This is a genomic window from Allosphingosinicella indica, from assembly GCF_900177405.1.
In the GTDB taxonomy this organism is placed as follows: domain Bacteria; phylum Pseudomonadota; class Alphaproteobacteria; order Sphingomonadales; family Sphingomonadaceae; genus Allosphingosinicella; species Allosphingosinicella indica.
Genome location: NZ_LT840185.1, coordinates 968,954 through 1,024,766, shown reverse-complemented (window position 1 = coordinate 1,024,766; position 55,813 = coordinate 968,954). Strand labels below are relative to the sequence as shown.

Below are 55,813 nucleotides of genomic sequence, written 5' to 3'. Positions count from 1 at the left end.
GCATCGCCGCCCTTGGCCGGCTCGACGGTGAGGGTGACACCCTTGCCGGTGCGCTCCGCCTTTGTAACCTTGGTGCCGGTCTTGATGTCGAAGCCCTGCTTCTTGAAGATCTTGGCGGCTTCCTTGCGGACCTCGCCGTCCATGCCGGGCAGGATTTGGTCGAGGAACTCGACCACGGTCACCTTGGCGCCCAGGCGCCGCCAGACCGAGCCAAGCTCGAGCCCGATGACGCCGCCGCCGATGACGACCATATGGCCGGGCACCTTGGAAAGCTCGAGCGCGCTGGTCGAATCGACGATCGCCTCATGGTCGATTTCGACGCCGGGAAGCGGTGCGACGCTGGAGCCGGTGGCGATGATGATGTTCTTGGCGCGCACGTCGCGGTCGCCGACCTTGACGCTGTCCTTGCCGGTGAAGGCGGCATGACCCTTCAGCCACTCGACCTTGTTCTTCTTGAACAGGAATTCGATGCCGCCGGTCAGCCCTTTGATCGCTTCCAGCCGGGTGCCGTGCATGGCGTCGAGATCGAGCTCCACGCCCGCGGTCTTGACACCCCACTTCGCGAGCGTGCCGTGCGCGGCTTCCTCGAACAGCTCGGACGCGTGGAGCAGCGCCTTGGAGGGAATGCAGCCGACGTTGAGGCAGGTGCCGCCCAGCGTCTCGCGGCTCTCCGCACAGGCCGTCTTCAACCCCAGCTGCGCCGCGCGGATCGCCGCGACATAGCCGCCGGGTCCGGCACCGATCACCAGAACGTCGAAATCATAGTCGTCCATTGGAAACTCCGCTTGCCCTGAGCCTGTCGAAGGGCTGTCCTTTCGTTTGCCCTTTGGAAGGGCAGGGCTTCGACAGGCTCAACCCATACGGATGTGGGGACGGTGCCCCGGCGATCAAAGATCGATCAGCAGACGGGTCGGATCCTCGATCGCTTCCTTGACGCGGACGAGGAAGGTGACCGCCTCGCGGCCATCGACCAGGCGGTGATCGTAGGAGAGGGCAAGGTACATCATCGGGCGGATGACGATCTGGCCGTCGACCACCACCGGCCGCTCCTCGATGCGATGCATGCCGAGCACCGCCGATTGCGGCGGGTTGATGATCGGCGTGGAAAGCAGGCTGCCGAACACGCCGCCGTTGGAGATGGTGAAGGTGCCGCCCTTCATCTCGTCGATCTTGAGCGTGCCGTCCTTGGCGCGCTTGCCGAAGTCGGCGATCGTCTTCTCGATTTCTGCGAAGCTCATCGCGTCCGCATTGCGGATCACCGGCACGACGAGGCCGTTGGGCGCCGAGACCGCGACCGAGACGTCGAGATAGTCGTGATAGACGATCTCGTCGCCCTCGATGAAGGCGTTGACCGAGGGCACGTCGCGCGCGGCGAGCGCCACCGCCTTCACGAAAAAGCCCATGAAGCCAAGGCGGATGCCGTGCTTCTTCTCGAACAGATCCTTGTAGCGGCCGCGCGCGTCCATCACCGCCGTCATGTCGACATCGTTGAAGGTAGTGAGCAGCGCGGCGGTGTTCTGCGCTTCCTTGAGGCGGCTGGCGATGGTCTGGCGGAGGCGTGTCATGCGCACCCGCTCCTCGTGCCGCTCGCCGGTGGCAGGCGCGGCCTTTTCGGCAGGCGGCGCGGGCTTCGCTGGCGCGGGCGTGCCGCCCTTGGCGGCGGCAAGCACGTCGTCCTTGGTCAGCCGGCCGTCCTTGCCGCTGCCCTTGAGCGACGCGGGATCAACCCCGGTCTCGATCACCGCGCGGCGGACCGCGGGGGACAAGGCCTGCGCGTCGTCCTTGGCCTTCGGCGCGGCGGCGTCTTCCTTCAGCGCGGGGGTCTCGCCTGGGCCGGCGGGATTGACCGCGGTCTCGGCCTTGCCGGCCTTGCCCGCATCCGGCTTCGGCGCGGCGGCGTCGCCCGCCTCGATCCGCGCGATGAGCGCGCCGACCTCGACATTGTCGCCTTCCGCCACGAGTTGCTCGCCGAGCGTGCCGGCGATGGGCGCGTTGACCTCGACTGCGACCTTGTCGGTCTCCAGGCTCGCGATCGGCTCGTCGGCCTTCACCGGGTCGCCCGGCTGCTTCAGCCACTGGCCGAGCGTCGCTTCGGTGATCGACTCCCCAAGGGTGGGGACCACAACGTCGGTCGCCATTCTATTCCTTTCAGCTTGCTTTGCGGCGCGGCGCCGGCTGGCTCTGATGGCCGAGTGCGTCTTCGATCAGCGCCGCCTGCTCCGCGGCATGGCGCTTGGCGAGGCCGGTGGCGGGCGATGCGGAGGATGGGCGGCCGGCATAGACGGGGCGGCGCGGCTTGATCTTCGCGTCCGCCATGCAGGTTTCGAGGAACGGCTCGACGAACGTCCAATAACCCTGGTTTTTCGGCTCTTCCTGCGCCCAGACCACTTCCTCGACATGGGTCAGCGCCTTGAGACGCTCGACCAGCGGCTCGGACGGGAAGGGGTAGAGCTGCTCGATGCGGACGATCGCGGTCGACGTGTCGCCCGCCTTGTCGCGCGCCTCGATGAGATCATAGGCGACCTTGCCCGAGCAGAGGACCAGCCGGCGGACGTCCTTGTCCTTCGGCGCGGCGGGATCGGAGAGGATGCGGCGGAAGTGGCTCTCGCCGGTAAAATCGCCGAGCGACGACACCGCGAGCCGGTGCCGGAGCAGCGACTTGGGCGTCATGATGACGAGCGGCTTCCTGAAATCGCGCAGCATCTGGCGGCGCAGGATATGGAAATAATTGGCCGGCGTCGTGCAGTTGGCGACCTGGAGATTGTCCTGCGCGCAGAGCTGCAGGAAGCGCTCCGGCCGTGCCGAGCTATGCTCCGGCCCTTGGCCCTCGTAGCCGTGCGGCAGGAGCATGACGAGGCCGCTGGCGCGCAGCCACTTCGCCTCGCCGCTGGCGATGAACTGATCGATCATCACCTGTGCGCCGTTGACGAAATCGCCGAACTGCGCCTCCCAGAGCACCAGCGTCTTCGGATCGGCCATGGCGAAACCATATTCGAAGCCGAGCACGCCGAACTCGCTGAGCGGCGAATCACGCACCTCGAACCGCGCCGGGCCGACAGTGGTGAGCGGGATATATTTGTGCCCGTTCTGCTGATCGACCCACACCGAATGACGCTGGCTGAAGGTGCCGCGGCCCGAATCCTGGCCGGAGAGGCGGACGGCATAATCTTGGCTGAGCAGGGTGCCGAAGGCGAGCGCTTCGGCGGTCGCCCAATCGAAGCCCTTGCCGCTCTCGAACATTGCGCGCTTTGCATCGAGGATGCGGAGCAGCGTCTTGTGCGCGTGAAAGCCTTCGGGGACCGTGGTCAGCGTGCGGCCGATCTCCTGCACCGCCGCATCGCCCGCCGCGGTCGCGACATTGCGGCGCTCACCCTCGGCGCCGGACGGGCGGTTGAGCCCGGTCCAGCGGCCCTCGAACCAGTCGGCCTTGTTGGGCAGATAGGTTGTCCCCGCCTCGAACTCCTGTTCGAGGAGCGCGGTGAACTGGGCGATATTGTGCTCCAGCCACTCGGGGCTGATCACCCCTTCCGCAACGAGCCGCTTGCCGTAGATTTCCGAGACGGGCGGATGCTTGCGGATCGCCGCATACATCAGCGGCTGGGTGAAGCTCGGCTCGTCGCCCTCGTTGTGGCCGAAGCGGCGGTAGCACCACATGTCGATCACGATGTCGCGGTTGAACCGCTGGCGATAGTCGATCGCGAGCTTGCAGCAGAAGGTGACGGCTTCGGGATTGTCGCCATTGACGTGGAGGATCGGCGCCTGGACGATCTTGGCGACGTCGGACGGATAGGGCGACGAGCGCGCGAACTGCGGCGAGGTGGTGAAGCCCACTTGGTTGTTGATGACAAAGTGGATCGTGCCGCCGGTGCCGTAGCCGGGGAGCCCCGAAAAGCCGAAGCATTCGGCGACGATGCCCTGGCCGGCGAAGGCGGCATCGCCGTGGAGCAACACGGGGAGCACCGTGTCGAGCGCGTCCTGATCGCCGTTCTGTACCTGGATCGCGCGGACCTTGCCGAGCACGACCGGGTTCACCGCCTCCAGATGGCTGGGGTTGGGGACCAGCGACATATGCACCTTGATCCCGTCGAACTCACGGTCCGACGAAGTGCCGAGGTGATATTTGACGTCGCCCGATCCGCCGACGTCCTCGGGGTTGGCGGAGCCGCCCGCGAATTCGTTGAAGATCGCGCGATAGGGCTTGCCCATGACGTTGGCGAGGACGTTGAGGCGACCGCGGTGGGCCATGCCGAAGACGATTTCGCGGACGCCGAACTGGCCGCCATATTTGATCACCGCTTCCAGCGCGGGGACCATCGATTCGCCGCCGTCGAGCCCGAAGCGCTTGGTGCCGACATATTTCTTGGCGAGGAAGCGCTCCCACTGCTCGGCCTGGACGACCTTGGCGAGGATCGCCTGCTTGCCCTCCGGCGTGAACTGTACGACCGCGTCCTGCCCTTCCATCCGATCCTGGAGGAAGCGGCGCTCCTCCAGATCGTTGATGTGCATATATTCGAGGCCGATGTTGCCGCAGTAGTTGGCGCGGAGACACGCGACGATCTCCCGCACCGTCGCGGTCTCGAAGCCGAGCGTTCCGCCGAGATAGATCGGCCGGTCGAGCGCTTCGCCGGTGAAGCCGTGGAACTCGGGCGTCAGGTCCGCGGGCGGATCGCGGTGGGCGAGACCGAGCGGATCGAGATCGGCGGCGAGATGGCCGCGCACCCGGTAGGTGCGGATCAGCATCATCGCGCGGATCGAATCCTCGGCGGCCTGCTCCACCGCGGCGCTGTCGAGCGGCTTGCCGGCGGGCTTGGCGCCGGATTTCGCGGGCGCGTCGAGCGTCATCTGCGTGGGATCGAGCGCGGCGGTCAGCGAATCGCCGTCAGCGAGCGGCCAGCCCTTGCGCTGCCAGCTCGGGCCGCGGGCGCTGTCCTCCAGCCCTTCGAACCAGCGCTGCCAGCTCGGATCGACCGATCCCGGCGCTTCGCTCCACCGGCGATAGAGCGATTCCACATAGGACGGGCTTGCGCCCTCCAGCAGATCGGCCTGGTTGTCCACGGTCATGGTCTCGCAACTCCGCGCGCCCGTCCGGCGCGCGCCTCTCATACAGACGGGGCGTTACCTAGGCATTTCCGGCCCCGGATAAAAGCCGATCGTGGCGATGTGCCGCGCGATGCTCAACCCTTGAGAAGCGCGGAGAGCGTCACGCCAAGCTCGGCCGGGCTCGGGCTGACCCGCACCCCGGCGGCTTCGAGCGCTGCGATCTTGTCCTCGGCGCCGCCCTGGCCGCCCGAGACGATCGCCCCGGCATGTCCCATGCGGCGGCCCGGCGGCGCGGTGCGGCCGGCGATGAAGCCGACGGTGGGCTTGCTGCGGCCCTTCTTCGCCTCGTCGGCGAGGAATTGCGCCGCCTCTTCCTCCGCACTGCCGCCGATCTCGCCGATCATGATGATCGACTGGGTGGCGTCGTCGGCGAGGAACAGTTCGAGCACGTCGATAAAATTGGTGCCGTTGACCGGATCGCCGCCGATGCCGACCGCGGTGGTCTGGCCCAGCCCCTCGTTGCTGGTCTGGAACACCGCCTCGTAGGTGAGCGTGCCCGAGCGGCTGACGATGCCGACGCTGCCCTGCTTGAAGATCGATCCCGGCATGATGCCGATCTTGCACTCATTCGGGGTCAGCACGCCGGGGCAGTTGGGGCCGATCAGCCGCGACTTCGAGCCCGACAGCGCGCGCTTGACGCGCACCATGTCGAGCACCGGGATGCCCTCGGTGATCGCGACGATCAGCGGCACCTCGGCATCGATCGCCTCGAGGATCGAATCGGCGGCGAAGGGCGGCGGCACGTAGATGACGCTGGCGTCCGCCCCGGTCTTCTCCACCGCCTCGGCAACGGTGTCGAACACGGGCAGGCCGATATGCGTGGTACCACCCTTACCGGGCGTGACGCCGCCGACCATCTTGGTGCCGTAATCCAGCGCCTGCTGGGTGTGGAAGGTGCCGGTGTCGCCGGTCATCCCCTGGGTGATGACCTTGGTATTCGAATTGACGAGGATGCTCATGGATGTGTTCGCTTCCTTGGCGATCTGATTGCTTATTGTTTCGACGAAGGCGCGCCGTAGACGTTCGTCCGCAGCACAGTGAAATTATATCCAGCCTTGTAGAGCTGCTTCGCATAGCCCTGCTTGGGAACGTCTATCTCCCACCATTCGATGCCGCCGTAGGTCGATGGCTCCGGGCGCGCATCCGGCGTTCCTTCGTAGAATTGCTGTGCCGCATCCTCGAACGTGATGACGCGCGAGGCGACGGAGCAATCGGTTCTGGCAAACCCGCTTTTGTCGGGATCGTAGTTCCGGATGAATACGTAGGTGGATGGCGGCTCTTTCATCCTGATGAGGGTGAATCGACTGGTAGTGCTGTTGGATATGGTCATCCAGCGGAGGCTGTCCGGTATGTCGTTGCGCGGGACGATCTTTCCGCGGTCAGCGTTGAGCGTCAGCTTGCCCTCCAGACAAGCCTCGCGGAAAAGCTCCCGTACTGCCACGCTCTGCGGACCGGCCGGAATGACAGCGAGAAGGGCTGCGAGCGTCAGCATATTCTTTCACGCGCCGCGCTTGGGCTAGCGACGCGCTTCGCTATGCTAGATTGGAACACGACATAGCCGTCCTGAAGCCGCTCGATGGTGATCGAATGTCCGGAAGCCGAGGGTGTCCGGAGAATCAGAGTGCGTCCACTCCCCAGAACTGGATGTTCCTTGCGGAGCGCCGAAAGAGCGGTCGTACTAAAATGCTCGACGGCGTCCTGGAACCGTATCGCTTTCGAAGCGACGCTGCAGATCTGATGGGGGACGCCCGCAGGCCTCGCGACCTCCTGAACGGCAACAAAGGCAGGACGCTGGCCGGCGATGGAATAATATTTGCCGCTCGATTGGCTGAAGGTGTTGCCGACCTTTTGCCGCATAACAACCGGCATGGGCGGGTCTTCCGGAAGTATCGGGAACCGGAGACTGGTTTGCAGCACCGGCGGAAGTTCCGCCTGGGCAATTTCCACAGCGCCTTCCGGGGCAAGGCCTTTGTCATCCGACAGACAGGCCGCGCGAAAAATTTCAGCCGCGGAGGACGGTTGCACGGTTGCCGCAATGCCGGCGGAAAGTGCGATAAGCGTCAACATGCGACCGTGCGGGCGTCAGCAGAGACCTTTGAACGCGTCTTAACGACAAGCACGTTACCGACAGCAGGCACTGTCGCGCGGCGAATGCCGGAAAGGTCGGTAGGAGAGCTCATGTTCATTATTTCTTGGCGGCCGCATCGACCTTGGGTTGCCCGTAGACGTTCGTCTGAAGCACCAGAAAGTCGTAGCTCGTCCGGAACAGGTATTTGATATAGCCTTGATCCGGCATGTCGATTTCCCAGAGCTGGCCGCCATAGCTCGACGGCATGGCATAGGCATCGGGGGTGCCTTCGTAGAGTTGCTGCGCCGCATCCTCGAAGGTCATCACGCGGGATGCGACGATGCACTGTGAAGGCGCGAACCCATCGGCCCGCTCGGGATAGCGGGTGATCAGAACGTAGGTTGAAGGCGGCGACGACATCTTGATATACGTCGTCAAATCCCGTCGCTGATTGCCGATCCTGAGCCAGCGTATCGTTTCGGGCAGCGTCTCCCATTTGACGACGGTGCCCTGCTCGGGCGTCAGTCGCAACTCGCCCGCCACGCACGCGTCGCGGAAGAGCTGCCGAACCGCAGTGCTTTGCGGCCCGGGATAGACGACGGCGAGAAGGGCGGCGAGCGTCAGCATCAGGCCAGCGAGCTGTCGATCCCCTTGCAGGCTTCCAGCAGTTCCTTGACCGCGTCGACGCTGACCTTGAGGTTGGCCTTGGCTTCGTCGTCCAGCTCGACCTCGACGATCTTCTCGGCGCCGCCAGCGCCGATCATCACCGGCACGCCGACGTAAAGATCGTCGACCCCATATTGGCCGGTGAGATAGGCGGCGCAGGGCAGGATGCGCTTCTGATCGCCGAGATAGGCTTCGGCCATCGCGATCGCGCTGGTCGCCGGGGCGTAATAGGCGCTGCCGGTCTTCAAGAGCGCGACGATCTCACCGCCGCCGCCGCGGGTGCGCGTGACGATCTCGTCGATCTTCTCCTTCGACGAGAAGCCCATCGCGACCAAGTCGTTGACCGGGATGCCGCTGACCGTGCTGTATTTCAGCACTGGCACCATCGTGTCCCCATGGCCGCCGAGGACGAAGGTATTGACGTCCTTGACCGAGACCTGGAACTCCTCGGCGAGGAAGTGGCTGAAGCGCGCCGAATCCAGCACGCCCGCCATGCCGACGACCTTCTCGTGCGGGAGGCCCGAAAATTCGCGCAGCGCCCACACCATCGCGTCGAGCGGGTTGGTGATGCAGATGACGAAGGCGTCGGGCGCATTGGCCTTGATGCCCTCGCCCACCGCCTTCATCACCTTGAGGTTGATGCCGATGAGATCGTCGCGGCTCATCCCCGGCTTGCGGGCGACGCCGGCAGTGACGATGATGACGTCCGCGCCCGCGATGTCCTTGTAATCGTTGGAGCCGGTGATCTTCGCGTCGAAGCCCTCGATCGGGCCGCACTGGCTGAGGTCGAGCGCCTTGCCCTGCGGCACGCCTTCGACGACGTCGAACAGGACGATGTCGCCCAGTTCCTTCTTCGCCGCGAGATGGGCGAGCGTGCCGCCGATGTTGCCGGCGCCGATGAGCGCGATCTTCTTGCGAGCCATTGCCATGCCCCCTTGCCTGTGAGTCGAGCGAAAGCGGGCCGCGGCGGCGGCCCATGCAGTTTGGCCTGTCGCTTAAACCCGTTGCCGCGCGGCGGCAACCGCTGAGGGCGGCGTTATTTGCCCGCCAGCGCAGAGATCATTGCGTGCCAGTGATCGACATTGTCGTAGAGCGCCTTGACCGCCAGCCGCTCGTCCTTGCCGTGGGCGCGGTCGTCGTCGGGGACGACGCCCCAGGCACCGTCGACGCCATAGACGGGAACGCCTACCGCGCGGAAGAACAGGCCGTCGGTCGCGCCGGTCGACATCTGCGGGATGATCGGCGAGCCCGGATGGCGGGCGTGCACCGCCGCAGTATAGGCGCGCACCACGTCGGGGCGGAGTGGCGAGGCGGGGGTCGGCGTGCCGGGATCGCTCGTCGCGACCTCGACCAGCGGGCCGGCGAGCGCCTTCAGTTCCGCCTCGATCACCGACGGATCGACGCCGGGCAGGATGCGGCAATTGACGGTGGCGCGCGCGGTCTGCGGCAGCGCATTGTCGGCATGGCCGCCGGCGAGCCGGGTGGCGACGCAGCGGGTGCGGGTGCGGCCGACTTCCTCCTCGCTCGCCTCGATCGCGTCGGCGGCGGCGCCGTCCTTCTCGTCGGCCAGCCAGCGGCGCATCGCATCGCCCAGCGGCCCCTTCTCCTGCTTGGCGCGCTCGGTGAAATAGGCGCGCGTCGTCTCGTTGAGCGCGGGCTGGAAGCGATGTGTCTCGAGCCGCTTCAGCGCATCGGCGAGCTGGTAGATCGCATTGTCGGGCCGCGGCTGCGAGCTGTGCCCGCCCGGATTGCGGGTGGTGAAGCTGTAGCTGACATAGGTCTTCTCGGCGGTCTGCAGCCCGAAGCCGAGCGGCGATCCGTCCTTGCGGAAGCCGCCGCCGCCGCCATCGGCATTGAGGCCATATTCGAGCCCCTTGAACTCGGGCCACTCGTTCGCCGCCAGCCGCGCGCCCTCGCCCGCCGTCTCCTCGTCGCCGGTGAAGAGGACGATGATGTCGCGGGTGGGGCGGAAGCCCTCCGCCTTGAGCTGGAGCAAGGCCGTGGTGACCGCGACCACGCCCTGCTTGTCGTCGCTGGTGCCGCGACCGTAGAAATAGCCGTCCTTCTCGACAAGCTTGAACGGATCGGTGACCGACCAGTCCGCGGGCAGCGCCTCCACGACGTCCATATGCGCCATCAGCATGATCGGCTTGGCGGATGCCTTGCCCGCCGCCGGCCAGCGCACGACGAGCGCGGCGGTGTCGGCATAGGGGCGCACCGTGGCGTCGGTGATCCCGGCCGCGACGAAGCGCGCCTTCAATGCCTCGGCGAGCGCCGCGTTGGTGCCCTTGCGCCCCTCTACGGTCGGTATCTCGATCGCCTGCTTGTAGATGTCACGCGCCGTCTGGTGCCACTGGCCGGGCGCGGCGGCCTGGGATGCGGCGGGGAGGAGGGCGAGCGCGGCGGCGAGGGCGAGGTGGCGCAAGGCGGGAGACTCCGGCTGGAAAACGCGCGGACGCTGGACCCGCGCTCCGGGAGCGTCAAGCGGCGCCGTGACCGGCGGCGAGATAGGCGTCGCTCTGCATTTCCATCAGGCGCGATGCGGTGCGCTCGAACTCGAACGCGCCGTCGCCCGCCACGTAGAGATCGGCAGGGGCGGCGTCGGCGGCGGCGAGCAGTTTCACCTTATGCTCGTAGAGCGCGTCGATCAGCGTGACGAAGCGCGCCGCCTCGTTGCGGTTCTCCGGCCCCAGCCGCGGAATGCCGACAAGAATGACGGTATGATATTTCCGCGCGATCGCGAGGTAATCCGCCGCGCCGCGCGCCTCGGCGCAGAGCCGCTTGAACGAGAAGACGGCGACGCCTTTCAGGCTCTTGGGCACGTGCAGCGTCCGCCCGCCGGGCACCGCGATATCTTCGGCGGGGACGTTGGCGCGGTCTTCGGGGGGGTAGTCGGTAAGGCGGAAGAAGGCTTCGGACAGCGCCGCGGTCGCCTCCGCGCCATTGGGGACGTGCCAGGTCGGCATGCCGCCCAGCCGCTCCAGCCGGTAATCGGTCGGGCCGTTCAGCGGCACCACGTCGAGCGCGCTTTCGACGAGCGCGATGAAGGGCAGGAAATGCTCGCGGTTGAGACCGTCCTTGTAGAGATCTCCGGGCGGCCGGTTGGAAGTGGTGACGATTGTGACGCCGCCCGCCAGCAGCGCGGTGAACAGGCGCGAGAGGATCATCGCGTCGGCGCTGTTGTTGACCACCATCTCGTCGAAGGCGAGCAGCCGCGCCTCGGCGGCGATCGCGGCGGCGACGGGGGCGATCGGATCGCCGCTCTCCTTCTCGCGCTCGGTGCGCAGCCGCCCGTGCACCTCCAGCATGAACTCGTGGAAGTGGACGCGGCGCTTGGGCACGCCGGCGACGCAGCCGTAGAATAGGTCCATCAGCATCGATTTGCCGCGCCCGACGCCGCCCCACATGTAGATGCCGCACGGCGGCTCGGGCTTGCGGCCGAACAGGCCGGCGAGGAAGCCGCCGCCCGACTTCTGCGCCTCGAAATCGGCGGCGAGCCGGTCGAGCGTCAGGATCGCGCGGCGCTGATCGTCGTCGGCCTGGAGCTCGCCGGCGGCGATGAGCTGCTCGTAGCGGCGCCCGACCGCAGTCACGCCTTGTGCGCGCCCTTGCGTAAGGTCGCGGACCAGGCGGCGACGAGCACGTCCTCCTGCTCGACCGTGCCGCGGAGGAAGGCGAGGCGGCCGGTCTCGCGGAGCAGTTCGACCCGCGTGTCGAGCGGCTTGCCGGTGACGCCGGGCGCCAGGAATTGCATCGAGAAATCGAGCGTGACGCCGGTCGCGACGGCGGCGCCCGCCATGTGCCCGCCGGCGAACAGGGCGAAATCGACGAAGGCCAGAATCGCGCCGCCGTGGACCAGCCCGGCGAGGTTGGCATGGGCGACGGTGGGGAACATCCGGCAGCGCGCGGCGCCCGGGCCCTCGGCGCGGACCAGCAGTTCGCCGATCGCGCCATTGAAGCGGCTGTCGTCGGGCGGCGCCCAGCTCATCCAGCCGGGATGATCGGGATGCGCCTCGTGCCGGATAAGGGGGTGGATGTCGCTCATCGGCTCAGCGGGCGCCCCTCGACTTCGCTCGGGACGAGCGGAACATGTTCAAAGCGTCAGACCGCGCGCTCGACGAGCATCTTCTTGGTTTCGGCGATCGCCTTGGCGGGGTTGAGGCCCTTGGGGCAGACGTTCGCGCAGTTCATGATCGTGTGGCAGCGATAGAGGCGGAAGGGGTCTTCCAGCTCGTCGAGCCGCTCGCCGGTATATTCGTCGCGGCTGTCGGCGAGCCAGCGATAGGCCTGGAGCAGGATGGCGGGGCCGAGGAAGCGGTCGGAATTCCACCAGTAGCTCGGGCAGCTCGTCGAGCAGCAGGCGCACAGGATGCACTCGTAAAGCCCGTCGAGCTTGGCGCGGTCGTCGGGCGATTGCAGCCGTTCCTTGCCCGAGGGATCTGGCGTCTTGGTCTTCAGCCACGGCTCGATCGAGGCATATTGCGCGTAGAAATGGGTGAAATCGGGGACCAGATCCTTGATCACGTCCATATGCGGCAGCGGCGTGATGCGGATGTCGCCCTTCAGATCGTCGATCGCGGTGGTGCAGGCGAGGCCGTTCTTGCCGCCCATGTTCATCGAGCAGGAACCGCAGATGCCCTCGCGGCACGAGCGGCGGAAGGTGAGCGAGGAATCCTGCTCGCTCTTGATCTTGATCAGCGCGTCGAGGACCATCGGCCCGCACTCGTCGAGATCGACCTCGAAATTGTCGTAATGCGGGTTCTTCCCGCTGTCGGGATCATAACGGTAGATCTTGAACCGCTTCACGCGCTTGGCGCCCGGCGCCGCCTTGTGCGTCTTGCCGGCCCCGATCGTGCTGTTCTTCGGCAGGAAAAATTCGGCCATGACCCTCGCGCGCCCCTCAAAGCTCGGCAACGCGATAACGCGTGCCGCCCCAAGGCTCAATGCCTCGTTGCGTCAGATCAGCCCGTGCCGGGCGAGGCTTTCGGCGAGGATGGTTTCGATGAGTTCGGCCTGGCTCCAGCCGAAGAGCGCGGCGGAGCGGCCGTAGACCTTCTGCGACCAGAGGTTGCAGTTGAGGTTGACCTCCAGCATCCGCACCTCGCCCGCTTCGGCGTCGAGGCGGAATTCGAAGCGGCCGTAATCGAACGGGCGGAAGATCTCGACGAGCTTCAGCGTGAGCGCGTCGATCTCGGGCTGCCAGCGCGCATCCGCGAAGGGAACGAGCTGATATTTCTGCGCACGATCGACGAGGTCGCGCTTCTCGTAATAGGTGCGCAGGTGCGAGGGGTCGGCCTGCTCGAACAGCATCATCGGCATGACGACGGGTTTGCCGCCAACGGTGATCACCGGCACCTCGACGTCGCTGCCGTTGAGGAACGGCTCTACGATCGCATCATGGCCCTGATCGTGGATGCCCGCCACCGCATCGGCGACGCCCTTCCAGTCGAACGCGTCGGAGACGCCCCAGCTTGCTGACGACGCGTTGGGCTTGATGACCATCCGCTCCGCCATCGGGCAACCGGCCTCGCGCACGGGCGCGCCGCGGCGGTAGATCGCCCAGGGGCTGGTCGGCACGCCGCGCGCCGCCGCCTCCAGCTTAGTCAGATGCTTGTCGTCGGAGAGGCCGCGCAGGATCGGCGAGGCGCCGAGGAAGGGGATGCCGTGGCGCGTGCAGAGCAGCGGCAGCATCATCTCCGAATTGAGGAAGCCGCCGCGGTTGAGCAGCGGGAAGACGAAATCGACGTCGGGCCGGTCGAACAGCGCCTCGTAGCGGTCCTCGAGGACGAGGTTGAGGCCTAGACCCTCCAGAATCTCGCGCACCTCGACATGGTAGAGCGCGTGATTCCCGTCCTCGGGGTGGAGGCCGCCGGCCCATTTGGCGTGCTTGGCGATGAAGAGGATGCGGAGGCGATGCTTCGCCTCGTCGGGAATTTTCAACGGCTGGACGAACGCGGACACTGGCGGGGGCCTTTCGGGGGGAGGCGGTGGCGCGGCGGTCATAATCCCGCCATGGAACGGGGCCAAGCGCTAGCGATGATCGATGTCAGCAATATGATGAGCCGCGGCGGCGACGCGCGGATCGTGATGGACCCGGCGAGCGGCCTCAACCGCTATTTCAGCGCGCCGCGGCCGTCGCGGCTCACCGCCTACGCTTCGTCCACCGCCAACGACATATCCGCCGACGCTTTCGCGCATGTGCGGGCGGCGGCCGAGCGGCTGGCGCCGGACGGGGAGCTGGCGGCGGAGGCCTATGCGGCGGCGCTGGCCGGGATGGCCGGCCGGATACGCCGGGCCTACGGCGTGGATGACGACACGGATGTCGTCTTCGCGCCGTCGGGCACCGATCTCGAATATGTCACGCTCGCCGCCGCGCTGGGCCGTGCGCCCGGCGGAATCCACAATATCCTGCTCGGCGCGGACGAGGTGGGGAGTGGGTGCATCCATTCCGCTTTCGGCCGCTATTTCGCTGACGAGACGGCGCTGGGTGCTGCGGTGTCGCCGGGCGATCCGGTGCCGGGGCTGGACGGCGTCACGCTGGAGGATGTCGCAGTGCGCGACGCCAGCGGCGCGGCGCGCAGCTCGGTGGACATCGCTGCGGCGCTGGATGCGGCGATCGGGCGGGCGAAGGCGGCGGGGCGGCACGCGCTCGTCCATGTCGTCCACGGATCGAAGACGGGACTGATCGTCCCCACGCTTGCCGACGTGGACGCGCTTGCCGCGCGGCATGGCGATGCGATGCGCTTGGTGGTCGACGCGTGTCAGGCGCGGATCACGGGCGGCGCGGTCCGCGACTATCTGGCGCGCGGCGGGATCGTCTTCGTCACTGGATCGAAGTTCATGGGCGGGCCGCCGTTCAGCGGCTTCGCGCTGGTACCGCGCGCGGCGCGGCCGGTGACGCGACTTCCTGAAGGCTTCGCCACCATCTTCCGCCGCGCCGAATGGCCCGCCGGCTGGCCGGGGCGCGAGACGCTGGTCGAGGGCGTCAACCTCGGCCTGCTGCTGCGGCTGGAGGCATCGGTGTTCGAGCTGGAACGGTTCCAGGCGCTCGATCCAGCCGCGGTGCGGCGCGCGATCCTCGCCTTCCATAATGCCGTGCGGCGGCACATGGTGGATGGCCTCGGCGCGCGCCGGGTGGCGCCTTATCCGCCCGGCGACCGCGCGGTGGCGGATGCGCATCCGATCGAGATGCGGACGCTCTCGACGCTCGATTTCAGCCGCGGCGGCGCGACCTTCGAGGATGCGCAGCGCTGGCACCGCGCGATGGTCGATCAGGGCGTGCGCGTCGGCCAGCCGGTCAAATGCGTGCCGCTCGCGGGCGGCGGCTGGGGCGCGACCTTGCGCATCGGCCTCGCCATGCCGCAGCTCGTCCGCTTCGCGGCGATGGAGAAGGCGGCGCTGCGCGAGGCGCTCGACGCCGACATGGCGAAAATCGCGGCGGCGCTTCAGGCGGTGCGGGCGCCCGCCGGGCGGCCGCTTACGGCCGTGACCAGTCCCTGATCGGCCAGCCGCGCGTGGCGGCGAGGCGGGCGAGCTTCTTCGACGGATTGACCGCGACCGGCTCGTCCACCCATTCGAACACCGGCCGGTCGGATGAGCTGTCCGAATAGAAGGCCACCGTCAGATGCTCGCGGCGCAGCGCCTCGCGTTCGAGATAGGCGAGGATCGCGGCGAGCTTGCTATCGCCATAGACATTGGCGCCCATGAGCGCGGGGCCGATCCGCCCCTGATCGTCCACCGCCGCCTGCGTCGCGACCACCGCGTCCATGCCGAGCGCTGCGGCGATCGGCGCGGCGTAGAGCTCGTGCGCCGCGGTCGCCAGCACCAGCTTTGCGCCGCGCGCGCGGTCGGCGGCGATCTGCGCGCGCGCGCCGGGGCGGATGTTGCCGGCGATCTGCTCGGCGGTGAAGGCGGCGACCGCGCATTCCAGATCGTGCGGTGCGACGCGGCCCAGCATCAGCGCCCACATGATCGTCTTCAGACGGTCGCGATCGAAGAGGCCGGCCTTGTGCGCGATCATCGCCGCCAGCACCGCGGGCGCCAGCAGCAGCCGCCACGGCGCGATCCGCGCCGCGCTCTTCAGCAGGAACAGCGAATAGGTCGGCCGCCAGCTTACCGTGCGGTCGAGATCGTAGAGGGCGAGCAGCGTCCGGTTCATCAAGCCCCCAGATAATCGGCGATGGCCTCTGCGCCGCGGATCGAGGCCGGGCAGTCACCGAGGTCGATCGAAAAGCCGAACTGCTCGCGCTGGACGCCCTCGAAGCGGTCGGCGTCCTCGCGCCAGCCGGAAAGCATTGCGCCGAGCTCAGCGACCGAACCGGCGACGCGGCCGAGCGACCAGAAGCGGTAATTCTCGCCCCCACGCGCGCGGCCATCGTGGCTGTCGAGGAAGTAGCAGGCGCGCGGGATCGCGAGGAACTCGTACACTTGGCTGGAGACGTCACCGATATAGACGTCTGCGCCTAACGTGTAGTGCATGTCGAAGAGGCGCGGGCTTCCGGTATCGACCAGGATGTTGGGGGCGCTGGCCTCCGCGGGGATCGGCGGGCGGATGCGCAGCCGCTTCAGCTCCAGCGAATAATGCAGCTTCTTGCGGAACAGCATGACGTGCGGCGCGACGACGAGATTGCCGACATCCGGATGTGCGGCGAACCAGCGGATGAGATCGGGCCCGAAATCGTACCAGGACGACAGCTCGGGGTCGAAATGCGGGTTGTAGAGGAAGGCCGGCCGGCCGTTGTCGAAGAGGCGCGGGCGCGGCCTGCCTTCCAGCACCGCGTCGAACTTGGGGTAGCCGATGATCCGCCAATTGTCCGGCCCGAGCAGCCCGGCGCGCGTCGCCGCATCGACATATTTGCGGCCCGAGACGAGGAAGAGATCGAAACCCGCCTTTTCCGGATGATAGGCGACGTTGCGGTCCCCCGCGCCGTGGGGGACGTAGACGATCTTCGGGCTGCGCGCGTTGAGCCTGCGCTTCACCAGCAGGCAGGTCCGCTCGGTCGAGACCAAAGCGTCGAGCGTGGCGAAGAGATCGAGATTGTCGCGGAGCGCCGTCAGCCGGGTGAAGGGCAGCAGCCTGTCGAGCGCGGGCGCGGCCAGGCGTGCGGCTGGGCCGGGGCGGATATGCACCCATTCGATCTTCGCTGCCGCGTCCGCGCCGACGATCGCCTCCACCGTGTCGCGCAGCATCGGCCGCGAATAGAGCGCGAGCGTCTGGATGTCGGTCCGCGTCGTGGCGAGCGCGCCGGCGATGCCCGCGATATGCGCCGCCTGATGCGCGGCGTCATGGTTGAAGAGGAAGCCGACCCGCTTCACGCGCGCTGCTGCAACAGATGCGTGGCGAGCGCATGATCCTCGACCTTGTCGACATCGATGCAGACGAGCGGGTCGTCCATCTCGATCGCCGCGACGCGCACGCCCAGCCGCCGCCCGGCGAGGGCCAGGCCGCGATGGAGCGTCAGCAGCTTCAGGCCCACGGCGGCGAGCAGCAGCGGCCCGAAGGCGGCGACGATCTTCCGCCCCTTCTTCCGGTCCGCCTCGACCTTCTGCCAGAAGGTCACGGCGCGGCGCGCTGCGGGCGTCCGCAGCAGGAACAGGTTGGCGCCCGAATAGGCACCGCCGCGAAAGCGCAGCCAGGTGCGACGCCCCTCGGCGAGCAGTGCTTCGTAGCGGCCGCGCTCGACGACGGCGACGGTAAGGTCGGCATCCGTTGCCGCGCTCGCCGCCAGAAACGCGTCGATCATTGCGGTTTCGAGCAGCGGATGGTCGCCGGTCGTCACCAGCACCGGATGGTCCGGTGAGGGCTCGCCCATCGCATCGCTGACCGTCCGGCTGATCGTCGCCGCTGCGGGCGCGAAGGCGATGCGCGGATGATCCGCCAGCCAGGCGCAGCCGGGATCGGCGAGAATGACCTCGCGGTCGGCGGTGAGGATGGCGACGCGGCCGATCGCCGGATGATCGGCGAGCATGTGCGCGACGCGGGCCAGCATCGGCTCCCCGTCGAGCGGCACCAGCACCTTGAGCGCGACCCCGAAATGGTCGGCGAGCGCGTCCGGCCCGGGGCGCTGGCCGGCGAGCAGCAGGGCGTGGACGGAACCGGCGGCGATCGTCATGGCGCGGGCATAAGGCGCCCGCCCCGCCTCATCAATCTTTCGCCGGCCTGGCCTCGGGCTTCGCGCGGCCCGGCGATCCGGGACGGAGCCGCGCGGTCAGGTAATAAGCGATCATCCGGTCCGCGCGGTTGGCATCGGCGGCGGGGAGCAGCGGGCCGAGATCGCGCCGCCACCCCGCCGCGCAGTCGCCGTCGCTCGCTTCGCCGTCCGCGCAGGCGACGAGGTTGCGGAAGGCGCCATGCCAGCGGGCGAAGGCGGCGCGGTCCATCGCCGGGCCGTGGCCGGGGATCAAAGTCTCGAACGGCGTCGCCGCGACGTGGTCGAGCGCGGCGAGCCAGCCGCCGGCAGAGGCGGTGTCGAGGAAGGGCACGGGCAGCGTGACGATATCGCCGACGATCACAGTATGGTCTTCGGGCAGGTAGAGCCAGACGTCGCCCGCGGTCGCGGCGTTACGGGCGAGGCGGAGGTCGATCGTGCGGCCCGCGATGGCACTCTCTCCCGACGCCTCGACCGGATGGTCGGGCACCAGCGCGCCGCGATCCTCGCTCGCGGCGATGTCGGCGCGGATTTCGGCCTCGGTCGCGGCGTCAGCCTTGCCCGACGCGATATAGGCGAGCGCGTCCCGGCGGCTGTCGGCGAGAAAGCCGTCGAGCGCGCCTTCCACCGCGCGGCTGGCGTAGAGCGGAATGCCGGGGAAGGCGGCGCGAATCTCGGCATTGCCGCCGCTGTGATCGAGGTGCCAGTGGGTGTTGACGATCGCGGCGACGGGCTTGCCCGCACCCCTCGCGGCGGCGAGGATCTTCGCCTGGTGCGCGGCGTGGCGGCCGGTATCGACGAGGATCAGGCCTTGGGGCGCGTCGATCAGCACGCTGTTGCCGTCCGGCTGACGCCCGGCATCGAATCCGCCGGGGATCAGCGTCCACGTCGGTGTCGCGGCATCGGCGGCGCAGCCGGCGAGCAGCAAGGCGAGGAGCGCGATCCGCATGGCGCCGTGCTGGCCGCGCCCGGGGGCATGCGGCAACCGCCTCCCGACGAAGCGCCGGATTGTTTCGACCGCGGATCGCGGGCAAGGTCCGCGGCGATGCATGTCCGCGATTGCCACAATGTCGAGGATTTCCGCGCGCTGGCGAAGCGGCGGCTGCCGGGTCCGGTGTTCGACTATATCGACGGCGGCGCCGACGACGAGGTGACGCTGCGGCGGAGCGCGGCCGCTTATGACGATTGCGATCTCGTCCCCGGCGTGCTGGCCGGCGTCGCCGATATCGACATGTCGGTGGAGGTGCTCGGCAAGCGGATCGCGATGCCGGTGATGCTTTCCCCCACTGCGATGCAGCGGCTGTTCCACTGGGAGGGCGAGCGCGCCGTCGGCCGTGCGGTCGAGAAGTTCGGCACTTATTTCGGCATTTCGACGATCGGCACGGTCAGCATCGAGGAGATCGGCCGCACCGTCTCGACTCCCAAGCTGTTCCAGCTCTACGTCCATCGCGATGCCGGCCTCAACCGCGCGCTCGTCCAGCGCTGCAAGGAAGCGGGGTTCGACGCCATCGCGCTCACCGTCGACACGATCGTCGGTGGCAACCGCGAGCGCGATTTGCGGAGCGGCTTTACGACGCCGCCGCGCTGGACGCCGCGATCGCTGCTGAGCTTCGCCGCACACCCCGGCTGGACGCTCAACTACCTCCGTCGCGAGCCCTTCGCGCTCGCCAATATCAAGGATTATGTCACCCACGGCAGCTCGGTCGCGATGGGGGTCGCTGATTACATCAACCGCATGTTCGATCCGGCGATGGACTGGAAGACGGCGGAGGCGATCCGCGCCGATTGGGGCGGCCCGTTCGCGCTGAAGGGCATCATGTCGGTGGCGGACGCGAAGCGCGCGATCGATATCGGCGCCACCGCGATCTACGTCTCCAACCACGGCGGGCGGCAGCTCGACGGAAGCCGCGCGCCGTTCGATCAGCTCGCCGAGATCGTCGATGCGGTCGGCGGGCGTATCGAGGTGATCTGCGACGGCGGCATCCGGCGCGGCAGCCATGTGCTGAAGGCGCTGAGCGTCGGCGCCACAGCCTGTTCGGGCGGGCGGCTCTATCTCTACGCGCTTGCCGCCGGCGGGCAGGCGGGGGTCGAATGCGCGCTCGCCAAGCTCCGCGCCGAGATCGACCGGGGGATGCGCCTGATGGGCGTCACCCGGCTCGATCAGCTCAACCGGTCGAACCTTCGCTGGCGCTAGGTTCGCCGCGCTTCGCGCCCCAGTCGAGGTTGCGGGTGACGTACATCACCGTTGCGAGCGCGGCGAACAGCAGGCCCGATCCGATCAGCAGCGAATAGGCTTCGAGGCTGAGGAGGATGTAAAGCACGACGTAGAGCCCCGCGAGCAGTGCGCCGATGAAGCCGGCGCGGCGCCAGCTTCTCAGCACCGCGGCGGAATAAGCGGTAAGCAGGCCGATGATCGCGAGGCTCGCGACCAGATAGGCGGGGCCGAAGCCGATCACCTCGGCGAGCGCGAGCAGCAGCACGAAGAACAGGATCAGCCCAGCGCCGACCAGCAGATATTCGACGCCGGAGACGCGAAGGCCGCCGATCACGTCGAACAGCAGGAAGGCGAGGAAGGTGAAGCCGATGAACAGGAAGCCGTATTTCGAGGCGCGGCTGACCTGCGAATAGAGATCGACCGGGCGGATCAGGCTGACCCGCGCCTCATAGCCGCCGCCGGACGGTGCGGCGACGTCGGTCTGCGGAGGCGGGCGAGTAACGGATTGCGGAGAGCCGATGCCGACCAGCGACTGGCCGAGCGCAAGGTTGCCGACACGATAAGTGGCGGTGAAGCCGTCGTCGGAAACGCGCCGCTCGACGGGGAGGAAGCCGCCCTGGAAGCTCGGGTGCGGCCAGGCCGATGCGACGCGCCAACGCGTGTCGCCGGCCTGTGGCGCAAGGCTCAGCCAGCCGTTGCCGCGCACGTCATAGGCGAACTCTGCGACGACCGGCGACGCAGCCAGCGGCGCGGCGTCGATCCAGGCGAAGAAGCCCGCGCCGCTGGTCGCCGGGGTGCCGCCGCCAGGCTGTAGCCTCAGCGGCTGCCCGCCGACGGACACGCGCGGCGGCGTCCCGAACAGGCCGCGCGGATCGCTGAGCCCGAAGCGGAGTTCCGCGCGGTCGAGCGCCATGTCGGAAACGGCGACGCCGAAGCGCGGCAGGTCCGCCGGCATCGTGAAGCGCGCGCGGCCCGACACCGCGGCCTCGTAGACCACCGCCTCGTAGATCGAGCGCTGGCGCCGCTCGGGCTTGATCCGCGTCTCGATGTCGGCGCTTTCGGGGGAGAGCGACAGCTCCTGCCAAACTTGGCGCGATCGGACGACGGGGCGGTCGTTCTCGGTCACCGTCTCGGTGACGGTCGCGCGATAAGGGATGACGAGCACCGGCCCGGCGACGATTTGCGCCCCGCCCCAGCCTTCCGCGATCGAATTCTGCGCCTGGATCGACTGGCTCTGCCGATCGTCGATTATCAGCCACACGCAGAAGAGCGGAATGGCAAGCAGCACCCCCACCAGCACCGCCAGCCACAATTTCTGCCCCGGCGACCGGTCCGCGGATAAGATGCCCATGCCGGTTCTCCCCTGCGGACGAAGCTATGACCGCGCGATTAGTACACGCGCGCCTTGGGCTTGATATATTCGATATCGTCGGTCAGCGTGTAGTCGTGGACCGGGCGGTAGTCGATCTTGACGCCGCCGTTATCGAACCATGCCACGGTGTGCTTCATCCACTCGGCGTCGTTCCGCTCGGGGAAGTCCTCGTGCATGTGGGCGCCGCGGCTTTCCTTGCGGTTGGCGGCGGAGTGCATCGTCACCATCGCCTGCGGCAGCATGTTGTCGAGCTCCAGCGTCTCGATGAGATCGGTATTCCAGATCATGCTGCGATCGGTGATGCCGATGTCGGCGAGGCGATCGTAGACCTTGCCGATCTTCGCCTTGCCCTCGTCGAGCGTCTTTTCGGTGCGGAACACGGCGCAGTCGGCCTGCATCGTGCGCTGCATTTCGAGCCGGATTTCGGCGGTCGGGCTGCCGCCCTTGGCGTTGCGGAAGCGATCGACGCGGGTAAGCGCCTGCTCCTCCGATCCCTTGGGAAGCGGCGGCAGCGCCTTGGCGCCGGCGAGCGTCTCGCCGAGCCGGTGGCCGGCGGCGCGGCCGAAGACGACGAGATCGATGAGGCTGTTGGAGCCCAGGCGGTTGGCGCCATGCACCGACACGCAGGCCGCCTCGCCGACCGCGAACAGGCCGGGGACCACGGTGTCCGGCTCGCCGTTCTTCAGCGTCACGACCTCGCCGTGATAATTGGTCGGGATGCCGCCCATATTGTAATGGACCGTCGGCACCACGGGGAGCGGCTGGCGGGTGAGATCGACGCCGGCAAAGATCTTGCCCGTCTCGGTAATGCCCGGAAGCCGCTCGGCCAGCACCTTGGAATCGATGTGATCGAGGTGCAGGAAGATGTGATCCTTGTTCTTGCCGACGCCGCGCCCTTCGCGGATCTCCATCGCCATCGAGCGCGAGACGACGTCGCGACTGGCGAGATCCTTGGCGGAGGGGGCGTAGCGTTCCATGAACCGCTCGCCCTCGGAATTGGTGAGGTAACCGCCCTCGCCGCGCGCACCCTCGGTGATGAGCACGCCCGCGCCGTAGATGCCGGTCGGGTGGAACTGGACGAACTCCATGTCCTGCAGCGGCAGGCCGGCGCGCAGCACCATCGCATTGCCGTCGCCGGTGCAGGTGTGCGCCGAGGTCGCAGAGAAATAGCATTTGCCGTAGCCGCCGGTGGCGAGCACGACCGCGTGGCTGCGGAAGCGGTGGATCGACCCGTCTTCCATGCATAGCGCGATGACGCCGCGGCAGGCGCCGTCGGCATCCATGATTAGATCGAGCGCGAAATATTCGATGAAGAAATCGGCGTCATATTTCAGGCTCTGCTGGTAGAGCGCGTGGAGCATGGCGTGGCCGGTGCGGTCAGCGGCGGCGCAGGTGCGCTGCGCAGGCGGGCCTTCGCCCATATTCTGCATCATGCCGCCGAAGGGGCGCTGGTAGATGCGGCCCTCGTTGGTGCGGCTGAACGGCACGCCGTAATGCTCGAGCTCGTAGACCGCGGCGGGCGCCTCGCGCACCAGATATTCGATCGCATCCTGATCGCCCAGCCAGTCCGATCCCTTGACGGTGTCGTACATGTGCCAGGTCCAGTGATCCGGCCCCATGTTGCCGAGGCTGGCGGCGATGCCGCCCTGCGCCGCGACGGTGTGGCTGCGGGTCGGGAAGACCTTGGTGATGTTGGCGGTCTTCAGGCCTTTCTCGGCCGCGCCCATCGTCGCGCGCAGGCCAGAGCCGCCGGCGCCGACGACCACCACGTCATAGCTGTGGTCGATGATCTTATAGGCCTCAGCCATGGGTCGCGCTCCCGCCCGCGAAGGCGATCATCAGGACGGAGAAGAAAGCGAGCGCGCCCACCGCGATCACCAGGAAATTGGTCAGCGTGATGGAGAAGAACTTCATCCCCTCCTCATGCACATAATCCTCGATCACCACCTGCATGCCGAGCTTCAGGTGCCAGAAGGTCGAGACGATGAGGAGCAGCATCGGCACCGCGGCGAGCGGATCGGCAAGCCACGTCGTCACCATCTTGTGATCGAGCGAGGGCAGGCGGACGAGCGACACGAAGAACCAGACGAACAGCAGCAGGGTGGAGAGCGAGGTCAGCCGCTCCAGCCACCAGTGATGCGCACCCGATCGCGCGGAGCCCAGCCCGCGCACCTTCTTCAATGGTGTCTTGGCGACGACGGTCTCGGTCTTCATGTCCGCAGCCCCAGCAGCCAGATCCAGAGGAGGGCGGTGAGCGCGATCGACCCGATCACCGTCATCGTCGCCCAGAATTTGTTGGTGTTGAGCTCGTAGCCCGCGCCGATATCCATCACGAAATGGCGCATGCCCGAAAGCGTGTGCTGGAACATCGCCCAGGTGAGGCCGAAAGCGATGAACTTGCCGAACGGGCTCGTCACGCAGGCGAGGAAATCATTGTACGCCCCTTCGCCGCGCGCCGCGGCGACCAGCCACCAGGCGAGCGTCAGGCTGCCCAGCACCGCAAGGCCAACGCCGGTGACGCGATGGAGGATGGAGACCAGCATGTGCGGCCCCCATCGCCAGATGGTGAGATGCGGCGACAACGGCCGCGACGGATTGCGGTGCATAGGCTGATCCCCTGAAGCGCCCTCGCTATCAGACAAAGCGCCGCCTTTTGCAACGCTTCGCCGCGCCGATTTGCGGGGCCGCGCGCCAGCGGCTATCGCGCCGCCATGGAAAAGCGCAACATCCTCGTCACCGGCAGCAGCCGCGGCATCGGCGCGGCGATCGGCAAGGCGCTCGCGGCGCACAATGTCGTCGGCCATTCGAGCGCGGGGGGAGAGGGACGGATCGCCGCCGATCTCGCCAGCCCCGAAGGCGCCCGCGCCTTGTGGTGGGAAGCGATGGGCGTGCTTGGCGGGCGGATCGACGTCCTCGTCAACAATGCCGGTATCTTCGAGGCGAACCCGATCGATCAGCGCGACGATGCGTGGGTGGCGGGTTGGGAGCGGACGATGCAGGTCAACCTCACCGCCTCGGCCGAGCTCTGCCGCCTCGCGGTGCTGCATTTCCGCGAGCGTGGCGAAGGCGGCCGGATCGTCAACGTCGCGAGCCGCGCCGCCTATCGCGGCGACAGCCCGGCGCACTGGCATTATGCCGCGTCCAAGGCGGGCATGGTCGGCATGACCAAGAGCATCGCGCGGGGCTATGCGAGCGAAGGCATTCTCGCCTTCGCGGTCTGCCCGGGGTTCACGATGACGGGCATGGCCGAGGACTATCTGGAAAGCCGCGGCGGTGACAAACTGCTTGCCGACATCCCGCTCGGGCGCGTCGCATCGTCCGAGGAAGTCGCCGAGACGGTGCGCTGGCTCGCCACCGACGCCCCGCCGAGCGCGACCGGCGCGGTAATCGACGTCAACGGCGCTAGCTATGTGCGCTGACGCCTATCCCCCTCTCCCGCTCGCGGGAAAGGTGCTGCGATGAGCTGGAAGGTCAGCCTTCCCTGCACCAAGGCGGAAGCCGAAGCGCTGGCGGGGGACATCGCCGCGCTGGCTTCGCTCGACGATCCGCCGGTGCTGATGACCAGCGAGCCTGATCCCGCGCGGCCCGAGGAGTGGCGGATGGACGCCTATTTCGAGGCCGAGCCCGGCGCAGGCGATCTCGCGCTGCTCCGCGATCTGGTGCCGAGCGCTGCGGGCGCGGCGCCGGCGGTCGAGGAGCTCGACGAGGCGGACTGGGTGACGCTCAGCCAGCAGGGGCTGGAGCCGATCCGCGCCGGCCGCTTCTTCGTGCACACGCCTGCGCATCGCGATGCGGTGCCGGCCGATGCGGTCGCACTTGAGATCGACGCGGGCCGCGCGTTCGGCACCGGCCAACACGAGACGACCACCGGCTGCCTGATGGCGCTCGATGCGATGCGTGCGCGCGGGCTTTCTTTTTCTGACATCCTCGATCTCGGCACCGGCACCGGCCTCCTTGCCTTCGCGGCGATGAGGCTGTGGCCGGCCGCGCGGGTCGCGGCGTCGGACATCGATCCGGTGGCGATCGAGGTCGCGGCGGAGAATGCCGCGATCAACAACTTACCGCTGGGCCGCGCGCGGGGGCAGGCCGAGCTGATCGTCGCGACGGGCATGGACCACGCACGGCTGAAAGCGCGCGGGCCCTATGATCTCCTCGTCGCCAACATCCTCGCCGGGCCGCTGATCGAGTTGGCGGCGAGCGTCGCAGGCGGCATCGCGCCGGGCGGTCGGCTGATCCTCGCCGGGCTGCTCGACACCCAGGCGGACGCGGTTGCCGCCGCCTACCGCCGCCACGGCATGGCGCTCGCCACCCGCATAGACCGCGGCGACTGGCCGACGCTGGTGATGCGCAAACGCAAATCGACGGGTTGGCGATAGGCTTCCAACAAACCTTCATCGCTCATCCTGAGGAGCCGGTGAGCTTGTCGAACCGGCATCTCGAAGGACGCACGACGGTCCTTCGAGACGGGCCTTCGACTTCGCTCAGTCCCTCCTCAGGATGAGCGATCCAATTCAATGCGAAATTCAGGCGCTCGCCTTCACGATTTCCGCCCACTGCGCCTCGTCGATCACGCGGATGCCGAGGTCGCCCGCCTTCTTGAGCTTGGAGCCCGCGCCGGGGCCGGCGATCACCAGATCGGTTCTCGCCGAGACCGAGCCGGAGACCTTGGCGCCAAGCGCTTCCGCCTGCGCCTTCGCCTCGTCGCGCGACATGGTTTCGAGGGTGCCGGTGAAGACCAGGGTCTTGCCGGTGACTTCGGACTCGCGCGTGTCGACGACATAGGGCGGCGGCGTCACTTCGGCCAGCAGGTCGTCCCACAGCGCGCGATTGTGCGGTTCGTGGAAGAAGTCGCCGAGCGCCCCGGCCACGGCGGGCCCGATACCGTCGGCGCGAACCTCCAGGATAGCCTTGATCGCGTCGAGTTCGCGCGCGGCATACTTTCCAGCCGATTCTCCCTCCGCTCGAGGGTTTTCCTGCTTCCAGGCGCGCAGCTCCGCCGCCTTGGCCGGCAGGCGTGCGATGTCGCCCAACCCTTTCAGCAGGTCGCGCGCGGTCACCGCCCCGATATGGCGGATGCCCAGCCCGAACAGGAGCCGCGCCGCGTCGGGCGCCCGTTTCGCCTCGATCGCGGCCAAGAGCTTGTCGACCGACGCTTCCTTCCACCCCTCGCGCTCTAGCAGCCGGTCGCGATGCTTCTTCAGGCGAAAGATGTCCGCCGGCCCCTTGTCGAGCCAGCCGAGGCCCAGAAATTCCGCGATGCTCTTTTCGCCCAGCCCTTCTATGTCGAGCGCCCCGCGGCTGACGAAGTGGCGCAGGCGTTCGAACTTTTGCGCATTGCAGATCAGGCCGCCGGTGCAGCGCACATCGACCTCGCCCGCCTCGGCGACCGCTTCGCTGCCGCAGACCGGGCAATGGTCGGGGAAGACGTAGGGCGTACGCCTGGCGTCCGGGGTCAGATTCTCGAGCACCTGCGGGATGACGTCGCCGGCGCGCTGGATGCGAACGCGGTCTCCCGGGCGGACGCCGAGCCGGGCGATCTCGTCGGCATTGTGGAGCGTCGCGTTGACCACGGTGACGCCGCCGACGTTGACCGGCTCCAGCCGCGCGACGGGGGTGAGCTTGCCGGTGCGACCGACCTGGATGTCGATCGCGGTCAGTGTCGTCTCGGCCTTTTCTGCGGGGAATTTGTGGGCCAGCGCCCAGCGGGGTGCGCGGCTGACGAAGCCCAGCCGCTGCTGCCAGTCGAGCCGGTCGACCTTGTAGACGACGCCGTCGATGTCGAACGGCAGGTCGGCGCGCTTCGCCTCGATCGCGCGATAATGCGCGATGAGCGCGTCCATATCGGTGACGCGGACGAAATCGCTGGAGAGCGGAAGGCCCCAGGCGGCGATGGCCCGCATCACTTCGGTCTGCGTCTCGCCGGGGAGCGCCGACACCTCGCCCCAGCCGTGCGCGAGGAAGCGCAAGGGACGGGAGCGCGTCACCTCCGCATCCTTCTGCCGGAGCGATCCGGCGGCGGCGTTGCGCGGATTGGCGAACTGGCGCGCCTTGCCGGCATCCCCCGCCGCCTCGGCCTCGGCGAGCAGCCGGGCGTTGAGCGCGGCGAAATCCGCCTTCGCCATATAGACTTCGCCGCGGACCTCGAAGACGTCGGGCGCGCCCTTGGGGAGAGTTTGGGGAATGTCGGCGATGGTCCGGACGTTCGGCGTGACATCCTCGCCGACCTGGCCGTCGCCGCGGGTGGCGGCCTGGACGAGGATGCCCTTCTCGTAGCGAAGCGAGCAGGAGAGGCCGTCGATCTTGGGCTCCGCGGTGAGCGCCACGTCCTCGTCGTCGCCAAGCTTCAGGAAGCGGCGGATGCGGGCGACGAATTCGGCGACTTCCTCGTCGGAGAATGCATTTTCCAGGCTCAGCATCGGCGCGGCGTGGGCGACCTTAGCGAGCGGGCCGGTCGGCGCGGCTCCGACACTCTTCGACGGACTGTCGGCGCGGACGAGATGGGGGAAACGCGCTTCGAGCACGGCATTCTCGCGGATCAGCGCGTCATAATCCGCGTCCGAAATCTCCGGCGCGTCCTGATCGTGATATAGGCGGTTGTGATGCGCGATCTCAGCCGCGAGCGCGGCGAGCCGGTCGGCGGCTTCGGCTTCGGTCACGACACCCCCGCGGCGTCGGCGAGCGCCCAATAGACAGCCCAGAAGACGAACGGAAAGCCGATCAGCAGCACGGTGAATCCGCGGCCAGCGCTACGGCGGCGCACGATGGCCAGGATGCCGATCGTCAGCGAGGCGAGCGCGGCGGCGGCCGTCCAGAGCATCATCGCCGTCACATAGGCCTCGACGCAGCGGCCCGAGGCGCAGGCCATCGGCGTCATCATCGCGAAGAAAGCGAGCAGCGGCGCCGTCAGCAGATAGAGGACGCCGGCGAGGATGCAAAAGGTGCGCCCGAGCGGAGAGGTCATGGCATCAACTGCGGTGAGGCACGTCAGCGCGCCAGCCCCGCGCCGCCGAGCGGGGTCGTCTCGAAGCGGTGGCCGAAGCCGGTGATGATCGACCGTGCCTTGGCGATCGCGGCCTGCACTGCGGGGAGCTTGAGCGAGGCGGCGTGGCTGTCCTTGCTGTCCCAGACTTCGGTGATCCACAGCGCATCGGGGTTCTTAGTATCCAGCGCGACGACATAGGAGAGGCAGCCGGGCATCGCCGCCGTGCCTTCCAGCAGGATCGCAGCGAGCGCGTCCCGCTCGCCGGGCTTGGCAAGCATCTGGCCGATCAGCCCGTATCTGCTCCCGTTGGCCACGTCCGCAGCCCAAGCTGGAGCAGCCGCGAGCAGCGCCGCACCGGCGCCGACCGCCATCACCTGGCGCCGTGTCGTCGTCATGTTTCCTCCAGCAGCGATTGCAGCGAGCCCCAAGCGCGCCGCGTCGCTGCGGCATTATAGGCCATGCCGCCCGGCTTGTCGTTGGCCTGCGGGTTGGTGAAGGCGTGGACGGTGCCGCCATAGGCGTGGAGCTGCCAGTCGGCGCCGGCGGCGTCCATCTCGCGGCCGAAGGCGGCGACATCGTCCGGCCTCGCGAGCGGGTCGTCCCAACCGTGGAAGGCTGCGATGCGCGCGGCGATCGGCGGGTTGGCGATGCCGCTGGGGGTGAGCAGGCCATGGAAGCTCGCCGCGGCGACGAGGTCGGCGCCGCTCCGCGCCAGATCGAGCGCGCAGAGCCCGCCGAAGCAGAAACCGGCCGCAGCGAGGCGGAGGCCGGCGAATTCGGGCTGCGCAGTTGCCACGTCCCGCACGGCGAGCAGCGTCTCGCGAAGTGCAGCGCGATCCGCCTTTAGGCCGTTCATCAGTCCGAACTTGGCCTCGCGCGGCAGATCGCGCGTATCGGTGCCGTAGAGATCGGCGACGAAGGCGGTGTGGCCCATCGCGTTCAGCCGCGCCGCGGCGTCGCGCTCATGGTCGGAAACGCCGGCGACCGTCGGAAAGACGATCACGCCGATCCGCGCGCCCTCGGCGTCCGAGACCAGCCCCTCGCACGCGGTTCCGGCGAGATCGTAAGCGACCGGCCTCATGCCGCCTCCAGCAGCCGGTTGGCCTGCGCGCGGGCCTCGTCGGTGACTTCGGCGCCGGACAGCATGCGCGCGATTTCCTCGCGGCGGCGATCGGCGTCAAGGCGGTGGACGCCCGTGCGGGTGACGATGCCGTCGTGGCTCTTCTCGATGAGCAGATGGCTCTGGCCGCGCGCCGCAACCTGCGGGCTGTGGGTGACGACCAGCACCTGCGCGCCGCCCGCCAGCCGGTGCAGCCGCTCGCCGATCGCGCTCGCCACCGCGCCGCCGACGCCGCGGTCGATCTCGTCGAAGACGATGGTGCGTGCGGCGCCGCGCTCGGCGAGCGCGACCTTGAGCGCGAGGACGAAGCGGCTCATCTCGCCGCCGCTGGCGATGCGGGCGAGCGGGCCGAACGGGGCGCCGGGGTTGGTCGAAATCTCGAACTCCACCCGGTCGCGTCCGTGCGGACCCCATTGCGCTTCGGCGAGCGGTGCGAGAGCGGTGCGGAACTGCGCGGCGTCTAGCTTCAGCGGCTTGAGCTCCGCGGCAACGGCGGCGTCGAGGCGTCCGGCAGCGTTGGCACGCGCACTGGTGAGGGCGGCGGCGGCGGACTCATATTGGGCGCGCGCCGCAGTGACCGCGCTTTCGAGGTCATGCAAACCGGCCTCGCCCGCGCCGATCGCGTCGAGCTGGGCGCCGAGGTCTTCGGTCAGCGCCGCGAGCCGGTCCGGATCGGTGCGGTGCTTGCGGGCGAGATCGCGGAGCAGGAAGAGGCGCGTCTCCGCCGCCTCCAGCCGATCGGGATCATAGGCCATCGCATCGGAGGCTTCGGCCAGCCGGTCCTCCGCCTCCGCCGCCTCGATCACCGCGCGATCGACCGCAGCGAGCGCTTCGGCGAGCTTGGGATGCTCGGGCGCGATGCGGTCGAGCCGCCGCGCGGTCTGGCGGAGCTCGGCAAGCGCGCCTTCGGAGCCTTCGAGATGCGCGCGGGCGGCGGCAATGTCGTCGGCGAGGCGCGCGCCCTTCTGCATGTCGGCGCGCATCGCGGCGAGCGTCTCCTCCTCGTCTTCCTCGGGGGCGGCGGCGCGCAGCTCGGCGACCGTGTGCTCCAGCCATTCGCGGTCGCGCGCGGCGGTCTCGAGCGATTCGCGCGCTGCGGCGAGACGCGCTTCCGCCGCCGCCCAGGCGCGGTGCGCGGCTTCGGCCGGGGCAGTGTCGATCCGGCCGTAGGCGTCGAGCAGCGCGCGGTGGCCGCGCGGGTTGAGCAGACCGCGATCGTCCTGCTGGCCGTGGATTTCGACGAGCAGCCCGCCCAATTCGCGCAGTAGGGTCGCGGATGCGGCCTGATCGTTGACCAGCGCGCGGCTGCCGCCGTCCGCCTTGACGATGCGGCGGATGACGAGCGGCTCGCCGGGTTCGCCGTCGAGGCCGTTTTCGGCAATCAGCGCGCGTGCCGGATGATCGGCGGGAAGATCGAATGAGGTGGTGACGACCGCCTGCGGCTGGCCGGCGCGGACGAGGCCGCTGTCGGCGCGAACGCCTAGCGCGAGGCCCAATGCATCGAGCAGGATCGACTTGCCGGCGCCCGTCTCCCCGGTCAGCACGCCGAGCCCCTCGCCGAACTCGAGGTCCAGCGTCTCGATAAGGACGACGTCGCGGATCGAGAGGCCGGTCAGCACGACTGGCCGCTCAACCGATCAGGAGGTGACCGGCGCGGGCGTTTCCGCGGCGGCGGGGGCCGACGGCGCCGGGTTGCGCTGCACCAGATCATAGGCGCGCTGATACCATTTGGTGCCCGGATAATTGGCGCCGAGAACGGCAGCGGACTTGCGCGCCTCTTCCGGAATACCGAGCGCCAGATAGCTTTCGGTGAGCCGCATCAGCGCTTCGGGCGTGTGGGTGGTCGTCTGATATTCGTCGATCACCATGCGGAAGCGGCTGATCGAAGCCAGCCACTGGCCGCGGCGCTGATAGAAGCGGCCGACCTCCATCTCCTTGCCGGCGAGGTGATCGCGGACCAGATCGATCTTGATCCGCGCGTCGGCGGCGTAGCGCGTGTCGGGATAGCGGCGGTTGAGCTCGCCCAGCGAATCGAGCGCCTGCTTCGAGATGCTCTGATCGCGGTTCACGTCCTCGATCTGCTCGTAATAATTGATGGCGATCAGATAGAGCGCGTAGGGCGCGTCCTTGTTGCCGGGGTGGATGGCGAGGAAGCGGCGCGCCGAATCGATCGACTTGGTGTGATCCTTGGCGAGATAATAGCTGAAAGCGCCCATCAACTGCGCACGCCGTGCCCACACCGAATAGGGGTGCTGACGCTCGACCTCGTCGAAGAGGCCGGCGGCGAGGCGATACTGGCGGCGGTCCATGCGGTCGCGTCCGGCGCTGTAGAGCGTCGAGACGTCGCGGGCGACATATTGCGTGTCGCCACCCTTGTCGGAGCGGTTGCGCGCGCAACCGGCAAGGGCGAGGGCGATCGAAAGGACCGCAACCGGTCGGAGAAGGCTGTGCAGCATGGCGGGTTCTTAGCGAAGGCTTGGGTTGCAGCCAAGCGGGACGTAACGGGTGCCGCGATAAGCCGTCCCGCCGCCTGAACCCCGGTTTAACGCCGCGCAAAGGCGGGCGTGGTAGGGGCAGGCTTGCGATGCTCCGCGTGCTCACCCTTGCGACCCTGTTCCCCAATGCCGCCCAGCCCGTGCTGGGGGTGTTCGTGGAGCGGCAGACGATCGGCCTCGCGGCTCTGCCCGAAACACAGGTGCGCGTCGTCGCGCCCATCGGGCTACCGCCCTGGCCGCTGTCGCGCCATCCGCATTACGCGCCGCTCGCCGCGCTGCCGGAGCGGGAGATGTGGAAGGGGCTCCAAGTACACCGTCCGCGCTTCCGGGTCTGGCCGCTGATCGGCGATGCGGCGAAACCCGCGGCGCTGGCGCGCGCGCTGCTGCCGCTGCTGCGCGATATGCGGCGTGAATTTCCATTCGACGTGATCGACGCGGAGTTCTTCTGGCCCGACGGGCCGACGGCGATGCTGCTGTCGGAGACTCTCGGCGTGCCCTTCTCGGTCAAGGCGCGTGGCGCCGACATCCACCTTTGGGGGCGCCGGCCCGCAACCGCAGGCGCGGTACGACAGGCAGCCGATGCCGCGGACGGGCTGCTCGCGGTGAGCGAGGGGCTGAAGGCCGACATGATCGCGCTCGGCATGCCGGCTGAGCGCATCCGGATCCATTACACTGGCATCGACCTCGAAGCTTTCGGGCCGGTCGATCGCGATACGGCGAAGGCGGCGCTTGGCGTCGCGGGACCGCTGATCGCCACAGCCGGCGCGCTCATCCCGCGCAAGAACCAGATCGCGGCGCTGGAGGTGCTGACACGCATCCCCGATGCGACGTTGCTGCTGATCGGCGACGGGCCGGATCGCGCGATGCTTGAATCGAAGGCGGCGATGCTGGGCGTCGCGGATCGCGCGCGCTTCTTGGGCCGGCTGCCGCATGAGGAATTGCCCGTGCTGCTTGCCGCTGCCGACGTGATGCTGCTGCCGTCCCGTTCGGAAGGGCTCGCAAATGTTTGGGTCGAGGCGCTGGCCTGCGGCACGCCGGTGGTGGCGGGCGACATTCCCGGCGCGCGCGAAGCGATCGACAGACTGGCGGCGGGGCGATTGACGAGCCTCGATGCCGATGCGCTGACCGAGGCGGTGCGGGCGATCCTGGCCGATCCGCCTGATCAGGCAGGCGTGCGCGCGGCGGCGGAGCGCTTTTCGTGGGATCGAAACGCGTACGAGCTTCGCGCGCATCTCGAGGCGGTCAGCCGATCGGCATCAGCGCTGCCGCGATCGAGCGTCCCTCGTTCCTGAGCAGCGCCCATGTCCGCGCGGCGGCGCGGCTGTCCATCGCCTCCACCCCGATCCCGCGCGCTTCGAGCGCGGCGACGAAGCTGCGCGGCGGAAAAGCGGTAGCAGCGCCGGCGCCGAGCAGGATCAGCTCGGGCGGCGGATCGAGCGCCAGCAGCGGCGCGATGTCGGCTTCGGCCAGTTCGGCGAGTGGCGGCGGCGACCAGAGCGTCGCGCCGTTTGGCGTCAGCAGCACCGCGGCGAATCGCTCTTCACCGATCAGAAAGCCGTCAGGGCCGATCGCGCGAACGAGCGGACCGGCCGCATCCTCGGCGCGGTCGAGCCGCGCGGTCATGCGTCGCGGCTGGTGACCCGCTCGCCCCCGGTCGCGGGATTCTTGGGCAGGAAGCTCGTCGAGCTGATGCCCAGCGAGATGAGCAGCGACGATGAGACGTAGATCGACGAATAGGTGCCGACGACGATGCCGAGCAGCATGGCGGCGGAGAAACCGCGCAGCACGTCGCCACCCCAGATCAGCAGCGAGCCGAGCGCGAGGATCAGCGTGACCGACGTCATCACGGTGCGCGGCAAGGTCTCGTTGACCGAGAGATCGATCAGCGATCGTATCTCCATCTTGCGGAATTTTCGTAAGTTTTCGCGGATGCGGTCGTCGATCACGATCTTGTCGTTGATCGAATAGCCGATGATGGTGAGCACCGCGGCGACGATGTTGAGATCGAACTCCATCTGCGTCAACGCGAAGAAGCCGAAGGTGACGATCACGTCGTGGACGATAGCGACCGCGGTCGAGACGCCGAACTGCCATTCGAACCGGAACCAGGAATAGACGGCGATGCCGAGAATCGCGAGGATCACCGCGAGGATGCCGTTCTGGACCAGCTCGCCCGAGACCTTCCCCGACACGGTGTCGTAGCGTGGGAAGGTGACGCTGGGATATTCGGCGCGTAGCCCGCTCTGCACCTTCGAGACGATCGCGTTGGTCGCGCCCTCGTCGGCGTTCTCCGGAAGCGGCAGGCGGATCGAGACGGTGCGCGGGCTGCCGAATTGCTGCAGCGATGCCTCGCCCACGTTCATCCGATTGATCTGAGTGCGCAGCCGGTCGAGCGAAGGCGGCTGCTCGAACTGCGCCTCGACCATCAGGCCGCCGACGAAATCGACGCCGAGGTTGAGCCCGCGCGTCACGACCAGCGCGAGCGAGGCGAGCGTCAACACCGCGGTGAAGGCGAACGCCCACCAGCGCAGCTTCACGAAGCCGATATTGGTGTTGTCCGGGACGAGCTTCAGCAAACGCATGGATCGGGCCTTAGATATGGATCTCGGACGGGCGGTTCCGGCGCAGCCAGATGATCACCAGCATCCGGGTGAAGGTCACCGCCGTGAAGACCGAGGTGATGATGCCGATGAGCAGCACGGTCGCGAAGCCCTTCACCGGGCCGGAGCCGAGGATGATCATGATCACCGCGGCGATCGCATTGGTGACGTTGGCGTCGAAGATGGTGCGGCTGGCTTCCTTATAGCCCAATTCCACCGACTGCATGACGCTGCGGCCGCGTCTTCGCTCCTCGCGGATGCGCTCGTTGATCAGCACGTTGGCGTCCACCGCAGCGCCGATCGTCAGCACGAAGCCGGCGATGCCGGGCAGCGTCAGCGTCGCATGGAAAAAGGCCATCACGCCGACGATGACGAACACGTTGATGACGAGCGCGAGGTTCGCATAGACGCCGAACCGGCCATAGGTGATCAGCATGAAGATGATCACAGCAACGGTCGCGATGATCGAAGCGATCACGCCGGCGCGGATCGAATCGGCGCCAAGATCGGGGCCGACGGTGCGTTCCTCAACCACCTTCAGCTCGACGGGCAGCTTGCCCGAGCGGAGCTGCACCGCGAGGTTGTTGGCGGTCTCGACGGTGAAATTACCCGAGATCTGCGCCTGGCCGCCGAGGATCGGCTCGTTGATGTTCGGCGCGGAGATGACCACACCGTCGAGGATGATCGCGAACGGCTTGCCGACATTCTGCTGGGTAACGTTGGCGAAGCGGCGGCCGCCGGCGCCGTCGAAGCGGATCGAGACGGTCGGCTGGTTGGTCTGCGGATCGAACTGCTGGCTGGCGTCGATGAGCTGATCGCCGGTCACCATCGCGCGGCGCTGGACGGCGATGCGGCCGCCCTGTCCTTCGGGGTAGGGCAGTACCTGGCTGCCCACCGGCGCGCGGCCCTGCGCGACCTGCGTGGGATCGGCGTTGAGATCGACGAGCTTGAATTCCAGCCGCGCGGTCTTGCCGAGGAGCTGCTTCAGGCTTTCCGGATCTTCGAGCCCCGGCACCTGGACGAGGATGCGATTGCCGCCCTGGCGGACGATCGTGACTTCGCGCGTTCCTTCCGGATCGACGCGGTTGTAAACGACCTCGCGGGCCGTATCCATCGCCTTGTCGAGCGCGTCGGCGATGCCGGCCTGGGTCGGCTCCATGACGATGCGGCTGGTGTCGATGACGTTGACGTTCCAGTCGCGCTGGCCGGCGATGCCGACGGGCTGGGTGAGATTGTAGGCGACTTCGCGCGCCGCATCGGTCTGCGCCGGATCGCGCACCAGGAAGCTCAAGCGCCCGCCGGTCGTGGAAATCTCGCCGATCTCGATGCGGGGGCTCTCGCGCCGCATCTGGGTGCGGATCGATTCTTCCATCGTCTCCAAGCGCTGCTTGGCGATGTCGCCGGTCGTGCCTTCCAGCAGCAAATGGCTGCCGCCGGCGAGATCCAGGCCGAGCGCGATCTGCGAATGCGGGAGCCAGGCGGGGAAGCGATCGACCACCCGCTGCGGCAAGAAGCTCGGAATCGAGAAGAGCACGCCGACCAGCAAGGTCAGCGAGACCATCCAAATCTTCCAGCGCGGGAAGTCCAGCATCAGTCGTTCGCCGGCTTCGCGCCGTGGGGACGGACCTCGCTCAGCGTGCCCTTCACCACCTTGACGCGGACGCCCTGAGCGATCTCCATCTCGATCTCATGCTCGTCGACCTTGGTGACCTTGCCGATGACGCCGCCGGCGGTGACCGCCACGTCGTTCTTCTTCACCGCCTGCACCATCGCCTGATGCTGCTTCATGCGCCGCTGCTGCGGTCGGATGAGCAGGAAATAGAAGATGACGAAGACGAGGAGCAGCGGAAAGACCGAGATCATGAAGCCGGCGGCTCCTGCGGGCTCGGATCCGGCCGCGGCATAGGCTGGTGATGAGAACATGCTATTACCTGATGATCGGGGCGCTGAAGAGGCCCACCCTTGAAAGGGCGCGCGACTATCACGCGGCTTGCCCCCAAGGCAAGGCGAAGCGTGGTGGCGACGAAGCGACGCGACGTTCCGCCAGGGCGCGCCGAGGGCCGAATCGTTGACAGAGCGGGCGCCGATGCCTAGATACCGGCGCTTCCCGTATAGCTGCGGACACCCATTTCCAGCGGAGCTGCTTCATGGCGCGCGTCACCGTCGAAGATTGCGTCGACAAGATCCCCAACCGTTTCGACCTCGTCCTGCTCGCCTCGCAGCGCGCACGGCAGATTTCGGGCGGCGCGGACCTCACCATCGATCGCGACCGCGACAAGAATCCGGTCGTGGCGCTGCGCGAGATCGCCGAGCAGACGGTGAAGCCCAAGCATCTCGAAGAGGCGCTGGTCGGCAATTTGCAGCGCGTCCAGATCGACGAGGACGACGAAGTCGATGCGGTCGGCTCGCTGGCGCAATCGGCCGAGGCGCTGCGCCTCACCGCCGCCGCGCCGCCGCGGACGAGCAATGTCGGCGGGGACTACGAGTAAGCGATTCTAAGGTCGCAGATGTTGGAGAATAGGGCGGCTCAGGCCGCCCTTTCTTTTTCCGGCCGGGCGCGGGCGATCTCGTCGCGATCGACCCAGGCTAGCTCCTGCAACGACAGCGGCCGCCCGTCTTCGGCATGAACGCCCATCGCCGCGACCGGGCGAAGGCTCTGGCGATCGACCAGCACCGGGTTGCTCGGGATGCCCGACACCCAGCGCTCGCCCCATTGGCGGAGCGAAATCAGCACCGGCAGCAGCTCGCGGCCCTTCTGGGTGAGGCGGTAGGTGACCTTGCGCCGGTCGGCGGGGTCGGGTTCGCGCTGGAGGATTTCGTTCTCGACCAGCCGGGCGAGACGGTTGGAAAGGATGTTGCGCGCGATCCCCAGCGTCGACTGGAACTCCTCAAAATGATGGAGGCCGTTGAACGCCGCGCGCAGGATCAGAAACGACCAGCGCTCGCCCACCACCTGCAGCGCGGCGGGCAGCGAACATTCGGTCAGCAGGCACTTGTGGCGCTCGAGATCGATCATCGGCGCAGTCTACGCATTTTGCAGGAAAAATACATCGGCCGCGATTCTGGCATTCGGGATGCATTTTGCATTGCAACCGGGCGGCGCTCCACCCCATGTTGGGGAGGTGCTGCGCCAGTATGAACTCGTCGAGAAGGTCCGGTCCTACGATCCCGATGCGGACGAGGCGCTGATCAACCGCGCCTACGTCTTCTCGATGAAGGCGCACGGCAGCCAGAAGCGCGCCTCAGGTGATCCCTATTACAGTCATCCGATCGAGGTCGCGGGCATCCTCACCGACCTGCACCTCGACGACGAGACGATCGTCACCGCGATCCTCCACGACACGATCGAGGACACGCTGGCGACGCCCGAGGAGATCGAGAAGAGCTTCGGCGCCAATGTCGCGCGGCTGGTCGACGGCGTTACCAAGCTCAGCAAGATCGAGGCGCAGAGCGAGAGCCAGCGCGCGGCGGAGAACCTCAGGAAGTTCCTGCTCGCCATGTCGGGCGACATCCGCGTGCTGCTGGTCAAGCTCGCCGACCGGCTGCACAACATGCGCACGCTGCATTTCATCGCCAATCCGGAGAAGCGGCGCCGCATCGCCAAGGAGACGATGGATATCTATGCGCCGCTCGCCGAGCGGATCGGCATGTACGAGTTCATGACCGAGATGCAGACGCTGGCGTTCCGCGAGCTGGAGCCGGACGCCTACGAATCGATCTCCAAGCGGCTCGAGCAGCTCCACCGCGGCGAGGGCGACCTGATCGAGCGGATCGGCCGCGGCCTCAAGGCGCATTTGGAGGCGAACGGCGTCGACGCGCAGGTGCAGGGGCGCGAGAAGCATCCCTATTCGATCTGGCGCAAGATGGCCGAGCGGCACGTCAGCTTCGAGCAATTGTCCGACGTGATGGCGTTCCGCGCGATCGTCGGCAGCGTCGAGGATTGCTACCGGACATTGGGCCTCATCCACCAGCGCTGGCCGGTGGTGCCGGGGCGGTTCAAGGACTTCATCTCGACCCCCAAGCGCAATGGCTATCAGTCGCTCCACACGACGGTGATCCACGACGAGAATATGCGGATCGAGATCCAGATCCGTACCGAGGAGATGCACGCGCAGGCCGAGCACGGGCTCGCCGCGCACTGGGCGTATAAGGAAGGCAAGGAAGCCGCGACCACGCAGCATCCGTGGATCAGCGACCTTGTCGAGATCCTCGACCATGCGGGCAGTGCCGAGGAGCTGCTCGAACATACGCGCATGGCGATGTACCAGGACCGCATCTTCGCCTTCACCCCCAAGGGCGAGCTCATCCAGCTTCCCAAGGGCGCGACGCCGGTCGATTTCGCCTATGCCGTCCACACCGATCTCGGCGACCAGACGGTGGGCGCCAAGGTCAACGGCCGGGTGATGCCGCTTCGGACGCCGCTCGAGAATGGCGACCAGGTCGAAATCCTAGTCTCCAAGGCGCAGCACCCGCAGCCGGCGTGGCTGAGCTTCGTCGTGACCGGCAAGGCGCGCGCCAAGGTACGCCGCTTCGTCAAATCGAAGGAGCGTGAGGAGACGGTCGCGCTCGGCCGCAAGATCTTCGACGAGATCGTCCAGCGCCTCCCCGCACCGCTCGGCTGGGAAGCGATGGCGGAAGCGTTGAAGCGGCTGCACCTCCCCGATGACGAAGCGCTGATGGAGTCGATCGCGCTGAAGCGGGTCAGCGACGTTGCGGTGATGGAGGCGCTGATACCCGGCTCCGCAGGGAAGAAGGGCGTGAAGCCGCCGCCGCAGCGCACCGCCATTTCGATCAAGGGCCTGACGCCGGGCGTCGCCTTCCAGCTCGCCGAATGCTGCCACCCGATCCCAGGCGACCGGATCGTGGGTCTGCGCCGCGAGGGCGAGGGGATCGAGGTCCACACCATCGATTGCGAGACGCTGGCCAATGGCGTCGACGCCGACTGGGTCGATCTCGCCTGGGGCGACAAAACCGACGGCGGCAGCGCGCGGATCAACGTCGTCATCCGCAACCAGCCGGGCTCGCTGGCGGCGATCACCGGCATCCTTGGCACCCACGGCGCCAATATCGTCAAGCTCGACCAGACCGGCCGCGATTCGAGCTTCCACACCTTCCGGCTCGACATCGAGGTGCACGACGTCCAGCACCTGATGCGCATCATCGCGGCGCTGAGGGCCTCCGAAATGGTTTCGACGGCGGAGCGGCTCTAGGCGGGATAATAAGCGAGGATCGCGTCGGCGCCGGAGTCCAGCCTCAGATGCGCGGGTGCGTCGATCGACCACACTTCGCCGGCGCCGATGGCTACGCCGTCGAGACGTCCTGCCCCCGCAACCACGGCTAATGTCAGCGGCGGGCGCGAATGGCCGCCGACGTGGAGCGTCTGCGCCCCTTCGAGCCGCTCGAGAGTGAAGGCCAATCCGGAAAAGACGGTGCGTCCGGGACCGGAGGGCCGCGGAGGACAAGCGTTGCGGAACGGCTCGCGCCGCGCCACGGCCAGCGCATCCTCCAAGTGCAGATCCCGGCCACGGCCGTAATCGTAGAGCCGGTAGGTGATGTCGTTCGGCTGCTGCATCTCGATCAGCGAGACGCCGGGGCCAATGGCGTGGATCGTGCCCGCCGGCACGCAGATGACATCGCCGCGCTGCACCGGTTGCCAGTCGATTTCCTGCTCGATCGATCCGTCGAGCGCCGCGTTGCGCAATGCCTCCGCGTCCAGCGGCCGCCGCAGGCCGAGGCCGATCGCTGCGCCGGGTTCCGCGTTGGTGATGATCCAGGCTTCGTCCTTGCCTCCGGCATGGCCCAGCGCCTGCGCATAGGCGTCGCCGGGATGCACCTGGACAGAGAGCTTCTCGGCAGCGAACAGATGCTTGACGAGCAACGCGCCCGGCGGCGGATCGAACCAGATTTCACCCGTCGGACGATCGCTCGCGGCGAGCGCTGCAAAGGGCGCCGGCAGCGTACTGCACCCCCAAACACGCTCCGTGGCGCGCGGCTGCAACTGGCGCGCGGTGGCGGACAAGGCTTTCCTCGCAGTGGCCATGGCGAGCTTACATAGGCGGCGCGGGTTTCCAAAGCGTGTGCAGCCCGTTTGCCGTCCGCGCGGCGCGTGCTAGGCGATCGGCATGGCGAATGTACCGGAAGACATGACCTACGGCGGTTATCTGACGCTGGATCAATTGCTCACGGCCCAGCATCCGATTTCCGACCATCACGACGAATTACTCTTTGTCATCATCCACCAGACTAAGGAGCTGTGGCTCAAGCAGATCCTGCATGAGATCGCGCTGTCGCAGCGGCTGGTCCGCGCGGATGCTCTGGTGCCGGTGCACAAATGCCTGTCGCGGGTGTCGCGGATCCAGGCGGTGATGACACTGAGCTGGGAAGTCCTCTCGACGCTGACTCCGGCGGATTATTCGATGTTTCGCGGGGTGCTGGGCGGCAGCTCGGGCTTCCAGTCGGCGCAGTTCCGCGAAATGGAGTTCCGGCTCGGCCTGAAGGCGGCGGGCCACCTCAATTATCAGAATGATGGCACCGCGGAACGAGAAGCGCTGGAAGATGCCCTAGCCTCGCCGAGCCTCTGGGACGATGCCAATGCCGCCGCGGCGCGGATGGGCCTGCCGATGCCCGCCGAAGCGCTGGAGCGCGACTGGCGTGAGCCGTATCGGCCGAGTGAGGCGGTGGAGGCCGCGTGGGCCGAGGTCTATCGCGACACCGAGCGCTGGTGGCCGCTCTACCAGCTCGCCGAAAAACTCGTCGACATCGACGATTCCTTCGCCACCTGGCGCCACAAGCACGTCATTACCGTAGAGCGGATCATCGGCTTCAAGACGGGCACGGGCGGCACGCCGGGCGTACCCTATCTGCAATCGACCCTGGGCAAGCGCGCGTTTCCGGAGCTTTGGACGCTGAGAACGCGGCTGTGAGCGGACTGGGGCGCGTCGTTCCCGTTATTCTGTGCGGCGGCGGCGGGACACGCTTGTGGCCCTTATCGACAGCGGAAAAACCGAAGCAGTTCCACGCTTTGGCGGGCGAAACGTCGCTCCTCCAGCAAACGGTCGCGCGAGTGTCCGATCGCGGCCTGTTTTCGCCGCCTTTGATCGTTGCCGGGATCAGCCAGTCCACACTGGTCGCCGAGCAACTCGGCGATCCTGGGGCCGACAGCTATCGCTTGATTCTGGAACCGGTAGCACGCGACAGTGCCGCAGCGATCGCCCTCGCAGTGGTCGCGAGCCATCCGGACGATGTGTTGCTCGTGATGCCCAGCGATCACGCTATCGGTAATCGGGGCGCCTTTCTCTCAGCGATACGGAACGCGCTTACCGGTTTGGCAAACGGGCGCATCGTGATTTTCGGTATAACGCCCGAATATCCGGCGACGGGTTATGGCTATATCGCAGCGGGAGACGTGATCGCGCCCGGTGTGCATGGAGCGCGCGGCTTCGTGGAAAAGCCCGATTTAGCGCGTGCCGAAAACCTCCTCGCAGCAGGCCAACATCTTTGGAATGCGGGAATTTTTTTCGCGCGCGCGGCAGATTTCGCGTCCGCTTTCGAGGCGAACGCGGCCGACGTGATCGCGGCGGCGCGGAATTCGCTATCGGATGCGGGCGCGGCCGTAATGCGTCCCGACGGCGCGCCGCTCGATGTGGTTCGCGCGATCTCGTTCGATCGGGCGGTGATGGAAAAGGCAGGTGACGTCGCAGTCGTGCCCGTCGATATGGCCTGGACCGATCTTGGGAGCTGGGATGCTGTCGCCGATTATAGATCTGGCAATGCGAGTGGGCCCGTAACCGCGGACGACTGTACGAGTTGCCTCATTCTTTCCGACGGCCCGGAGGTCGTGGCGATAGGGTTGCAGGATTTGGTGATCGTCGCTCACGGCGGCCGGTTCCTCGTGACGGCGAAGGGGCGCGCAGATGCCTTGAAGACCGTGCTAGCCGCTGCTGCCGAAAACCGCCGAGAGCCATGAACTAGGGCGCGTTCGGCGCGCCGAGTTCGGCCATGACCTCCCGAACGATGGCTTCGCGACGGGCAAGGCCGGGGTGGCGTGTAAGGAAGGCCGGGACGGGTCCCTTGGCGCCGTAAAAGCGGCGCCACAGGCCGATCGCCGCGCTGATATCATAGCCTGCCGCATGCGCCATTCGGAGGCCGAGCCTGTCGGCAGCTTCCTCGACGGCTTTGCCTCTGATCGTGCGATATTCGCCGTCGCGCTTCGGGTCGGCGGCGTGATGGCCGAGTTCGATGTGCGCATATTCATGCGCGACTGCGACCGCCAACTCGTCGTCGGACGCCGTGAAGAGCGCGAATCGGACCGGTATGACGACCTGACCTTCGCTGGCGAAGGCGTTCAGCTGTTTTGACATCGCGAGCCGGGCGTCGAGGGCGCATCCCACTACCGGTGTAGCGAAAGCGTCACTCTCGGTTCCGGCCCGCAGCCTGCGCAAGAGTATCGGCCGATACTGCATCGCCGATTGGAAAAAGCTCCTCAGCTTGCTGCTGGCGGCGGTTCGATCGATTTGCGTGGTGTCGGGCAAAGGCGCGTCGTTCACCGCGACGATGACGTCGCCCGGCTCAATTCCCGAGACGGCGGCTGGGCTAGCCGGCGCCACGGCGGAGACGCCCACGCCGCGATCGAGGCCATACAGACGGATCGCTTCGGCTCGATCCGACAGTGAGAAATCGGACAACTGGCGAAGAAAAATACCGATCGACGGGCTTTTACGACTGCACAGATTGGCTGCACGGGTGGCGAGCCGGAAGGAGACGGCCGCGAGCCGCGCTTCCGCTTGCTGAAAAGCGTTGTCTTGCCGCAGCTGGGCATCGGCATCGGACGCCACGGCGGCTGTCGGCAATGCTACGCCGATCAGCGCCGCCGCTATCGCGTGTCTCACGGATCCTCTGCCCAAAACAGAACGGCCGGCGGGACCATCGTCCAGCCGGCCGTCCCAAAAACTGATTGAGCGTCCGCTTACGGGCTCGTCGGCAGATCGTCGCTGCCATCGGCAATCACGAGGATGCCGCCAATCACAGCCGCAAGGGCCAGGATCACGACGAGCACGTTGCCGCCGCCGAGCTGGCTGCCTTCAACCGTCTCCAGTTCCGGAAGAACCGAGGCCGACCGATCAGCCGCAATGGCCGGAGCGGCCATCAAACCAAGCGCTGCCGTTGCAGCCACAAGACCCTTCTTCAACACGTGAACGTCTCCCTTTTACAGGCACTTTTACTTAGGTGCTTCGCCGCTCGTGTATCGGAGGCGATGGTGGTTGTCCACCCTGAATGGCGCCTTTGGCAGAGCGAGAGTTGACGTCAAGTTAAAGACGCGCGGCGATGGTTGCATGGCGGCAACGCAGCCTTTGCGGAGATCGGCTGAAAGACGCGACCGCTCAGAGCGGCCGTGGCAAGGCTTCGCAGTCAAATACGATGGTAACGGCGGAACCACTCGACGAATCGCGGTATGCCGTCATCAATCACGGTGGTCGGTTCGTAGCCGAGGTCGCGATGGATGGCGCTGACGTCAGCAAAGGTATCACGAACGTCGCCTGGCTGCATCGGCAACAGGACGCGTTCGGCCTTGCGACCGCAGGCGTGCTCGATAAGGCCGATCATGCGGCCGAGATCTTCACTGCGGCTGTTGCCTATATTGTAGAGCCGGTGCGGCGCCACGCTCCCGCCCGCTTTTGGAGATCCATCGTCGAGCGGTGCATTGTCCAGCGCGGCTACGACACCTGTGACGATATCGTCGATATAGGTGAAATCCCGCCGCATGTCGCCTTCGCCGAACACCTCGATCGGGCGGCCCGCCAGAATGGCGTCGGTAAAGAGCCACATCGCCATGTCCGGCCGCCCCCAAGGCCCATAGACCGTGAAAAACCGCAAACCGGTCTGCGGAAGCCGATAGAGATTCGCGTAGGTTTCGCTCATCAACTCGTCGGCCTTCTTGGTGGCCGCATAAAGCGAGAGCGGGTGATCGACGCGGTCTTCGACGCGGAATGGCAAGGTGTCATTACCGCCATAAACCGACGACGAGGAGGCGTAGACCATGTGCCGCAGACCGCGGTGGCGCGCGACCTCGAGCATGTTGAGGTGCCCGACAAGATTCGAGTGCGCATAGGCGCGCGGGTTTTCTATCGAATAGCGTACGCCGGCCTGCGCGCCGAGATGGACGACTGCGCCGAACTCGCGGCCGTCCAATGCGCGCTCCAGGCGCTCGGCATCGCCGAAATCGGCTTCTATGAAGCTGAACGCATTGTTGGAATTATCGGAGAGGTCCTTCAGGCGCGCGGCCTTCAGGCTGGGATCGTAATAGTCATTGAGATTGTCGAGCCCGATCACCGCCTCACCCCGCTCGAGCAGACGCCGCGCGACGTGATATCCGATAAAACCGGCGGCGCCGGTGACCAAAGTTATCGACAAGGGAGTCTCCGTTACCCGGCTGAAGTCGAGGTTCGGTAGCAAGCGGCCCGACTGCGGCGCAAGCCTGCCGATTGGACTTCGTGAGCGGATGTCCGTATGGCGCCGCGCCGATGGCCGTCGTGATCAGCCTGTGAGTTCGCTACTCTTGAACCTGCCAACAAGTCGTTTCGGTGCCGCGCGTAATGCCGTCTGGAACCGCTCGCGCTTCCTGCTGGGAATCGGGCTGGTGCTGGCGGTCATCCTGCCGTTTGCCGTCCGATATCAATTTTCTGCCGACGGCTCGCGCGACAGTCTCGAATATTCCCTGATCGGCACGGCGCTCGCCGTTGTCATGGGTTACTATGCCTTCCGCAAACTGGGGCAATATCCGGGAACGCGTGCTTCCTATTATATTCTTCCCTCGTTCACCGCGACTTTCGGCATCATCCTGGCGGTCTTCTTCTTTCTGCGGATCGATTATAGCCGACTGCATTTCCTCGCCAGTTACGCGATTTCGGTGTTCTGGTTCTTTGCTGCCCATTTCACATTGCAGCGCAGGCGCGTGCTCACGCTGGGCGTGCTCCCCTTCGGCGCGGTCGATAGCCTGCGCAAGATCGGCCATGTGCGGTGGGTCGTCCTCGACAATCTCGCCCGGCCTGCGCCGGCGATCGACGCGATCGTGGCGGACTTACGGGCCGACATCCCCGATGAATGGGAGCGCTATCTTACCGACCGCGCGCTCGACGGCGTGATGGTCATGCACGTCAAGCAGATCGAGGAATCGCTGACTGGTCGCGTGGCTATCGAGCATCTGTCGGAGAATAATTTCGGGTCTCTGATCCCCGGCATTCTCTACGCGAAAGTCAAACGGCTCACCGATTTCCTGAGCGTTCTCGTGTTGGCACCTCTGCTTCTTCCTCTTCTGGCGGTCGTCGCGTTGCTCATCCGATTCGATTCGCGGGGGCCGATAATTTTCCGCCAGCAGCGGATGGGGTACCGGGGCGAAACGTTCAGCATGTACAAGTTTCGGACCATGCGCGTGGCCGAGGACTCCGACGGCGATGCGCGGTCCGCCGCAATCACGCGCAACGATGATGATCGCATTACGCGCATCGGTCGTGTCCTTCGCCAATATCGAATCGACGAACTCCCACAGATCGTGAATATCCTGCGCGGCGAGATGAGCTGGATCGGGCCGCGGCCCGAGGCCGCGCCTCTGTCCTTGTGGTATGAGGCCGAATTGCCCTTCTATCGCTACCGCCACATCGTTCGTCCCGGCATTACCGGCTGGGCGCAGGTCAAGCAGGGCCACGTCGCAGAAGTCGACGAAGTGCTCTGGAAGCTCCACTACGACTTTTTCTACATCAAGAATTTCGGGATATGGCTCGACGTGTTGATCGTCGCCGCCACGATCCGGACCGTGCTGAGCGGATTCGGCGCGCGCTGACCCCCGGATTTGCCTTGCTAGAATCGGGCGGCGACCTTGACCGCCGGCATTGGGCGGAGCCGCGTCAGATCGTTGGCGTCCCCTTCTATCGCGGGAATCTCTGTGAACTCTGCGTCGATCACATCCGCATCCCGTCGTCTGTTGGCGGGTGGAACGGGCAGCAATATGCGGATCGACGTGCCGCCCCTAGCTCCGGCCCGAGACGGGACGAGCCGACCGAGCAGCAAAATTAGCGTTGGCGCCGCAACCGCCAGCCCGACGTCCCGACCCGAAGTGTTGACGATGCCGAAGCCGAACGTTCCGTCCAGCCAGGCACTAACCATTTCGTCGGCGATGCAGAGGATCAAGACTGCGACCCAAGGCAGCGGATTGGACAAGGGTCTGCGCAGGGCGATGGCCGCGACGAGAAATGCGAGCAAGCCAAGCAGGATGTGGAGGCCGTCGCGATCGAGGCCCGCCCATTCGGCGACCAGCGCCTTGCCGGTTACCCACGTCTCCATGGCTCAGATAGGCCGCAACTTGAACGGCGCGTCAACCGTGAATCGGTACTGTGCACTTAAGCAGGCTGCGGCTCTGTCGGCTCGATCGGGAAAGGCACAATCTAGGCATGGAATGGTTCGACATCAAGGTGATCCTCATTCAGTTCTCCGGTCTTAGCCGCGACGCGCTGCACGTATTGCTGGGCGTCGGCGCGCAGATTCTGGTGGCCAGCGTTCCCGGCCAGAGCCTTGCCAAGTTCTGGCCATGGCTGGCGGTTTTAGTGGGAGCGCTGCTCAACGAATGGTATGATCTCAACTACGAGACTTGGCCCGAGATCGATGTGCAATATGCTGAATCGATCAAGGACGTGACGGTAACGATGGCATTGCCAACAGTGTTGCTGCTTCTGGCGCGCTTTGCTCCGCGTGTATGGAGCGGCCGCAGATCCTCACGCCAGTGACGGTCGCAGCTATTGGGGCTTGAAAAAGGGCTGTGTTTGCCGGATTCGGGCGCGATGCCGATCCTTGTCTCTCTTCTCGTCGTTGCGCTGTTTGTCCTGATTGCGCTTCCCGGCCTCGCGGTCGTGCTGAAACGGCGCGGGGCGCATTTCGCCGCAGCGTTCTACGCTATGCTGGTGCTCGCGGCTGGCGCCTATCACGTCGGCTTGCCGGAACGCGCTCCGGCCGAACTGACCCGCCCCGTGCCGACGCTGATCGGAGCGGAGGGCGCGGCGGGCGAATTGTGCGATCGGCTGCTCGCGCAGAGCAGAGCAACGGGCATCATCGTCGGGCGAACCGACGCCGGACAGGTGCAGGTCAACCGGACTTTCTGGCAGCAGATGCCGAACGAGGTGACCGAGGCGATCACATCCTGTCTCCAAGCGCCGTCCCGGCCGGGTGCGCCGCAGCGCGACGTCACGATCGTCGAAGTCGCACCGCGCTGAGTGCATAATCCGTTTTTCGCTGCATGGCTTGGCGCGGCTGCGAATAGGTGGCTAGACGCGCGTAAGTTTCTGGAAGGTCTCCCATCGAATGAACGCCAGCGGCAATTTGCGTATCGTCGTGCTAGGACTTGGCTATGTCGGGCTTCCGCTGGCCGTCGCGTTGTCACGCCATTTCGATGTCACCGGCCTCGACATCGATCGTAGCCGCGTAGCCGAACTCGAGCGTCATCACGATCGCACTGCCGAGGTGAGCGCCGATGAACTCGCTAGATCGGCGCTGTCTTATACCGCCGATCCCGAGGACTGCCGCGGCGCCGATCTTTTCATCGTCACCGTGCCGACGCCGGTCGACGAAACAAACCGGCCGGATCTGGCGGCCATGCAAGGCGCCTCGCGCACCGTCGCGAAATTGCTCGACCCTGCCCGCCGGCCTATCGTCGTCTATGAAAGCACCGTTTATCCAGGCGTGACCGAGGATATCTGTGGGCCCCTGCTTGCCGAGGAGTCGGGCCTGGTCCGTGGCCGCGATTTCTTCCTCGGCTATTCGCCCGAACGTATCAACCCGGGCGACCGGGAGCATCGCATCGAGACGATCGTAAAGGTCGTCGCGGGCGAAAATCCGGATGTCACCGAGGTTCTGGCGGATGTTTATGGCGCCGTGACCAGCGCAGGCGTCTTCCGCGCCGCTTCGATCAAGGTCGCGGAGGCCGCCAAGGTCATCGAAAATGCCCAGCGCGATATCAACATCGCCTTCATGAACGAGATCGCGCAGATCTTCGCGCGACTCGACGTATCGGTCTGGGATGTGCTCGACGCGGCGGGCACCAAATGGAACTTCCTGCCTTTCCAACCGGGGCTCGTGGGCGGCCACTGTATCGGTGTCGATCCTTATTATCTCAGCCATCGCGCCCAGGAACTCGGCCACGACCCGCAGATCATCCTTGCCGGGCGATCGACGAATGACGGCATGGGACGGTGGGTTGCCGAGCAATTGCACGAACGGCGCGGCAAGGCCGGCTCCGTCCTGGTCCTCGGTCTCACTTTCAAGGAAGACGTGCCCGATCTGCGCAACAGCCGTGTGATCGACGTCGTTCGTGCCCTTGCCGAGCTGGGCCACGCTATCACGATCCACGATCCGCTTGCCGATCCCGAAGAGGCCGCGCACGAATATGGCGTCAGCCTAGATGCTGATGGATTGGCTGGCGTCTACGACATGGTGATCGCCGCGGTCCCGCATCAAATGTATCGAGGCCTCGATGCGGGCAAGATCCGCCGCTTGATCAACGAAGGCGGCACGCTGGCCGATCTCAAGGGCGTGTGGCGGGACCATGATCTCGGCGATATCGACCGCTGGAGCCTTTGATTCGGCGGCAAGTTACGGACTGCCGGTGGGACGAAGCGAGACCGTAATCGACTAGGGCGATTGCGTTTGCGCGTTGCCGTGCGGAAACCAGATCGCTAAGGGGCGGCCAAATCGAAGCTGGCGGGATTGCGCGGGCGCCGCGGAGCATATCCTTCGCCACCTTCAAACATCCTGATTTTTGAGACGGAAATTTTGTGAGTTTTTGGAAAACGATAGCGGCGACCCTGGGGGGCGCCCCTTCTGCGTGGAAGGGCGCCAAGGATGCGCGTGCGTATGCCATCGGTGATGTTCACGGCCGCCTCGACCTGCTGGACGATCTTCTGACGCAGATCGAGAATGATCTTGCCCGCCGGCCAGTGCCGCGCGCCTTCATCGTCTTTCTGGGCGATCTGATCGACCGGGGGCCGCAGTCTTGCGAAGTCATCGACCGGCTCGCGAATTTCAGCCATCCTTACGCAAAATGCGTGGTGCTGATGGGCAATCACGAGGAAATCCTGCTGCGCGTAATGGCCGCGGAGCCGGGCCTCCTGACGGACTGGATGCGGTTCGGCGGGGCCGAATGCGTGGCGAGCTACGGCGTGGATCCGGCTGGACTGTCTCGGCTCGACGAGAAAGCCGGGGCTGCATTGCTGCGCCAGCATATCCCCGCGCGCCATCTAGCCTTCCTCGAGAGCTTCGGAGACACGTTCAAGTTTGGCGATTACCTGTTCGTCCACGCTGGCATCCGGCCGGGGGTCGCGATGGAAGATCAGGTGCAACGCGATCTGCGCTGGATTCGCGGTCCGTTTCTCGATGACGTCAAGACGCACGGCTGCCTGGTCGTCCACGGCCACACCATCGTGGAGGCCGTCGAGGAACGCTCGAACCGCATCGCGATCGACACGGGCGCCGTTTATTCCGGCGTTCTGACGGCGCTTGTCGTAGAAGGGGCCGAGCGGCATTACCTCGCCACCGGGCCCCAAAAGCAGGACGAAATGCCACCGGCGGCCTCCGGAAGCGAAAACGCTTCCTTGCTCCGCGTGGCAGTGTCGCTCTAAGAAGCGGCCTGAAAATCCCTTTCGAGACTGGGAACGCGCTTAGAACAGCTCGAGAGGTGTGCAAGGTTGGTGGTCATTTCGATGAATGTTTGGAAGTTCAGTCAGCCGGCACGGCTCGGCATCTTGTGTCTCGCTCTCTTGGCGACTGGCTGTGGCGATCGACGCGGCGGCTCGATCCCCTATGACGTCCAGACCTTCGGCGTGCCGGATGCCCCGCCTGCGCCCCCGCCCGATGCGAACTATCGGATAGCGAGCGGCGACACTCTGGCGATCACGGTGTTCCAGGTGGAGGCGCTGACGCGCGACTATGTCGTCGATACCGGTGGAAGCATTTCGATGCCGTTGATAGGATCGCTCCCCGCCGCCGGTCAGACCGCAGAGCAGCTCCGCACGAGCATCGCGACGAAGCTCAACCAGCGTTACATGCGCAATGCCGACGTTACCGTCTCGATCCGCGAGGCTCAAGGCCAAGTCGTTACCGTCGATGGCGCGGTGCGGCTGCCGGGCGCATATCCGGTACGCGGCCCGATGACACTCATTCAGGCCGTTGCGCAGGCGCGTGGCACGGACGACAGCGCCAATCCTCGGCGCGTCGCGGTTTTCCGGCAGGTCGACGGTCAGCGTATGGCGGCCGCGTTCGATCTGACCAGCATTCGGCGCGGCGAAGCGCCCGATCCGCAAATCTATGCCGGGGACGTCGTGGTCGTCGATGGCGGCAACGTGCGAGGCATCTGGCAGCAGCTTCTGCAGACGCTGTCGCTCGTCGCTCTGTTCCGTCCCTATTAACGGCATGCAAGACTTCGAGGCAGTAGATCACTGATGGGCAAGAACGAGCTTGAAGCGGCAGGCGTGAGCCAGGTGTGGCCTGTGGGAAACCAGGGGCGGCAGCTCGCGGGTATCGACGAGCCTGGTTACGAGCGTGAGCCGAAAGTCGAACTCACCCTCGCGACGCTCTATCGCCTGCTGTGGGAATGGCGGTGGCTGATCCTGAGCATGGCCGGCGCAGGCCTGGGTGTGGCGATCGTGGTCACATTGCTGTCTACGCCGCTCTATCAATCGACCGCCGTGATCGAGATCAACCCGCCCACTGTCGAAGTTATGGAAAGCGGCAAGGGGTCTGCACCCGCGGTTTCCAATGATCGTACGTTCATTGAAACCCAGCACGGCTTGCTTCGCAGCCGGGCGCTCGCGGAGCGCGTGGCGCAGGATCTCAACCTCGGTTCGGACGAGGGCTTCGTTCCCGGCGACATGGACCGGGCCGCCCGGCAAGCAGCCGCCGCGACCATCCTTGAGAAGAATCTGAAGGTCGAACGGGTCGATGAGAGCCGATTGCTGAAAATATCCTTCTCGTCCAACGATCCAGGCCGGTCGGCGCTCATAGTCAACGGTTTTGCGGACGCCTTCATTCGGACGAGCCTAGAGCGCCGTTATCAGGCGTCATCCTATGCCCGCGACTTTCTGGAGCGGCAGATCGGGACCGTGCGCCGCGATCTCGAAGGATCGGAAAGGCGCCTCGTTGCCTATGCGCAGCAGCAAGGGATTATCAACACCGGGTCGGCCCAGGGTGGCAACCCGGGCGACACCGGTTCTCTGACCGGCGCATCGCTTATCGCTCTGAATCAGGCGCTCGCCGCAGCGCAAACGAAGCGAATTGCCGCCGAGCAAGCTTACCAGCAGTCGCTGCGCGGATCCAATACCGCCGAGGTGGGAGAACGAACTGCCGAGCTCCGTAACTCGCGGGCCGCGCTGCAGGCGGAATATCAGGAGAAACTCAATCTCTTCCAGCCGGACTATCCGCAAATGGTCCAGCTACGCGCCCGAATCGAAGGCCTGGACAAGGAAATCGCGTCCGAATCCTCTAACGTCCGTCAGGGACGCGCCGGCACGCTGCGCGCCGAGTATCAGGCTGCGATGTCCGAAGAGGCGGAGCTTCGCGGAAAGGTCGGCGAACTGAGGGGAGAAGTGCTCAATCTGCGCGGCCGCAGCATCGAATATAATATCATTCAGCGCGACGTGGACACCAACCGCGAACTCTATGCCGCGCTTCTTCAGCGCTACAAAGAGATCGGCGTCGCAGGCGGCATCGGCACGAGCCAGGCGTCTGTAGTGGACCGCGGCCAGCTGCCGGCATCTCCTTATTCCCCCAACCTGCTTTTCAACTTGCTTGTCGGGCTGTTTGGCGGCTTGGCGCTTGGTGCGGGCATCGCGTTGCTGTTGGAGTTCATCAACGACACGATCAAGACGCCCGATGATGTCCGGGACCGGCTGCGCCTCGCATTTCTTGGCGGAATTCCCGCGACGAAGAGCCGCAAGCCTGTCGAGGATCTGCGCGATGCCACCTCGCCGATCTCCGAAGCCTATTTCTCGGCAGCGACGGCACTGCATTTCACCACTGAAAGCGGCGCCCCGCGCATTCTGCTCGTTACTAGTACCCGGCCGGCGGAGGGCAAATCGACGACGATCTGGGCTCTGGCCCAGCATTTTGCACGCCTGGGCAATCGCGTCCTGCTGATCGATGCGGATATGCGCAAACCCGCTTTCGTGACGGGTGCGGAAAAGGACGACGGGCTGTCCAACCTTCTCACATCGCGCGATCCGATCGCGCCGCACGTGATCGAGACGGGCTTTGACAATCTGTGGCTGCTGCCGTGTGGGCCGTTGCCGCCGAACCCGGCCGAATTGCTTGCGTCCCGTCGTCTTCCGGCTCTGCTGTCCGAAGCGCGCGAGCAGTTCGACTTCGTCATAGTTGATGGTCCGCCGATCCTCGGCCTTGCCGACGCGCCGCTCCTGGCGGCGGTCTGTGAAGGCACGATCATGGTGATCGAGGCCGGCAAAACGCGCACGCGGGCCGCATTCGAGGCGCTCAGTCGTCTGCGCACCGGCGAAAGCAACGTCGTTGGCGGCATCCTCACGCGATACACTCACGACGTGAGCGGCTACGGATACAAGTACGAAGCCTATAGCTACAAGTCGGTCGAGCAGAGCGACCGCGAGATCAAGGCACTCGAGAACAGTGAGGCGTAGCCGGAGCCGCGGTCGTCGCCGCGAGAAGCGCGAACGCATTCCGGTAACGCCGGCCCGGTTGGCCGGACACGCCTTGCTCGTGGTCATGGCAATCGTGGCAGCTTGGGGCATCATGCGTACGACGCTTGTCTCCTCGCCACGGATTCCCGCGGCAGCCACGCTTGCCGCGGATGCACCGCCAGTGACATTCGGGCTCGTCGATCAGCGCTATGCCTCATTCGGCGCAGTAGTGCCGCCGGCTGTCGATGCCGCGCTGGGAGCCGCGTTTGTTAATGAACCTTTGGCTGGCGACCCTTTCCTCTACCGCGCTCGTCAGCGGGTCGAGGCCGGCGATCGCGCCGGCGCGATCGGCCTCTTGGAAGAGGCGCGCAGGCGTAGTCCGCGCAGCCGCCCTGTCCGGATGATGCTTATCGAGCAGTACCTTCGCGCGGAGAATATCGCCGCCGCGACGGTGGAAATCGGTGTGCTCAGCAAGCTCACTCCGGTTGCACGAGACCATTTGTCGCGCGCCGTGTCGCAGCTGATGCTCGACAAGGAAGTCCGCCCGGCGGTGGTGCGCGCTCTGGCGGCCGACCCCATTTACGATTCCATTCTGGCGGAGTTGGCGCGCACGGGGGCTGACGCCGATCTCATCGTCGATCTTGCGCGCCAGCAGGTCCAGAGCGATCAGCCTCGCGAAGGCCGGGGCATTTGGCGCATCGCGCTCATCGATCGCCTGGTCGATGAGCGGCAGTATCGAAAGGCCCGCCAGCTCTGGGGCACCTTCTTTAATGTTCCTGACGATGCCGGCGGCAATGCAGTCTATGACGGGCGCTTTGCCGGCCGGCCCGGATCGCGCCCGTTCAATTGGCAACTGACGACAAATCAGACCGGCGCCGCCGAGCGATCGCGTCGCGGCGGGTTGGACGTCGATTACTTCGGCCGCACCTCCGGTCCGCTGGCTCGGCAATTGCTGTTGCTCTCTCCCGGGCAATACCGCCTTACGTTCCGCGCGGACGGCAATGCCAATGCCCAAGGCAGCCGGCTGGTTTGGCAGGTGATGTGCGATGGCGCCTCGTCGACTTTGTCCGAGACTGTTCTCGATCGCGTGGAAGCGGCGCCGCGTGCATTTGCCGCCAACTTCACGGTGCCCGCTCAGAATTGCGTTGCGCAATGGCTCAGTCTTGAGGGCATGGCGGCCGAGTTTCCGACGACGCAGTCGGCGCATATCGATAACGTTGAAATCAGATCATCCGGGAGCGCACGATGACCGCCATTCATCTGCTTGCGCCCTTTTATCTCGTTCTGTGTATCCTGCTCGGCGGGGCTAGCGCCGCGGGTTTCATCAGCAACGCTGTCCTCCAGCTCGCAGCGCTGCCGATCCTCTACTGGGCGTTCATGGCACATCGGCGGACCGCACCATCCGGGCCCGCCAGGCAGCTGATGGGCTTGGCGATCCTCCTGCTCGCTTTGTTTGCGGTTCAGCTGATTCCGATGCCGCCTTCCGTGTGGACGCTGCTGCCCGGCCGCGCAAACGTCGCGACAGGGTTTGAACAGCTCGGCCTCGCTTTGCCTTGGCTTTCGATATCGCTGAACCCGCAAGCAACGATCGCGTCGCTTCTCTGGCTGATTCCGGCATTCGCACTGCTGCTGGCGATCGTCCGGATTGGCGCGTTTCGGACGACGTGGCTGGCATGGGCTTTGGTCGGTGCGACTATGTTGTCGATTGGAGTTGGCGCAACTCAGGTCGCAGGCGGCGAGCGCGCGGCAACCTATTTCTATCAGATCACGAACCGCGGCTTCGCAGTCGGTTTCTTCTCCAACAACAACCATATGGCGACGCTGCTGCTCGCGTGCATACCGTTTCTGGCCGCGTTGAAGGTCGCTTCGACGCGAGACGGGCGGCGTGCCCGCAAGTCGGCCTCGGGCGTCGTCGTCCTGATCGGTGCCGCCGCGCTTCTGATCGTCGTGGGACTCGCCATCAACACGTCATTGGCCGGTATCGGCCTTGCCGTGCCGACCATCGCCGCAAGCCTGTTGCTTATCCGCTCAAAGCGTAAGGCGGTTCCGGTTTGGGCCTTTCCGGCCGTAGGGGCTTTGGCGATAGCTGCTCTCGCCGCGGTGCTGATCGCGCCGATCGGCAACAATCTCGTCGGCAACGATGCCAAGGGCTCGACGGAGTCGCGCGCGGTATCTTTCGAGCGCACGTTCGAGGCCGCGGGCGACTATTTTCCAGCCGGCTCGGGCATAGGTACATTTCAATCGGTCTATCGCACCTACGAGCCGCCCTCCGAGGTTACGGCCAGGTTCATGAACCACGCGCACAGCGATGTTCTCGAGGTTCTGCTAGAGACTGGGATCCTCGGTGCGCTGCTGTTTGGCCTG

Annotated in this window: 56 protein-coding genes (2 of these 56 cut by a window edge); 18 read left to right on the top strand and 38 right to left on the bottom strand. The window is 66.4% G+C overall.

The genetic code is table 11. The features are described from left to right. The 13 genes from lpdA to B9N75_RS04975 form a co-directional block, all read right to left on the bottom strand. Positions 1–773, bottom strand: partial view of a dihydrolipoyl dehydrogenase gene (gene lpdA / locus B9N75_RS05035; RefSeq protein WP_085217812.1) — the 5' portion only. The gene continues 622 nt to the left of window position 1, outside the view; 773 of the gene's 1,395 nt are visible here — the first part of the coding sequence; it begins with the start codon at positions 771–773; its stop codon lies beyond the left edge, outside the window. Between the two features lie 114 nt (positions 774–887). Next, entirely contained in the window at positions 888–2,138 is a 1,251-nt protein-coding gene (odhB, locus tag B9N75_RS05030; protein WP_085217811.1) for a 2-oxoglutarate dehydrogenase complex dihydrolipoyllysine-residue succinyltransferase, read from the bottom strand. A 10-nt stretch (positions 2,139–2,148) separates the two neighbouring features. Beyond that, positions 2,149–5,061 carry a 2-oxoglutarate dehydrogenase E1 component gene (locus B9N75_RS05025; protein WP_085217810.1) on the bottom strand — a complete coding sequence of 971 codons (2,913 nt, stop codon included), beginning with the start codon at positions 5,059–5,061 and terminating at the stop codon, positions 2,149–2,151. Between the two features lie 113 nt (positions 5,062–5,174). Continuing rightward, entirely contained in the window at positions 5,175–6,059 is an 885-nt protein-coding gene (gene sucD / locus B9N75_RS05020; RefSeq protein ID WP_085217809.1) for a succinate--CoA ligase subunit alpha, read from the bottom strand. A 32-nt stretch (positions 6,060–6,091) separates the two neighbouring features. Continuing rightward, complete coding sequence (locus B9N75_RS05015) at positions 6,092–6,592, bottom strand: hypothetical protein (RefSeq protein WP_085217808.1); 501 nt, start codon at positions 6,590–6,592, stop codon at positions 6,092–6,094. After that, positions 6,586–7,167: a hypothetical protein gene (locus B9N75_RS05010; protein WP_085217807.1), complete on the bottom strand. Its 582-nt coding sequence runs from the start codon at positions 7,165–7,167 to the stop codon at positions 6,586–6,588. The genes B9N75_RS05015 and B9N75_RS05010 overlap by 7 nt, the downstream gene beginning before the upstream one ends. 118 nt (positions 7,168–7,285) lie before the next feature. After that, positions 7,286–7,795 (bottom strand): hypothetical protein, encoded by a 510-nt coding sequence (locus B9N75_RS05005; RefSeq protein WP_085217806.1) that lies wholly within the window; start codon positions 7,793–7,795, stop codon positions 7,286–7,288. Beyond that, positions 7,795–8,757, bottom strand: a complete 963-nt coding sequence (mdh, locus tag B9N75_RS05000; RefSeq protein ID WP_085217805.1) for a malate dehydrogenase — start codon at positions 8,755–8,757, stop codon at positions 7,795–7,797. Before mdh ends, B9N75_RS05005 begins: the two co-directional genes overlap by 1 nt. 113 nt (positions 8,758–8,870) lie before the next feature. Then, positions 8,871–10,259, bottom strand: a complete 1,389-nt coding sequence (locus B9N75_RS04995; RefSeq protein WP_172840822.1) for a M20/M25/M40 family metallo-hydrolase — start codon at positions 10,257–10,259, stop codon at positions 8,871–8,873. 55 nt (positions 10,260–10,314) lie between these two features. After that, complete coding sequence (gene zapE / locus B9N75_RS04990) at positions 10,315–11,427, bottom strand: cell division protein ZapE (RefSeq protein WP_085217803.1); 1,113 nt, start codon at positions 11,425–11,427, stop codon at positions 10,315–10,317. After that, positions 11,424–11,879 carry a PaaI family thioesterase gene (locus tag B9N75_RS04985; protein WP_085217802.1) on the bottom strand — a complete coding sequence of 152 codons (456 nt, stop codon included), beginning with the start codon at positions 11,877–11,879 and terminating at the stop codon, positions 11,424–11,426. The genes zapE and B9N75_RS04985 overlap by 4 nt, the downstream gene beginning before the upstream one ends. 56 nt (positions 11,880–11,935) lie before the next feature. After that, entirely contained in the window at positions 11,936–12,718 is a 783-nt protein-coding gene (locus B9N75_RS04980) for a succinate dehydrogenase iron-sulfur subunit (protein ID WP_085217801.1), read from the bottom strand. Positions 12,719–12,790: 72 nt separating this feature from the next. Further along, positions 12,791–13,795 carry a D-alanine--D-alanine ligase family protein gene (locus B9N75_RS04975; protein ID WP_244552431.1) on the bottom strand — a complete coding sequence of 335 codons (1,005 nt, stop codon included), beginning with the start codon at positions 13,793–13,795 and terminating at the stop codon, positions 12,791–12,793. 75 nt (positions 13,796–13,870) lie between these two features. Between B9N75_RS04975 and B9N75_RS04970 the strand changes: the two genes are divergently transcribed. After that, positions 13,871–15,334, top strand: a complete 1,464-nt coding sequence (locus B9N75_RS04970; RefSeq protein WP_085217799.1) for a PLP-dependent aminotransferase family protein — start codon at positions 13,871–13,873, stop codon at positions 15,332–15,334. Here B9N75_RS04970 and B9N75_RS04965 read toward each other — a convergent pair. The 4 genes from B9N75_RS04965 to B9N75_RS04950 are packed head-to-tail and all read right to left on the bottom strand — an operon-like array spanning position 15,312 to position 18,931. Then, positions 15,312–15,992, bottom strand: a complete 681-nt coding sequence (locus B9N75_RS04965; protein WP_085217798.1) for an HAD family hydrolase — start codon at positions 15,990–15,992, stop codon at positions 15,312–15,314. The genes B9N75_RS04970 and B9N75_RS04965 overlap by 23 nt on opposite strands. Further along, entirely contained in the window at positions 15,992–17,149 is a 1,158-nt protein-coding gene (locus B9N75_RS04960; RefSeq protein ID WP_085217797.1) for a hypothetical protein, read from the bottom strand. The genes B9N75_RS04965 and B9N75_RS04960 overlap by 1 nt, the downstream gene beginning before the upstream one ends. Next, the gene (locus B9N75_RS04955; protein WP_085217796.1) at positions 17,146–17,946 is read right to left on the bottom strand and encodes a nucleotidyltransferase family protein; all 801 of its coding nucleotides are present in this window, start codon (positions 17,944–17,946) and stop codon (positions 17,146–17,148) included. Before B9N75_RS04955 ends, B9N75_RS04960 begins: the two co-directional genes overlap by 4 nt. A gap of 31 nt (positions 17,947–17,977) precedes the next feature. Then, complete coding sequence (locus B9N75_RS04950; protein ID WP_172840820.1) at positions 17,978–18,931, bottom strand: MBL fold metallo-hydrolase; 954 nt, start codon at positions 18,929–18,931, stop codon at positions 17,978–17,980. A 96-nt stretch (positions 18,932–19,027) separates the two neighbouring features. Between B9N75_RS04950 and B9N75_RS04945 the strand changes: the two genes are divergently transcribed. Next, positions 19,028–20,176 carry an alpha-hydroxy acid oxidase gene (locus tag B9N75_RS04945; RefSeq protein ID WP_085217794.1) on the top strand — a complete coding sequence of 383 codons (1,149 nt, stop codon included), beginning with the start codon at positions 19,028–19,030 and terminating at the stop codon, positions 20,174–20,176. Here the strand turns inward: B9N75_RS04945 and creD are convergent. From creD to sdhC, 4 genes are read right to left on the bottom strand one after another with little or no spacing between them, the layout of a single operon-like run. Continuing rightward, positions 20,148–21,548 (bottom strand): cell envelope integrity protein CreD, encoded by a 1,401-nt coding sequence (gene creD / locus B9N75_RS04940; RefSeq protein WP_085217793.1) that lies wholly within the window; start codon positions 21,546–21,548, stop codon positions 20,148–20,150. The two genes, B9N75_RS04945 and creD, sit on opposite strands and share 29 nt — an antisense overlap. 38 nt (positions 21,549–21,586) lie before the next feature. Then, entirely contained in the window at positions 21,587–23,377 is a 1,791-nt protein-coding gene (gene sdhA / locus B9N75_RS04935; RefSeq protein ID WP_085217792.1) for a succinate dehydrogenase flavoprotein subunit, read from the bottom strand. Beyond that, positions 23,370–23,783 (bottom strand): succinate dehydrogenase, hydrophobic membrane anchor protein, encoded by a 414-nt coding sequence (sdhD, locus tag B9N75_RS04930; protein ID WP_085217791.1) that lies wholly within the window; start codon positions 23,781–23,783, stop codon positions 23,370–23,372. The genes sdhA and sdhD overlap by 8 nt, the downstream gene beginning before the upstream one ends. Then, positions 23,780–24,175, bottom strand: a complete 396-nt coding sequence (gene sdhC, locus B9N75_RS04925; protein ID WP_085217790.1) for a succinate dehydrogenase, cytochrome b556 subunit — start codon at positions 24,173–24,175, stop codon at positions 23,780–23,782. Before sdhC ends, sdhD begins: the two co-directional genes overlap by 4 nt. 105 nt (positions 24,176–24,280) lie before the next feature. Here sdhC and B9N75_RS04920 point away from each other — a divergent pair, with 105 nt between their 5' ends. Then, positions 24,281–24,988 carry an SDR family NAD(P)-dependent oxidoreductase gene (locus B9N75_RS04920; protein ID WP_085217789.1) on the top strand — a complete coding sequence of 236 codons (708 nt, stop codon included), beginning with the start codon at positions 24,281–24,283 and terminating at the stop codon, positions 24,986–24,988. A 39-nt stretch (positions 24,989–25,027) separates the two neighbouring features. Then, a complete protein-coding gene (locus B9N75_RS04915; protein WP_085217788.1) occupies positions 25,028–25,945 on the top strand; it encodes a 50S ribosomal protein L11 methyltransferase in 918 nt (305 codons plus the stop codon). A gap of 147 nt (positions 25,946–26,092) precedes the next feature. On the opposite strand, the gene ligA is transcribed toward B9N75_RS04915, so the two are convergent. The 6 genes from ligA to B9N75_RS04885 are packed head-to-tail and all read right to left on the bottom strand — an operon-like array spanning position 26,093 to position 32,127. After that, entirely contained in the window at positions 26,093–28,225 is a 2,133-nt protein-coding gene (ligA, locus tag B9N75_RS04910; protein ID WP_085217787.1) for an NAD-dependent DNA ligase LigA, read from the bottom strand. Beyond that, positions 28,222–28,530 carry a hypothetical protein gene (locus B9N75_RS04905; protein WP_085217786.1) on the bottom strand — a complete coding sequence of 103 codons (309 nt, stop codon included), beginning with the start codon at positions 28,528–28,530 and terminating at the stop codon, positions 28,222–28,224. Before B9N75_RS04905 ends, ligA begins: the two co-directional genes overlap by 4 nt. A gap of 23 nt (positions 28,531–28,553) precedes the next feature. After that, a complete protein-coding gene (locus tag B9N75_RS04900; RefSeq protein ID WP_085217785.1) occupies positions 28,554–28,946 on the bottom strand; it encodes a putative quinol monooxygenase in 393 nt (130 codons plus the stop codon). After that, entirely contained in the window at positions 28,943–29,632 is a 690-nt protein-coding gene (locus B9N75_RS04895) for a dienelactone hydrolase family protein (RefSeq protein ID WP_085217784.1), read from the bottom strand. The genes B9N75_RS04900 and B9N75_RS04895 overlap by 4 nt, the downstream gene beginning before the upstream one ends. Continuing rightward, positions 29,629–31,290: a DNA repair protein RecN gene (gene recN / locus B9N75_RS04890; protein ID WP_085217783.1), complete on the bottom strand. Its 1,662-nt coding sequence runs from the start codon at positions 31,288–31,290 to the stop codon at positions 29,629–29,631. The genes B9N75_RS04895 and recN overlap by 4 nt, the downstream gene beginning before the upstream one ends. An 18-nt stretch (positions 31,291–31,308) precedes the next feature. Then, positions 31,309–32,127 (bottom strand): outer membrane protein assembly factor BamD, encoded by an 819-nt coding sequence (locus B9N75_RS04885; RefSeq protein WP_085217782.1) that lies wholly within the window; start codon positions 32,125–32,127, stop codon positions 31,309–31,311. Positions 32,128–32,255: 128 nt separating this feature from the next. Between B9N75_RS04885 and B9N75_RS04880 the strand changes: the two genes are divergently transcribed. Beyond that, positions 32,256–33,458, top strand: coding sequence for a glycosyltransferase (locus tag B9N75_RS04880; protein WP_085217781.1), 1,203 nt, complete (start codon positions 32,256–32,258; stop codon positions 33,456–33,458). Here the strand turns inward: B9N75_RS04880 and B9N75_RS04875 are convergent. Genes B9N75_RS04875 through yajC form a run of 4 tightly spaced genes read right to left on the bottom strand, consistent with a single transcriptional unit; the run spans position 33,409 to position 36,689 of the window. After that, on the bottom strand, positions 33,409–33,789 hold the full coding sequence (locus B9N75_RS04875) for an Mth938-like domain-containing protein (protein ID WP_085217780.1): 381 nt from the start codon (positions 33,787–33,789) through the stop codon (positions 33,409–33,411). The genes B9N75_RS04880 and B9N75_RS04875 overlap by 50 nt on opposite strands. Further along, a complete protein-coding gene (secF, locus tag B9N75_RS04870) occupies positions 33,786–34,748 on the bottom strand; it encodes a protein translocase subunit SecF (RefSeq protein ID WP_085217779.1) in 963 nt (320 codons plus the stop codon). The genes B9N75_RS04875 and secF overlap by 4 nt, the downstream gene beginning before the upstream one ends. Before the next feature lie 10 nt (positions 34,749–34,758). Further along, a complete protein-coding gene (gene secD, locus B9N75_RS04865) occupies positions 34,759–36,357 on the bottom strand; it encodes a protein translocase subunit SecD (protein ID WP_085217778.1) in 1,599 nt (532 codons plus the stop codon). Beyond that, complete coding sequence (gene yajC, locus B9N75_RS04860; protein ID WP_085217777.1) at positions 36,357–36,689, bottom strand: preprotein translocase subunit YajC; 333 nt, start codon at positions 36,687–36,689, stop codon at positions 36,357–36,359. Before yajC ends, secD begins: the two co-directional genes overlap by 1 nt. Before the next feature lie 224 nt (positions 36,690–36,913). On the opposite strand from yajC, the gene rpoZ reads away from it, so the two are divergent. After that, complete coding sequence (rpoZ, locus tag B9N75_RS04855; RefSeq protein WP_085217776.1) at positions 36,914–37,255, top strand: DNA-directed RNA polymerase subunit omega; 342 nt, start codon at positions 36,914–36,916, stop codon at positions 37,253–37,255. A 38-nt stretch (positions 37,256–37,293) separates the two neighbouring features. Here rpoZ and B9N75_RS04850 read toward each other — a convergent pair whose 3' ends face one another. Further along, a complete protein-coding gene (locus tag B9N75_RS04850; RefSeq protein WP_085217775.1) occupies positions 37,294–37,782 on the bottom strand; it encodes a winged helix-turn-helix transcriptional regulator in 489 nt (162 codons plus the stop codon). A gap of 106 nt (positions 37,783–37,888) precedes the next feature. Here B9N75_RS04850 and B9N75_RS04845 point away from each other — a divergent pair, with 106 nt between their 5' ends. Further along, entirely contained in the window at positions 37,889–39,976 is a 2,088-nt protein-coding gene (locus tag B9N75_RS04845; protein WP_085217774.1) for a RelA/SpoT family protein, read from the top strand. Here the strand turns inward: B9N75_RS04845 and B9N75_RS04840 are convergent. Then, a complete protein-coding gene (locus B9N75_RS04840) occupies positions 39,973–40,806 on the bottom strand; it encodes a class I mannose-6-phosphate isomerase (protein WP_085217773.1) in 834 nt (277 codons plus the stop codon). The genes B9N75_RS04845 and B9N75_RS04840 overlap by 4 nt on opposite strands. An 82-nt stretch (positions 40,807–40,888) precedes the next feature. On the opposite strand from B9N75_RS04840, the gene B9N75_RS04835 reads away from it, so the two are divergent. Both B9N75_RS04835 and B9N75_RS04830 read left to right on the top strand, forming a co-directional pair. Beyond that, positions 40,889–41,689, top strand: a complete 801-nt coding sequence (locus B9N75_RS04835) for a tryptophan 2,3-dioxygenase (RefSeq protein ID WP_244552430.1) — start codon at positions 40,889–40,891, stop codon at positions 41,687–41,689. Beyond that, the gene (locus tag B9N75_RS04830; protein WP_172840819.1) at positions 41,686–42,732 is read left to right on the top strand and encodes a mannose-1-phosphate guanylyltransferase; all 1,047 of its coding nucleotides are present in this window, start codon (positions 41,686–41,688) and stop codon (positions 42,730–42,732) included. Before B9N75_RS04835 ends, B9N75_RS04830 begins: the two co-directional genes overlap by 4 nt. Position 42,733: 1 nt before the next feature. Here B9N75_RS04830 and B9N75_RS04825 read toward each other — a convergent pair whose 3' ends face one another. From B9N75_RS04825 to B9N75_RS04815, 3 genes are all read right to left on the bottom strand, one after another. After that, positions 42,734–43,654 carry a M48 family metalloprotease gene (locus B9N75_RS04825; protein WP_172840818.1) on the bottom strand — a complete coding sequence of 307 codons (921 nt, stop codon included), beginning with the start codon at positions 43,652–43,654 and terminating at the stop codon, positions 42,734–42,736. A 77-nt stretch (positions 43,655–43,731) separates the two neighbouring features. Beyond that, the gene (locus tag B9N75_RS04820; protein WP_157123699.1) at positions 43,732–43,956 is read right to left on the bottom strand and encodes a hypothetical protein; all 225 of its coding nucleotides are present in this window, start codon (positions 43,954–43,956) and stop codon (positions 43,732–43,734) included. 218 nt (positions 43,957–44,174) lie between these two features. Then, positions 44,175–45,176 (bottom strand): NAD-dependent epimerase/dehydratase family protein, encoded by a 1,002-nt coding sequence (locus B9N75_RS04815; protein ID WP_244552429.1) that lies wholly within the window; start codon positions 45,174–45,176, stop codon positions 44,175–44,177. Between B9N75_RS04815 and B9N75_RS04810 the strand changes: the two genes are divergently transcribed. Beyond that, positions 45,157–46,602, top strand: coding sequence for a sugar transferase (locus tag B9N75_RS04810; RefSeq protein ID WP_197685136.1), 1,446 nt, complete (start codon positions 45,157–45,159; stop codon positions 46,600–46,602). The genes B9N75_RS04815 and B9N75_RS04810 overlap by 20 nt on opposite strands. Positions 46,603–46,619: 17 nt before the next feature. Here B9N75_RS04810 and B9N75_RS04805 read toward each other — a convergent pair whose 3' ends face one another. Next, positions 46,620–47,102, bottom strand: a complete 483-nt coding sequence (locus tag B9N75_RS04805; RefSeq protein ID WP_085217767.1) for a hypothetical protein — start codon at positions 47,100–47,102, stop codon at positions 46,620–46,622. A gap of 107 nt (positions 47,103–47,209) precedes the next feature. Here B9N75_RS04805 and B9N75_RS04800 point away from each other — a divergent pair, with 107 nt between their 5' ends. From B9N75_RS04800 to B9N75_RS04790, 3 genes are all read left to right on the top strand, one after another. Further along, positions 47,210–47,542: a hypothetical protein gene (locus B9N75_RS04800; RefSeq protein ID WP_085217766.1), complete on the top strand. Its 333-nt coding sequence runs from the start codon at positions 47,210–47,212 to the stop codon at positions 47,540–47,542. 54 nt (positions 47,543–47,596) lie between these two features. After that, positions 47,597–48,025: a hypothetical protein gene (locus B9N75_RS04795; RefSeq protein ID WP_157123698.1), complete on the top strand. Its 429-nt coding sequence runs from the start codon at positions 47,597–47,599 to the stop codon at positions 48,023–48,025. An 88-nt stretch (positions 48,026–48,113) separates the two neighbouring features. After that, positions 48,114–49,388: a nucleotide sugar dehydrogenase gene (locus B9N75_RS04790; protein WP_085217764.1), complete on the top strand. Its 1,275-nt coding sequence runs from the start codon at positions 48,114–48,116 to the stop codon at positions 49,386–49,388. 95 nt (positions 49,389–49,483) lie between these two features. Here B9N75_RS04790 and B9N75_RS14335 read toward each other — a convergent pair whose 3' ends face one another. Further along, complete coding sequence (locus B9N75_RS14335; RefSeq protein ID WP_244552500.1) at positions 49,484–49,837, bottom strand: hypothetical protein; 354 nt, start codon at positions 49,835–49,837, stop codon at positions 49,484–49,486. Here B9N75_RS14335 and B9N75_RS04785 point away from each other — a divergent pair. The 5 genes from B9N75_RS04785 to B9N75_RS04765 form a co-directional block, all read left to right on the top strand. After that, on the top strand, positions 49,718–50,425 hold the full coding sequence (locus B9N75_RS04785) for a metallophosphoesterase (RefSeq protein ID WP_244552478.1): 708 nt from the start codon (positions 49,718–49,720) through the stop codon (positions 50,423–50,425). The genes B9N75_RS14335 and B9N75_RS04785 overlap by 120 nt on opposite strands. A gap of 81 nt (positions 50,426–50,506) precedes the next feature. Continuing rightward, a complete protein-coding gene (locus B9N75_RS04780; RefSeq protein ID WP_085217762.1) occupies positions 50,507–51,211 on the top strand; it encodes a polysaccharide biosynthesis/export family protein in 705 nt (234 codons plus the stop codon). A gap of 33 nt (positions 51,212–51,244) precedes the next feature. Next, the gene (locus tag B9N75_RS04775; protein WP_085217761.1) at positions 51,245–53,449 is read left to right on the top strand and encodes a GumC family protein; all 2,205 of its coding nucleotides are present in this window, start codon (positions 51,245–51,247) and stop codon (positions 53,447–53,449) included. An 85-nt stretch (positions 53,450–53,534) separates the two neighbouring features. Next, complete coding sequence (locus tag B9N75_RS04770; RefSeq protein WP_157123697.1) at positions 53,535–54,698, top strand: hypothetical protein; 1,164 nt, start codon at positions 53,535–53,537, stop codon at positions 54,696–54,698. Between the two features lie 173 nt (positions 54,699–54,871). After that, positions 54,872–55,813: the 5' portion of an O-antigen ligase family protein gene (locus tag B9N75_RS04765; RefSeq protein WP_244552477.1), read on the top strand. It continues 246 nt past the right edge of the window; only the first 942 of its 1,188 coding nucleotides appear in the window; the start codon lies at positions 54,872–54,874; its stop codon lies off the right edge, out of view.

What these genes read in the sequence shown, in the direction of transcription:
- odhB (WP_085217811.1), bottom strand. Translation starts at nt 2,138, where the DNA reads ATGGCGACCGACGTTGTGGTCCCCACCCTTGGGGAGTCGATCACCGAA.
- B9N75_RS05025 (WP_085217810.1), bottom strand. Translation starts at nt 5,061, where the DNA reads ATGACCGTGGACAACCAGGCCGATCTGCTGGAGGGCGCAAGCCCGTCC.
- sucD (WP_085217809.1), bottom strand. Translation starts at nt 6,059, where the DNA reads ATGAGCATCCTCGTCAATTCGAATACCAAGGTCATCACCCAGGGGATG.
- B9N75_RS05015 (WP_085217808.1), bottom strand. Translation starts at nt 6,592, where the DNA reads ATGCTGACGCTCGCAGCCCTTCTCGCTGTCATTCCGGCCGGTCCGCAG.
- B9N75_RS05010 (WP_085217807.1), bottom strand. Translation starts at nt 7,167, where the DNA reads ATGTTGACGCTTATCGCACTTTCCGCCGGCATTGCGGCAACCGTGCAA.
- B9N75_RS05005 (WP_085217806.1), bottom strand. Translation starts at nt 7,795, where the DNA reads ATGCTGACGCTCGCCGCCCTTCTCGCCGTCGTCTATCCCGGGCCGCAA.
- mdh (WP_085217805.1), bottom strand. Translation starts at nt 8,757, where the DNA reads ATGGCTCGCAAGAAGATCGCGCTCATCGGCGCCGGCAACATCGGCGGC.
- B9N75_RS04985 (WP_085217802.1), bottom strand. Translation starts at nt 11,879, where the DNA reads ATGAGCGACATCCACCCCCTTATCCGGCACGAGGCGCATCCCGATCAT.
- B9N75_RS04980 (WP_085217801.1), bottom strand. Translation starts at nt 12,718, where the DNA reads ATGGCCGAATTTTTCCTGCCGAAGAACAGCACGATCGGGGCCGGCAAG.
- B9N75_RS04970 (WP_085217799.1), top strand. Translation starts at nt 13,871, where the DNA reads ATGATCGATGTCAGCAATATGATGAGCCGCGGCGGCGACGCGCGGATC.
- B9N75_RS04965 (WP_085217798.1), bottom strand. Translation starts at nt 15,992, where the DNA reads ATGAACCGGACGCTGCTCGCCCTCTACGATCTCGACCGCACGGTAAGC.
- B9N75_RS04955 (WP_085217796.1), bottom strand. Translation starts at nt 17,946, where the DNA reads ATGACGATCGCCGCCGGTTCCGTCCACGCCCTGCTGCTCGCCGGCCAG.
- B9N75_RS04950 (WP_172840820.1), bottom strand. Translation starts at nt 18,931, where the DNA reads ATGCGGATCGCGCTCCTCGCCTTGCTGCTCGCCGGCTGCGCCGCCGAT.
- B9N75_RS04945 (WP_085217794.1), top strand. Translation starts at nt 19,028, where the DNA reads ATGCATGTCCGCGATTGCCACAATGTCGAGGATTTCCGCGCGCTGGCG.
- creD (WP_085217793.1), bottom strand. Translation starts at nt 21,548, where the DNA reads ATGGGCATCTTATCCGCGGACCGGTCGCCGGGGCAGAAATTGTGGCTG.
- sdhA (WP_085217792.1), bottom strand. Translation starts at nt 23,377, where the DNA reads ATGGCTGAGGCCTATAAGATCATCGACCACAGCTATGACGTGGTGGTC.
- sdhD (WP_085217791.1), bottom strand. Translation starts at nt 23,783, where the DNA reads ATGAAGACCGAGACCGTCGTCGCCAAGACACCATTGAAGAAGGTGCGC.
- sdhC (WP_085217790.1), bottom strand. Translation starts at nt 24,175, where the DNA reads ATGCACCGCAATCCGTCGCGGCCGTTGTCGCCGCATCTCACCATCTGG.
- B9N75_RS04920 (WP_085217789.1), top strand. Translation starts at nt 24,281, where the DNA reads ATGGAAAAGCGCAACATCCTCGTCACCGGCAGCAGCCGCGGCATCGGC.
- B9N75_RS04915 (WP_085217788.1), top strand. Translation starts at nt 25,028, where the DNA reads ATGAGCTGGAAGGTCAGCCTTCCCTGCACCAAGGCGGAAGCCGAAGCG.
- B9N75_RS04905 (WP_085217786.1), bottom strand. Translation starts at nt 28,530, where the DNA reads ATGACCTCTCCGCTCGGGCGCACCTTTTGCATCCTCGCCGGCGTCCTC.
- B9N75_RS04900 (WP_085217785.1), bottom strand. Translation starts at nt 28,946, where the DNA reads ATGACGACGACACGGCGCCAGGTGATGGCGGTCGGCGCCGGTGCGGCG.
- B9N75_RS04895 (WP_085217784.1), bottom strand. Translation starts at nt 29,632, where the DNA reads ATGAGGCCGGTCGCTTACGATCTCGCCGGAACCGCGTGCGAGGGGCTG.
- B9N75_RS04885 (WP_085217782.1), bottom strand. Translation starts at nt 32,127, where the DNA reads ATGCTGCACAGCCTTCTCCGACCGGTTGCGGTCCTTTCGATCGCCCTC.
- B9N75_RS04880 (WP_085217781.1), top strand. Translation starts at nt 32,256, where the DNA reads ATGCTCCGCGTGCTCACCCTTGCGACCCTGTTCCCCAATGCCGCCCAG.
- B9N75_RS04875 (WP_085217780.1), bottom strand. Translation starts at nt 33,789, where the DNA reads ATGACCGCGCGGCTCGACCGCGCCGAGGATGCGGCCGGTCCGCTCGTT.
- secF (WP_085217779.1), bottom strand. Translation starts at nt 34,748, where the DNA reads ATGCGTTTGCTGAAGCTCGTCCCGGACAACACCAATATCGGCTTCGTG.
- secD (WP_085217778.1), bottom strand. Translation starts at nt 36,357, where the DNA reads ATGCTGGACTTCCCGCGCTGGAAGATTTGGATGGTCTCGCTGACCTTG.
- yajC (WP_085217777.1), bottom strand. Translation starts at nt 36,689, where the DNA reads ATGTTCTCATCACCAGCCTATGCCGCGGCCGGATCCGAGCCCGCAGGA.
- rpoZ (WP_085217776.1), top strand. Translation starts at nt 36,914, where the DNA reads ATGGCGCGCGTCACCGTCGAAGATTGCGTCGACAAGATCCCCAACCGT.
- B9N75_RS04850 (WP_085217775.1), bottom strand. Translation starts at nt 37,782, where the DNA reads ATGATCGATCTCGAGCGCCACAAGTGCCTGCTGACCGAATGTTCGCTG.
- B9N75_RS04840 (WP_085217773.1), bottom strand. Translation starts at nt 40,806, where the DNA reads ATGGCCACTGCGAGGAAAGCCTTGTCCGCCACCGCGCGCCAGTTGCAG.
- B9N75_RS04835 (WP_244552430.1), top strand. Translation starts at nt 40,889, where the DNA reads ATGGCGAATGTACCGGAAGACATGACCTACGGCGGTTATCTGACGCTG.
- B9N75_RS04805 (WP_085217767.1), bottom strand. Translation starts at nt 47,102, where the DNA reads ATGGAGACGTGGGTAACCGGCAAGGCGCTGGTCGCCGAATGGGCGGGC.
- B9N75_RS04800 (WP_085217766.1), top strand. Translation starts at nt 47,210, where the DNA reads ATGGAATGGTTCGACATCAAGGTGATCCTCATTCAGTTCTCCGGTCTT.
- B9N75_RS04795 (WP_157123698.1), top strand. Translation starts at nt 47,597, where the DNA reads ATGCCGATCCTTGTCTCTCTTCTCGTCGTTGCGCTGTTTGTCCTGATT.
- B9N75_RS04790 (WP_085217764.1), top strand. Translation starts at nt 48,114, where the DNA reads ATGAACGCCAGCGGCAATTTGCGTATCGTCGTGCTAGGACTTGGCTAT.
- B9N75_RS14335 (WP_244552500.1), bottom strand. Translation starts at nt 49,837, where the DNA reads ATGGCTGAAATTCGCGAGCCGGTCGATGACTTCGCAAGACTGCGGCCC.
- B9N75_RS04780 (WP_085217762.1), top strand. Translation starts at nt 50,507, where the DNA reads ATGAATGTTTGGAAGTTCAGTCAGCCGGCACGGCTCGGCATCTTGTGT.
- B9N75_RS04775 (WP_085217761.1), top strand. Translation starts at nt 51,245, where the DNA reads ATGGGCAAGAACGAGCTTGAAGCGGCAGGCGTGAGCCAGGTGTGGCCT.
- B9N75_RS04770 (WP_157123697.1), top strand. Translation starts at nt 53,535, where the DNA reads ATGGCAATCGTGGCAGCTTGGGGCATCATGCGTACGACGCTTGTCTCC.